Raw genomic sequence first — 51,812 nt, 5'->3', positions numbered from 1 at the left:
TCAGGGTTCACTTCATTTTTGATTAGGTTCTTTTCTAGTGACTTCTAGGATTAAAGTGTATGATTATATTTCGATAATAATGGAATTCGTTTCGAAACGGATCCATAGATTCTAAATACCATTTGTATGAATGGCTCTAATTTCCGTGTACTTTGCATTACTATGCCACAAGTTATAAATGACAGGAATGCTCCACCAATTATATCTGCTGGATAATGGACACCAACGTAAATACGTGAAACTCCAACTAGTACTGCCCAAATTAATGCGATATATTTTAACCTTTCTCCTCTCAATAACATTGTAAATGCTATTGAGAATACGAGTACAGAATGATCACTTACAAATGATGAATCTACTGCATGTGGTACTAATTGATGAACATGATAAGTTACAAAAGGTCTTGCATGATAATATACTGCATGAATAAAAACATTTAATAACAATGAAACTCCAACTGTAAGAACAGCATATACAACAGTATATTGTTTTTGAATTGCCATTTCTTTTTTTGCATTACTAAACCATAAAATAAGCATAAAAAGAGCTGCCACATAAAGCGCGCTATTTGTAATCATAATCATGAACTTATCTAAAATGCTTGAGGTTCCTGCTAAATTATTAATCCATTGAAATACTGTGTAGTTCATACCCGCTCTCTCCTTATTTTCATTACATTCGTACTTTAAAGAAGTACAAGTTTTATCGCTTTACACAGTATACAACAGCAATATGAAAATACCTTAAAACTTTTCTCATCTATTTCTCATTTTTATGTGCGACATAAGGAAACGAAATTGTAACTGATGTACCTTCTTTTTCCTTACTTTCTAATATAATATTTCCATTATATTTTTCTATAAGTCGTTTTGCGATGGAAAGCCCTAGGCCATTTCCCCCCTCCTTACGACTCCTTGCTTTATCTACTCTATAAAAACGATTAAGTACATATGGTAAATCTGATTCGGGTATTCCGACGCCATGATCTATAATACGTATGATAATATTTTCAGTTTGTATATTCGTTTGAATACAAATGTATTTATCATTTGTTTTGGTATATTTAATTGCGTTATCTAGTATGATAATTATTATTTGCTCTAAGTAAGGTGCTGGTATAGCCGCGTAAGCCTCTTCGGCATATAATTGTATATCAAATTCAAATTCGGTTTGAAGAACTTCAAAATTTTGGATTACTTGTTTTAACACAGTATTTACATGTACAAGCTCGACTGATGATGCAGGAATTTGCTCCGATTCTGTTCTGGATAACTCTAATAATTCTGAAACTAACTTATTCAATCGATCCACTTCTTTCAAACTAGATTGAAGTGATTTTTGTAAAATAACAGGATCATCCTTTCCCCAACGGTTTAACATGGATAAATGTCCTTGAATAATTGTAAGAGGTGTTCGAAGTTCATGTGAAGCATCTTCAACAAACTGCTTTTGTTGTAAAAAAGACCTTTCTACATCATCCATTAGTTCATTAAATAGAAAGCCTAACTTCGCAAGTTCATCATTATTTTCTCGTACGGGAACTCTTTCTTTTAATCCGTTTGTTTTAATTCGATTCATCGTATCAGTTATATTCTGAACACTTAATAAAAGTTGTTTAGCAATAATCCTCCCACCTAAAAAACTAAGTATAAGTCCACCAATACCAGCTGCAACCATTACAACGAAAATAATTTTTAACAAGTGATCGAAGGCCTCTAAATTTTCCCCAACCTCAATTGTCCCCTTAAATGTTGCTGTTTGAATTGGCATCCGTTCTATTAATATCCTATCTTCTAAGTGTCTCTTTATATAAGTTTCAGGCTGAGTAACCGCTTTAGGAGAAGTCCACTTCGGATTAAAATCACGAGAAACTGAGACAACTGGTTGTCCATCTTTATCTAAAATTCGAATAATCTGATGCTTATCATTCATATTATTAAGAAAGTCCTTACTGTTTTCAATCGTTTGGTTAGAAAGTGTTTCTTTTTTATCAGTAAAATATGCTGCTATTTCTTTTACTTGCCTGTTCATTTGTTTCTTTTCATATTCTACTGACCACTGATTAATCACAATAAACTGTAAAATATTATATAAAGCGAATAAGATAAATAATAACGTGGTTGACCAAAGAGTTAGTTTCCATTTTATCGGAAGGTGTCGAATGCGCTGTACAAAATCTTTAATCATCTCATCACATACCCAGCTCCTCTAACAGTCTGGATATACTCCTCCTTATCTATCCCATGTAATTTGTTTCGTAAATAGCGAACATATACATCAACAATATTTGTTTCCACAATCGCATCGTAACCCCACACTTGCTCTAAAAGTATATCTCGTGTAAGCACTCTGTTAATATTCTTCATAAACGTGAGTAATAACTCAAATTCTTTGTTCGTTAATTCAATGATCTCATCATTTTTTCTTAGCGTTCTTGATTCTACATGTAACTGTAAATCTTTAAAAGCAAGCAATAGTGTTGACTTACTTTCTTCTTTTTGTTCGCGTCTAAATATAACTCGTATTCTTGCCAGGAGTTCTTCAATTGCAAATGGTTTCGGTAAGTAATCATCAGCACCGCTATCTAATCCTGTAACGCGATCCATAATACTATCACGCGCTGTTAACATAATAATGGGAGTATTCTTTGTCGCACGCAGTCTACGACATACTTCAATTCCACTCAGTCCCGGTAACATCAAATCAAGAAGTATAATATCATAGTTCTTCTCTAGGGCTGCTTCCAATCCTTTTCGCCCATCATATTGTACCTCTACTGCATATCCTTCATATTTTAATTCTAATTCTAAAAATTCAGCTAAACTTTCTTCATCTTCAATTATTAATATGTGATGCAATTTTAATTCCTCCTATAGCATTAAATGAATTATCAATCCTAATCCAAATAAAATCGCAATCATTTGATGTAAGTTTCGATATAATACCGATTTATTTCTGTTTTTACTCCTATTCAAAAGAATTCCAACAGAGCTCAGTAATACTAAAATGCAAAAAGTAAATATACCACTGTAAATCTGTATCATGTGGTGACTTCCCTTTATAAAAAAATAAACTCCATGTGTTGTTGCAACAGCTAATACAGCATAACCAATAAACATATGATATTTCTTTGCTAACATATATAACTCTTTCATATACTTAAATTTAGATATTTTATTTTTGTGCAAAAATAACCAAATATGGTGTAAAAACCAAAGCGATATAGCTGCAATCGTGCCATATTCACCAAGAGATCCAAGAGTTTTATTTACACTTTTTAATTCTATTTGATCTCCTAGCATAAAATTTGCGATATATACCATAACACTAAATGCAATAACACAAACTCCTATAACTTTTATAAACAAATGAAAAATTTGACTTCCGAACATTTTCTTCATTTTGCATCCCTCTTTCAATTTCAAAACATCACTACATTCCAAATTGTAGCAATCAAAAAAGAAAAAAGAATGAAAGAAAGATTAGAATAAGATGAGAAATACTTTATGTGAACTAAAAATCAAATTTCCCACCTTAATTTTTATATGTATAGATTTTCTTTCGCCAGTGCAATGATCTTTTGAATAAAAGGTTCTTTGGCATTAGTATATGACACTCGATCAAATGGATACTTCATGGCAAGCTCTTGTTTTAATTGTCTGTATTCAATATGTGCCCATTCATGATTTCTCATAAAATCACGAAATAATAAATTGTTCTTCCACTCTTGACCACCGTATGTATAAACGTGTAAATGATGTGTACCTGCTCTCCATTTCCCTTTTCTAAAAAAACGTCTCTGTGGAAAGTGCTTATGAAATACATATTCATATCCTATTGTTTGCAATGGTTCTATCCAACGATCAACCAAATTTAAATTTTTAACACCTATCATCATATCAATGATGGGTTTAGCATCTAAACCTTTTATTGACGTACTTCCAATATGTTCGATTGCTATAATTTCTTTTTTTAGTAGTGCAACAAATTTCTTTTTCTCTTCTACAAATTCCTTATGCCAATTTATATTATATGGTTCAATGGTTATTTGTTTATCCATTTTTCACCTTCCATTTGAATTACTTAGCCTTCTAACTAAGTAAAACAGGTTTTTTCATTATCTTTCTTGAATATAATAATATTTAATCTAATTATATAGAATACGAGGTGCAAAATGAACGGAATTCCGATTACAATTCATTTAAATGATGTCACTTTTCAATTAAAAGAGCAACACGACTTCAATTGGCTTGCCAGTCTTGGAAAAATATTTGCAGTCTTTGATCAACAAGATTCAGGGAATATTTGCTTTGGTATCGAAAAAAATGGAAAGAAGATGCTTGTTAAATTTGCTGGAGCAAAAACAATGAATTATGCAGGTAATCCAGCAGATGCAATAGTAACTCTTAAACAAGCTATGTTACTTTATGAAGAGTTAAAACATAACTATTTAGTTGAATTGATAGACCATTTTGAAGTGCAGAATGGTTATGTAGCAATCTTTAATTGGTTTAACGGAGAATGCCTTCATTCACATTGTTCATTTCCAACACCAACAAATTACAGTGATCCAAATTCTCCATTTTATCGCTATAAACAATTATCAATTGAAGAGCGTCTTACTTCACTCGATCATATTTTTTCTTTCCATGTACATGTTGAAAGAAAAAACTATGTAGCAATAGATTTTTATGACGGAAGTATTTTATATGATTTTAAAACAAACAAAATAAAAATTTGTGATATCGACTTATATAAAAAGAAACCCTATATCAATACAATGGGAAGACTTTGGGGATCATCACGATTTATGTCACCAGAGGAATTCGAGCTTGGCGCAGTAATTGATGAGAAAACAAATGTATTTAATATGGGGGCAACCGCTTTTGTGTTATTAGGAGGCGGACGCAATCACACTTTCGCTAAATGGGAAGCAGGAAAAGAATTGTATGACGTAGTATCGCGTGCGGTAGACAAAAATAGAAATCAACGCTATACATCAGTTGAAGAGTTTTATTTAGAATGGGAATTTGCGCGTAACAAAATGAGTATGAAAAAGTAATCCTCCTTCATTGTAGTAAAATAATTAATACATGAAGAAGTTATGTTTTTTCTGTATAATAACTTATAGTATCGAAAACTACAATAATGAGGCATGCTAGATGGATTTTATATATATCAATCAAAACGTATTAAATAATTTGCTTTACATTTTAATTAGCGTCTTTGTTTTTTACTTTCTATATAATAATAGAATATTTTTCAAAAAATACAAAAAAACACTTATTGTTATTTGCACTAGTGTACCATTAATTTTATGCATGAAATTCCCTATATACATCGATGAAAATTGTGTTCATGATTTGAGACAAATCCCATTTTTAATAGGTACACTTTATGGCGGTTTACCAGTTGGAATTGCTTTATTATCTATCATGCTATTGATTCGGTTTGTTTTTTACGGTGTTAACTTTTTAACAGTTATTGTTTATATTACCATGCTTATTTGTACTGCCTATTATTCTTCTAAATTCAATCAATTAAGCAGAAGAAAAAAGCTTATTATATCAATGATTTTACCTTTTTTCCTTGCTTTACTTACAACCTTTATCGCTGTAGTTTTATCGGATTTCCCAATTACAAAATTATATATCGCTTATTTTATTATACTGCCTCCTATTATCATGTTATTTGTTGTGTATATAAATGAAGTTTTAAGAGATGCCGTTATTATGCGGTCAAAACTAGTAAAAATGGAGAAGATGGAGATTGTGAGTCAACTTGCTGCGAGTATTTCACATGAAGTAAGAAATCCCCTTACCGTAGTAAAAGGCTTTACTCAACTCCTTAAAACTCCAAATTTATCACAAGAATCGCGCGAACAATATATTGAACATATTCTTGGAGAACTAAACCGCGCGCAGGTTATCATTGATGACTACTTAACATTTGCTAAGCCGGCATCACAAAAAATTGATAACATTGTAATAGATCAAGAATTAAAAAGAGTAATAAGTATGATGATGCCATTATGTAATATGAATTCTATAAATGTTTCTGAGAAATTAGAAACAGGTTCCATCACCGGGAATACACAACATTTTCAGCAATGCTTTTTAAACTTAATAAAGAACAGTATAGAAGCGATGCCAAACGGCGGAAAACTAAGTGTCAAATCATCTGTTTGTGAAAACAAAATTACTATTGTCATTAAAGATAGTGGAATTGGTATGACACAAGAGCAAATCAACCGATTTGGGGAACCTTATTTTAGTACAAAAACAAAAGGAACAGGTTTAGGTACGATGGTTGCATTGAAAATTATTGAAACGATGAATGGTACTTTAGATATAAATAGTGTTGTTAATAAAGGAACCACTTTAACGATTACATTTCCACAAAGTAATGAGATTACTAAAAACACTAACATGTTGATTTAAAAGGGGCTCCTATGCTCCTTTTTATTTTTGACTCTATAAAGGAGACATATTGGTTTTTGATGGGATATACAATGTTCGAGGGATTCATTTTTCAGATGAGCCTTACTCTTTCCTCAATTTATTTTGGTGTATATCACTGGTTTTCTTACGGTTTATTTGAAAGTTTTGTTCCAATAATCCTTATCTTTTTAACAACAGCATTCTCTGGCTTTGTATAAGCATATGCTTTTCAAAAAATAAAATCGATGCTCTACTACCTATTTGACTTCATTTTGGATGGAATTTCACGCTCAATCAAATTTTTTCCAAAAGATCCATTAAGATAGCAGTTTTTCATCCCTGTAAAAGGTCTTGACTATCCCCATCTTGTAGATATTCCTTCTTTACTCCATTTTTTATTACCTAACATAGTTGTATCACTACTCACATATGTACTGATTAGGTTTTACATTCAAAAGACTCAATCAGTATCAATCACCAGTATACAAAAATAATTCAACATATTTAGGAGAAATAACTCTTGAATGATCCCTACTCTTTAACATATCAATTATAAAAAGGAGCATGGTAGCTCCTTTCTCATTAAATCTTTGGAGCAATAAACACATATAACTTCGAAATCAATATGTTTTTTTATGGATAAATAAAAAGATTCATATCAGTATGAATAAAAGCAAACTGCTGAATCATTTCATTTAGGCACTTCGCTGCTTTTGTAGGAATTTGATGCTTTACGTGATCAATGAATTTTAATTCATTACATGGCAATTTTTCATGCAATAATTTGGCATGACTATAAAATACTTTATCCTTCTTACCATACACCAATAAAACCGGATGCTGAATATTTCTAAGCTGATTCGTACAATTATAATGCAAACTATAACGATAATACTGCCAGATATTTTTGGCATTCCCTTTTCGCGCTTCTTTAAACATCTGTATGAACAATTTATGTGTATTTGAGTTACTCCATGAAATAGACCATGCTAAAAATGAAACTGCCCCCGCTTTTGCCAGTTTCATGCCAAGTGAAATCTTATTCTTTAGATACCCATCCCTCACTTCTGACATTCCCCCAATTAGAATAGCCCCTAACACTTTTTCAGCAAAAGCCAATAAAAATTCTAATGCGATAGAGCTTCCAGTCGAATATCCACATACAAATGCTTTCTTAATTTCCAAATGATCCAACAAACATCTAATGTCTTCAGCAATCAGTGGATAGGTAATCGGTTGTTCTGAATACTGACTTCTTCCGTGCCCTCTAATATCAAAAGCAATCACCTTAAAATTTCGAGATAATTCCTCTATTTGATACTCAAAATTCACACAAGTAAGTACAGGAGGATGAATAAAAACAATAGGAACCCCTTTTCCCTTAACGATATAATACAGACTACTACCGTCCACATTCAACATTGGCATATATGTAATCACCTCAACAATCTAAAATCATTTCCAACTCTTTTTCTAGAAAAAGATATCTCTAAAAATAATGCATACTAAAATTCATTTTAGTACATGAGTATTTCCATTTGTTAGCTATAAGCGTCAATATTATTTTGTTATACGTTCCTGATAACGTTAAAGCCGATTCTCGTTTAAAAAATGAATTTAGTCGCTTCTCAAGTTTTTCTTTTTATTTAGTTTAAAAAACAGATGATATGTTATGCAATAAATAACCTTGTGTAGTGTAGTACACTTGACGATGTGTCTCTTCACTCATTTCTGTTATTATGTGGCACTTCTTTTTTTCTATTCCGGCAACTATTTAGAATAAATTACAATGCATTTTGTTCTATAAATGATATAGAAAATGAATATCATTCCTTTTCAACTCATTTTCAATATACTTCATCTCATTGATTAAAAAACATTATGTAAACAAATGAACTTTAAATCCTAAAAACCCAATTGACCTGTACATGTTTTCCTTTGGAATGAGGGAGCCTGCAAGTACACTTAGGGTTTTTAGGAAAAAAGAATTAAGAAATATTAGCATAAATTAGCATCATAAATTTCTATAAAATATTGCAACATAAATCATATGGAATTAAACTTAGTGTTTCTTTTTCCTAATTATTTTTACAGGGGGTAAAAAATGAATACTCTTAACTTCTTGATGTCACTATTCAATTCTGGAAGAAGAACTCAGCAAATGTTTAAATTATTTAGAAATAGACGGAATAACAATAGAAGCTGGATTTGGTTCTCTTTACTAGGATTAGGAACAGTTTTTAGTGTAGTAGCAACACGTAATTCAAATATGATGAACCCTATTCAACGTTTATTCCAAGGTGTTCAAAATACGACAAAAACATTTATTCCATCCAAAGTAAATTTGACAAATGTAGAGTTTGCCGATGAAATTATGCCTAACAGTCAAAAGAAACCAGGGAATCAAAACCAATAACTATCGTGAATAATAAAAACTCGCCTTTTAATCACAAATATTTACAATGAAAAAGTATGTAAATTCAACAATTTTTTTGAAGGTTCACTTTGTTATTTCGGTAAAATTTCAATATAAAAAGGAGCATGATAGCTCCTTTTTCGGATTGAATCTCGTATTGATACTAAAAAGTACCTTTAATAGTTTTTCTAATTACATAATTCTGTGACGAATGATTAAATAAATGGATAGTTTTTAATACCCTCAACCCCAGCAGCTGCATCCAACAATAATTAATAAAATAAATAGCACAACTAATAATGCAAAACCTCCACCAAAACCACAAGAACCACCGAAACTCATGTTTTCTCCTCCTTTTAGTATAAAACTAATGAATAAATTGATTGTTTATTAACGGGTTCGTATTATACAGTATGTTTTTATATGATTTTTGAGCATGTCTTGGCTAAATTTAAAAAGACACTTCGCGAGTGCCTAAATTTTATCTGTATAACATCGAGAAACTTAAAGTGGATACCAAAACCCTTTAAAAATATTAAACTTTAGGTAAATGGCAAATACTAAAATGATAATGCCGATAATGAATCCTATATAATCCTCTTGTTTTGCTTTTGTTGTAAAATACCATGTTCGTTTCTCTTTTTTTCCGAATCCGCGTAAATCCATTGCATTTGAAACAGTATCAATTCGCTCTAAAGAGTGAGTAACAAGTGGCCAAAAGATGAGTATCCGGTTTTTAATACGTTCCCAAAAATCCGCTTCTCCTCTTTCAAATGGTACACCTCTTGCTTCTTGAGCGTGCTTAATCAATTGGTATTCCGCTTGTATATTCGGTATGTAGCGAAGCGCGATATTTATCGCGTAGGCAATCTTATACGGTAATCCAATTTTATATAGACTGCTAGCGAACTCACTTGGATGCGTTGTGTATATGAAAATAAGTGTAAATGGTAATAATGTAAAATACTTTAATGAGAGCGTAAGAGCATAAAAGAGTGTTTCAAACGTGATAGTAGCATATCCAATATACAAAAATGCTGTACTTGTACCAGTTAACTCAGATCCATGGGTTGGTGTAATCAATAAAATCATCAATGAATTTAGCATACTAAATGTGAAAATAACACTAAATATAATTACAATTTTTTTTAAAGGGATTTTAGCAATCACTAACCCTAAACAACCAATGAAAAACAAGCATAATAAAATACGAAAATCAAAAAATATAAATGTAAGAGTCATCCAAATTATAAATAACAACAATTTAATTGCGCCGTCCATACGATGAAAATATGTATAATTATCTATATAAAATAAATCTGATTTATTCATAATCTCCCCTCCTTTTTGCCTCCATATACATTTGTACAAAAACTTCTGGATAAGGGACTTTACTCAATTTTACTAATGTTATTAGCGAACTTTCCCCTAAATTAGATTGTTGTAATACTTCGCTATTTGTTAATACATTTGAAACAGTACCATCAGCAAGTATTTTCCCTTTATGGAGGACAACTGCGCGGTCTGCATATTCTAAAGCTAGGTTCATATCATGTGTAATAAAGATGAATGATATTCCTTGTATCGCTAATAGACTTATACAGGACATAAATTGTTGATAATGAAAATAATCTTGTCCTGCTGTTGGCTCGTCTAAGATGATAAGCTTCGGATCTCTTGTTAAAACCGATGCAATAGTAAGCCTCTTTTTTTGTCCGTAACTTAACGCTTGAATTGGCCAATTTCGAAATGGATATAATCCACAAATTCGCAATACCTCTTCCACTCGTTTATTTATTTCTGCGCTAGAAACTTTCTTTAATTTTAATGAGAAAGCAACTTCATCCCAAACAGTAGATTGTGTAATCATGTGATTAGGATTTTGCATGACATAGGAGATCACTTCTCCACGCTTTCGGATAGACCATGAACTTATATTTTCATTATCAAATACAATCTCTCCTTTCTTCGTTTTGTTCATTCCCGTTAATGTATGTGCAAATGTAGATTTACCTGCACCATTATGGCCTAATAACGCTACAATTTCTCCTCTTTGTATAGAGAGTGATATGTCCCTTAATGTAAAATCTTTGTGCGAATATGAAAATGATATATTTTCTATTTCGCATAAGATTTCTTTTTTAGGTTGTTTTTTAGACATAGTAGAATGTAACATCCATTGCTTGATCGCTTTATTCACTTTCTCATGATCTAGCGTTTCAATTGGATATAATTCTTCATTTAAAGTATTCATTTTTATATTTTTTAACGCTTCAATATATACAGGCTCTCTTAACCCTATTTTTTGTAGCATGTTTGTTTGTAAAATTTTTTCTGGCGAATCAATTGCTACAATTTTTCCTTCTTCTATTAATATGATTTTATCAAGGTCTAACTTTAGTATTTCTTCTATTCTATGCTCAATAATAACAACTGTTTTATTAAATTGTTGATGCACCTTTCGTATAAGTTCTACTGTTTTCAAACTACTCATGGGGTCTAAGTTTGCTAATGGCTCATCAAATAGTAATATGTCAGCATGTGTTGTTAACAGTCCTGCAAGAGAAACAGTTTGTTTTTGACCACCAGATAATTCATGTGGGCTTCGTGAATGAAACGTATGCATCTGTACTTTCTGTAGTGAGTCCATAACAACGGCCTTCATCTTCTCCTGTTCTACACAATCGTTTTCTAATGAAAAAGCAACATCTTCTCCTACGGTTAAACCAATAAACTGAGAATCTTGATCTTGTAAAATAGTTCCTACATGCTTGCTTTGTTCAAAAATACTGCCTTTTCGCGGATCCTTACCACATATTGAAATGTTCCCAGTACTTGATCCCTCATATGAAAAAGGGATAAGCCCATTTATACAATGGGCCAATGTTGACTTTCCTGATCCACTTCGACCGGCAATCAATACTTTTTCGCCTGGGTAAATACGGAATGTAACATCCTTTAAAGTAGGTTCTGTCACTTGTTTATATTGAAATGTAAATTGTTCAAAGGAAATAATCGGCTTCATAATAATCTCCCTACTTTTCAATCTTCAAATGTGTATGTTTTTTATTTGCTTTCGCTAATCCCAGTGTGATTGGTAAACCTAGAATTAAGAATACAAGGACATCTGCAATCGTTGCACCAAGTACTTGAATAACAATTTTATCCAAAGGTTCACCCATAATGATAATATCAAAAGCACCAGCAAATATCATTGCAACGACAATCCCAATTAAACCTGTTATAGCAAAATATGAAATATCTCTATTACGAAATATTCCATTTTTCACACTGAAACTTGCTCGTTTTTGTACAAGTCCCATCGTAAATCCAATAATACCTGAGCTAAGTACCCATCCCCACCATACTCCCCATCCAGCGATGGTATCTGTCACCGTATGACCGATAAGACCAATCAAAAGTCCTGCAAATGGCCCGAAAATCGCACCAAATATTGTTAATATAGCCAAAGCAGGCTTGATAAATGTGTTTGGTGCAATTGAAAATCCCCATAGACCTAATACACCATATATTGCAGAACCGATTCCAATTGCTACGACTAATTTTGTAGATAATTTGTTCATATGAATTCTCCTCTCATTTTAGTGAGTTTCTATTAGTCCTATGTAAAAAAACATTGAATTATGAGCCTTCACTTCCTTTCTTCCCAATAAAAAATGACCTCTGCTATAAGAGGCCATTTGCATATGAATATATGATCCTCTTATCTTTCAAAAGACAATATGTCCTTTGCGCAATTAGCACCTTCCTATTTTGTAGTAAATAAGGGTTGCTGAGGTTTCATCGGGCCGTTCCCTCCACCTCTCTAGATAAGTATTCGTTTGTAACTTGTATTATTGCATTAACGCAAATTAATCCCAACACTTTTCCCACTATTTTTATTTTTCGAAAAATAAACAATTAAAACATTGTATTCTTATCGGAATTATGGAATAATAAGTTAAATAAAGCATGTTTACGGGAGGGATTTGACATGAAAATAATCGGATTAATTGGTGGATTAAGCTGGGAATCAACGTCTCTTTATTATAAACATATTAATACACTAACTCTATCTCAGTATAATCAAAATGCAAAGCTTGTCCTTTATAGCATGGATTTTGGCGAAGTGACGAATTTATTACAAAATCAACAATATGAAGAAGTGCAAAAACAACTCGTTCAAGTAGCAAAAAAAATAGAGAATTCTGGTGCAGATTGTATACTTATGTGCTCAAATACAGTACATCAATTTGCGGAAGAAGTAGAACAAGCAATCTCTATTCCCCTTCTCCACATTGGTGATGTAAGTGCTGAAGAAATTGTTGAACACGATGTGAAACGAATTGGTTTACTTGGAACAAAACAAACAATGGAACAGGAATTTTATAAAACAAGATTAGCTAATTATGGAATTGAAACAATGATTCCGAAAGAAGATGACCGGAATTTCATTCATAATGTCATTCTCTATGAATTAAGTAAAGGAATTATTTCAAAGCAGTCCAAAGTACGTTTCTTACAAATCATTCAAAAACTTATTGAAAATGGTGCAGAAGGAATTTTATTAGGTTGTACTGAAATTCCGTTACTCATTTCACAAAAAGATCTTTCTATTCCTGTATTTGATACTGCTTTTTTACATGCTAAAACTGCAGTACAATTCGCTGGATAACAAAGAAAAGAGGCTATCTTATAGGGTGATAAGATGACCTCTTTTCTTTACCGTCAATGGAAATTAATCTCGATTACAAAGCCTTTGTTATAGATGGCATCGCTGAATGAGAAGTAACCTGCTCACTTTGAAACATAGGTAAATAAATTGTAACTGATGTTCCTACTCCTACCTCACTCATTATGCTAATTCTTCCTTGATGACTTTCAATAATTTTATAACTGAGCATTAGCCCAATGCCAGTTCCTTTTTCTTTCGTACTATAAAAAGGTTCACCAAGTCTTTTTATTCTTTCTTCAGGAATTCCTAAGCCCTCATCAACTATATTAATAATAACCTCCTCACGCTCTGATTTTTTCACGTAAATAGATATTTCTCCTCCATCTGGCATTGCTTCAATTGAGTTTTGTAAAATATTAATAAAGACTTGTTTTAATTGATTTTCACAACAATCAATGATTAATTCTTTTGATTCTATATGAAGATTAATTTGAATATTTGTCATGATTGCCTTCGTATTGATTAACGAAACGACATTTTTTAATATGAAACAGAGATTCTTCTTTTCAGTTGGAATAACATCAGTTTTTGCAATCGATAAAAACTCATGAAGTATAGCTTCAATTCTTTCAATTTCTGATAGCATAAGTTCAAAATATTTATCTTGGTCTGCTTGATTAATTTGAAATAATTGAATAAATCCTTTAATCACAGTCAATGGATTTCGGACTTCATGGGCTACCCCTGCAGCTAATTGTCCAATTGCCGCAAGTGTATCTGATTTATTCAATAACTCTTCAGTCTTTTTACGTTCCGTAATATCACGGACAATAATCATGACCTTATCTTTTAACAATGGTAAACATCTAGCTTCAAAGAAACTAATACTGCCCTTAAGTGTGAGTGGGTATTCAACAATAACAGTTGATTCTTTATGCTGCACTTGGTGAATTGCTTCACGAAATTGCTGTGCAACGGGTGAAGGCAAGACCTCATAAAACTTTTTCCCCATAAAAGATTCTGCCGGTACGTAAAACTTAGCTGGCGAACCGGCTTTATAATCTATAATTGTTCCATCAGCCTCGGTTAAAAAGCACAAATCAGGTAATGCTTTGAAAATAAGCTCTAGTTCAGATGTTTGTTGCTTTAATTGCTCTTCAATTCCTTTTCGATGAGTAATATCAACTCCAACTGCCCAATAGCTATAGCCAGGTACTGGGAACTGTTCTGAAATATTTGACCACATGATTGTTTTTATTTCTCCATTTTTGCATGTTAAATTCATTTCCCAATCTCGAAAACTTTTTCCACGAACCGAAAATTTCTTTTGCATTTGCTTGCGATAACTTTCATCAGGGTATAGCAGTTCAAGCGCTTTTGGATTCCCAACGATTTCTTCTGCAGCATAACCTGTTACGAGCTCACATTCCCGGTTCCATAATATAAATTTTCCATTTTTATCAAGAGCATCAACCATAATGGGCATATTTTGTAAGATTGTGTGTAGCTGTTCTTCTTTTTGAGAAAGTAAATGTATGTTTTTTGTTTGGTTTTGAAGTTTATTCATTGCACTATCTACAATGAGTTTTGAAAGCATTTCGAAGTATTTTTGACAAGTAAGAATGTCATTTTTTATTGAACAGGCAACAAATGAACCAAGATGTTGCTCATGTAAAAAAAACGGAATTTCAATCTTTGTAAGTTGTTTATTTTCTTCTCGATTCATACCAAATGAAAAAACACATGCCATATTTTGATCAAGAAGTTGATGTGAAATGTTTGTTAATTTATAAAATTGTTCTGCCATGGTTTCTATTGTGTTTACATCAATGAGTTCCAATAGCCGAGCATTCATTCTCTTTCCACCTCTATATGTAAATTTAATACCAATTTTTAATCACGCTTCTCCATTATACGAATAATGTTCTCATAGGTATATAGCAAGAGCATAATTATTCAAATAAATTTTATTTTTCAATTAAAAAGTGTTCAAAATGGTATATAACTGCCTTTCCATACGTGTAATAGAATTAAAAAATTCACAAATTATTCACAAAATAATTTAAAAATATATACAATACTACCAATATATTCTATATAATGAGCTGTAATAAGGCTTCTATGAATCTCATAGAATACCTTACCCCTAATAAAAGTAAAAAAGAATCCTTTGTGGATTCTTTTTTACTTTTTTTCTATGACATATTGATAAAGAGCATGTGCAACACCATGTTCTTCATTCGATCGTGTTTCATAGTGACAAATCTTTTTAATTTCGTCTACTGCATTTCCCATCGCGATAGACATATGTGCTTTTTCCATCATTGAAATATCGTTAAGACCATCGCCTATCGCAACGGTATTCTCTACCGGAATATTAAGATGTTCAGCTAAAGTATATAAACCATTACCCTTTTGAGCGTCACGATGGTTAATCTCTAAATTATGCCAATATGAAGCAGTAATTGCTAGCTCTGTATTATGTTGAAAATGCCTTTTTAATTTTTGTAATTTCTCTATGTTATAGGAAAATGGTAAAAGCTTATGCACATAAATCTCTTCTGCTAATATTGATTTACAGCTTTCTGTGATATGAAATGCTGTATGTTCAAGATACAGTGCTGCGATGACCTCAAGCTCTTGCTGATCCATATCTTTATTTGATCTTTTTATCCATTCTATTTCATGATTTACACTTTCTTCACCATACGCCGGAACGTATACACCTCGATCTGTATACAGTTGATAATACATACGATTTTGTTCAAGATACTCGACAATTTCAAAGGCTTGTTTATTTTGAATTGGATATCTTTTCATCATTTTTTGATTCGTATAAATAAGAGCTCCGTTTTCTGCAATAATTGGACACTGTAAATTCGCTTCCAGTAAAAGTCGTTCAATATCGACAATAGAACGTCCTGTACAAATCGCTATCACATGCCCCTGCTCCTGACATTTTTGAATCGCTTCTGCATTTTCTTTACTAATCATTTTATTTCTTGAAAGAAGAGTTCCATCTAAATCAATCGCAATTAATTTCATTGTTTCGTCACCACTTTCTATAAATAAACATGCTCATATAAAGTGAAACCACTAATTAGTAGCCTTCACGAATCAGGATTATATGGGCAGTTGATTCCTCTATTTCCTTCCACTGAAATCGGATGGCTTCTTGTTCGTAAATAGTAGGATAAACAGATAAATCAGGTATCGTTTCCATATTTACTTTGTCAAACCCAACTTAGTTATAATTTATGAAAAGCGTTTCATGTCAAGAGATATTTTTAAATTCGTTTGAAAATATCTTAGATATTATAAAAAACATATTAAAAAAATGAAAACACCTACATAAAATAGGGGTTTTCATTTTTTAATACGCTTTATTCCTTCAAAAGAATAGGAAGTTGTTTTAACGTTTGTTCATTCTCTAATACACAGTTCGCTAAATGAAAGGATGGTGAAAGCTCTAGCTTTTTAAAATTGCTAATAAACGTAGTTAATGCAACTTCAGCTTCTAAACGAGCGAGTGGTGCCCCTAAACAAAAGTGTGGTCCTTTGCCAAATGTTAAATGTTTTTCATTTCCAGATCGATGTAAATCAAAGCGATCTGCTTGCGGAAATTTATTCTCATCTAAGTTGGCAGCACTTATCCACGTAACAATCATTTGTCCTTTTTTCATTTTTGGTCCAAATATTGTTGTATCTTCTGTTATAGTACGGGCTAATGTAACTGGGAAACGATAACGTAGTACCTCTTCTATCGCTTTAGGAATCAGCTCTGGACTTTCGCCTAACTCTTTATATACCCCAGGTGCATCTACTAAAAAGCAATAAAAGCTATTAATAATAAGGTTTGTAGTGGTTTCATTCCCCGCGGCTAATAGTCCTAATGAAAATGTAACAATTTCCTCGTCAGTCAATCTTTCTCCTTCATACTCTGCTCTGATCAGGTCTGAAATAATATCTTCTTTCAAATGGTACCGTTTCTCTTGAACAATTGGGAGAAGATAAGCTTTAAATTCATGTAAAGTGACTTCTTTCTGTGTATCTAAATCGCTAAACTTCTCTTTGCTATATGGCATGAACAAAATATCTGACCACATCTTAATTTGTTTTCTGTCTGTTGTTGGAACACCTAATAAATCAGAAATAACAGTTACAGGTAGAGGTGCAGCAAACTGCTCTACAATATCGATTTCATCAAAATGATTCATATCTTGCACAAGTTCATTTGCAATTGCTTGTATCCGTGGTTTCCACTGCTGAAGACTTCTTGGGGTAAATGCTTTTGAAACAATTGATCGAATGTTTCGATGCTCTGGAGGATCAGAAGAATTTAAATTTACTCTTGTTTCTAAAGGAGGAATGGAAAATTGACGACGATCTCTTCTGCTTGAAAATAGGCGATAATCAGATAAAACACGGTTCACATCATCATATAAAAAGACATTCCATACATCTTGCTCCGCATCATAATAGACCGGATGATTTTCTCTCATATGCTTATACCACTCATAAGGATTCCACAGCTTTTCTTTTGTTTTAAGCTTTGAAATTTCATGAACCAAAATTACATTTTCAGGCGAATTCATAGTTCTTTCCTCCCTTTTCTATTAAAATAAAAAGTAATAGGTAGGCAGTTCAAAGATGTATAGACTAACATATGTTATTTTAACATATATAAAGGAGATATTTACGGATAAAAACTTGAGAAAAATTAGGGGGAATACATATGTATGTTGATATTTTACTACTCGCAGAATTAACTTCTGGACCAAAGTATGGTTATGAAATAAAGAAAAACATTCAAAATCGTCTTGGAGAAAATTTTGAACTCAATCATAACATGCTCTATCCGGCTCTTCGGCGTTTTGAAGATATGGGAGCAATTACAAAAAAGGTCCATCAACAAATAGGTAAACCAAACCGTAACATTTATGCCTTAACTCAAACGGGTGAAGAAATCTTTTATGAAATGATGCGAGAGTTTCCAGAGAAACTAGCTTCTAATGATGCTGAATTTCTTGTACGTGTTGCATTGTTTGAGAAGCTGGATTACGAAGCTCGAAAAGAAGTTTTAACGACTCGTCAAAATGTGCTATATACACAATTAACATCTATTCAATCTTTATCTGAAACATCACTTTTTATTTCGGAAGTCGTACAGCAAAGTAAATCACGCATTGAGCATGAACTAGCTTGGATTACTTCTCTCATGAAAAAAATATAGAAAACTACAAAAAAGAAAATACAGTGAATGAAAATGAAATTTATTATCAATACTATAATTATTAAAAGGGCAACCACCTACGGTTACCCCTTATTATTTAAGCTTCAGGAATGAAGGTTTTGCAATCAGTTTCTTCCGTTGTAGATGCTTTGTTACCTTTATGGCTCACTACATAAATTGCCTCTGCATTACATTTGTTTCCGTTACCCCAAAATTGACAGTTGTTTACTTCACATAAAACATCTTGTGCCATAAGTATCACACCTCCTTATTCTTTTATCATTAACAAATTTGAGAGGTATGATACTTCTATTTTTTATTTGTATTGATACTACGCTTAAGAATGATCATGTAGAATTAGACAAGAGAAACATTTTCCTCAAACTTTTTTTCTGTTATATAATTGATTTATTATTTTATAAATGATAAAGGAGATTGCATAATGAAAGATCCGTGGAATCCAACAACGAAAGAAATTATTGAATGGGCTTATACCGAAGATGCTATTTTCCCTGAACAAGACTGGGACTTATCGGTATGCAATATCACTAATGTCGCGGAAATGATACTGAATATTGCAAGTGATACAAATTGCCCCAACCAAGTTTTTTTTCTTCATTGTTTATATCTATTAGTTGGAGATGCTATTCGGACTAGCGGAAATACATATAATATAGAATCACTTCAAAATATCTTACAAAGTGCTGCAAATTCAACGAATACAGATATTTTAAGGTGGGTTGAGCGCTCCCAAACCCTTCTATCTAAACCAGAAACATTTTGTTACGACTTATGGTGTGATGGTGGTTTTGTTTATAAAATTGATAAAATGAATGAAAAAAGGAGGACTCATCTTTAATCATGGAGCCCTCCTTTTTTGCATATTTTTCACACTTAAGCGTCTAATAATTTTTTCAACGCTTCCATATCCCCACTTACAATCGCATTAATATTTTCAGAAATACTTTTTATATCCAAGTGCCACCACTTTATTTCTAATAGTCCATTTATGATTTCGTCTGAAAATCTCTTTTTAATTTCAACGGCAGGATTGCCACCGACAATTGTGTACGGTGGAATATCTTTAGTGACAACAGATTTTGTAGCAATAATTGCTCCGTCCCCTATCTTCACTCCAGGCATAATTGTCGCATCCATACCAATCCATACATCATTTCCAATAACCATATCTCCTTTAAATGGTAAGTCAGAAAGTTCCGGTGTGAATCTTTCCCATCCATGACCGAAAATATTAAATAGATACGCTGAAAATCCATCCATTCTATGATTTGCGCCATTCATTATAAATGTAACACCGGGTGCTATGCAGCAAAATTTCCCCATAACCAATTGGTCTCCAAAAATTTCATAATGATATAGCACTTGATCTTCAAATGTTTCCCCGTTTTTCGAATCATAATAAGAATAATCTCCAACAATAATATTTGGTTTTGTTATTGTATTTTTAATAAAATGAACACTCTTGTTACTTTCGATAGGATATTTCACATTCGGATTAGGATTCATGTTGGACGACACCCTCCTCATTTGAAGTTCCTACTACTGGTTTCAAATTATATATTGGTAAAATAAATAATGAACCAATAATAAATAGTAATGCTGTTCCTTCATACATTGTACTTAGTGAAAATACTTCTTTTAATGAACCAGCAATGCTCATCGTTAATACCATTGAACCTGTAAATAAAGGACTCAAAATTCCATTTACCCGTCCAATAAAGTCTGTATCCGAATTTTGAATAATAAGTGTGTTTATCCCAATTTGGATACAAGGAAGAGCTAAACCACTGAAAAACTGAGCGATAAGTGTGATCCATAAATTTGTAGAAAACCCAATGATACCGATGCCAATTGCCTGTGCTAACATTCCTAAAATTAACATCTTTTGCGGCGCAATATTTTTCGCAAATACCATCGCTAAAGCTCCGCCAATAATCATTCCAGCACCATTTACAGTTAATAGCCATTGTAAGCTTTCTTTTGATAGATCTAATTGTTCTGTCACGATAAAAATACCGAGTGGCTGAATCAGTCCAATCCCTAATCCTGCTGCCATAAAACAAATACCGAGTAATGTTAATGCTTTCTTTGCTTTTACATATTTAATTCCATCCACCATTTCTTGCAGCAAACTCATTTTTTTCTTTTCTTCTTGTTCTTCAACATCTTTTGGCAGAAATAACAAAACTAAAGCCGCAAATAAAAAAGCAATACCTGTCACAATAATAGAAGTGTAAATTCCGAAGGCTTGAAATATAAACGTTCCAAGTATAGGACCTAATACCATGAAAATCGCAAAAATGGTTTGATATAATGACATAGCCAACTGTACTTCTTCTGTAGATAGATGTTGTTTAAATAATTTCATACCTGAAGGCTGTGAAAATTGCGAAAGAATTGCAGAGATAAGTGTGACGAAAAATACAACTTTCCAACTTCCAAAGATCAGCGTAAGCAATACTGCAAATACTGATAAAGAACTTAAAGCTTCGCACCAAATCATCGTTCTTTTTGGTTTCCACCTATCCGCGAATGTGCCTCCTATAAATGAAAAAATGAAAATTGGTGCAAATTCTGCAACTGAAATCATTGAAATAGCAAATGCATCACCATTCGTCATATCCATTACATACAGCAGTACCGCAAAGTTTCGGATCCAAATTCCTATCTGGAGAAATAATGCTGAAGCAATAATTGCTTGCACAAATCGATTTTTTAATACTACAGATACACTAGCCTTTTGTTTTGTTTCTACATCCATTGACATAAAAAAGCCTCCTATTCCACATTCTAAATAGGAGGCAGCACAATCATATTATAAAAGACAGGTCTATTCGCAGCGCGAAAATACATCCCTTTTACATATAAAAATGTACATACTAATCCTATTCAGAAGAATATTTCGTTTTTTAACGAAGATTTCTTGAAAAATAGAATTAGTTGATCATTGGGATGTCTTCACCCTTCCGTTTCGATTTAAAATTACACATACATACTCTATGTGAACAATTTAAAATATATGCATGTCACAAATACCTATTCTAGAAAGATAATGGTAATTCCTCTAAAGATCGCATTAAATAATTCCCCTGCCACTTAATTTTTTCTCGCTCACCTTTTATTTGTATATTAGGCATACGTTTTAGCAATGTAGCAATTGCAATTTTTGCTTCTAAACGAGCAAGCGGTGCTCCTAAACAAAAATGACTTCCATGTCCAAATGCAATGTGGCGGTTATTTTCCCTCGTAATATCAAATACGTCCGGATTCATAAAGACATTCTCATCACGATTTGCTGATGCTAGTGAAATGATTACCATATCCCCCTTTTGAATCTCTTGATCATGAATTACAAAAGGTTCAGATGCCCAACGTGCCGTCGTAATTTCAACTGGAGAATAATAACGTAATCCTTCTTCAATTGCTGAATCAATAAATTCTGGCTTTTCTTTTAATAACTGTAGTTGATCTGTATTCTCTAGTAAAGCTAATACAGTATTTGTAATTAGATTCACAGTTGTTTCATGCCCGGCTACAATAAGTAACATAATCATTGAATAAAGCTCTGGCGCACTTAACTTACTTCCTTCACTTTCAGCTTGAATTAATGCACTAACTAAGTCTTCTTTCGGCTCTTTTCTTTTCACATCAACCAAATATTGAAGATATGTAATAAATTCAGATAATTTCATTTCATTATCCTTTATTTCTTCTGGCGTTTCAGGTGAAGCAATTACCTCATGTGACCACACTCTAAACTTTTCTTGATCTTCTTTTGGAATACCGAGCATTTCACTAATTACATTGATAGGTAATGGGAATGCATAATCATTCACAAGGTTCAGAGAATTTGTATGTTCTACTCGGTCTAATAAAGTATCTGCGATATTCTGAATACGTTCATCTAATTGTGAAATCATTTTAGGAGTAAACGCTTTTTGAACAAGTGCTCGCAAACGACTATGATCAGGTGAATCTGAATTTAACATATGCTTCGTTAAATAGTCACTATTCTCAAGAGAATGAAATGGTTTTAACCCCTCTTGAGAAAATACATTTTCGGGATTTTTTTTCAAGCGAGAATCCTTTAAAAGTGGTAATGCATCTTCATATCTTGTAATAAGCCATTCTGTCCACAATTCACTCTTACATACGAATAAAATAGGTTGTAATTTACGTGATTCTTTATAAATCTCATAAGCATCTTCTTTAAAATCTGCAGAAGCTAAATGAATACCATCTTCTATTTTTCTACCAACCTTGTTTTTTAAAGACATTGCACTCCCCCACTTTCATGTATTTGTAAAAATCAATTCAATATAAATTATAACTTAACAAAAATAAGAAAATTGTAAATTTTTTGTTATGATCTTACTTTATATATTGAAAAACAATTAAATAATGGCATTTTCAAAAAAAGCAGGCAAGAAGAAAGTATTTTCCTCTCACCTGCTAAAATTCTTTTTTCTTAGTTTATTTTTTGCTAAGCAAAGCACATGAAATTACTAATTTGTTGATATCGATAACTAACTTTTTGGCGACGACCAGCTCGCCATGTGTAACCTGATACTCCATTTCTTCTTACCTCAGTTGGGAAAAACCATAAATCTCTTCCAAACGGACCTGGTCGGTGTAAACGTAAGTATCCCCATCTCCCTAAACAATTACACATCCATGATTTTATATTACCGCTTTGTGCAGGAGCAGCGAACGTTGATGGTACAGAAGGAGCTTGAGATGGTGGTGGTGACGTGGGTGCATCTTCTGCATCATCAGGTCGATATTCCTCAAGTTCCACATCCCTCATTTCATCAGATGTTTCATAGCCAGAAATTTGCGGATTATAGTATGTTGTTTGATTATAATCTACATATGGAAAATAAGTTTGTTGATTATACATAACAAAATCACCTCCTATGATTTATTACTTTATCCAACATATGTTGGATTGCTTTTATATGTAGCTTATTTATGTAGCCCAAAATAACGCGGAGAGATTTAAGGATTCAATCAACCACTCTTCTCTTCTTGAAGTAAAAAAGATGTAAAACTTTATCTCTTAAATCAAAGAGGTCGAAATGAGCTTTGATTAAACTTTTTATAAAGCACAGAGATTTTTAAATTCAAACGTCAATACGATATCTAATATAAAAACTTCTGTATACAAAAAAAGTGCCTATGTGACATGACATAAGCACTTTTTTACTATTAATTAACCAGTATACATTACCTACACTACATTCGAAACAGCACCTAATGTTTGTCACTTTTTTAACCGAACACTATAATAGCGCATCGCTTCCAAAGTCCCTTCCATTTCGAATACACCTTGTTTAATTAACGTACGCAAACGATATTCAAGAAAAACATCGCCAACTGACTGTTCTATCTGACCAAGAACTTCTCCAATAAGCCTCGCTGATTTATAAAATTGTTCTTCTGCTCTTTCTCTCTCCAGGTTCTTTGCACATTCAATGATAAAAGAATCGAAGTAAGTTTCTTGCACAGATGAAACTTTATGATTTTCCCAAATTCGTAATAAATTTTTCGTTTCAGAAAACCGCTGCCATTCTTGTTCAAATTGTTGTCGCGATTTTTCAGTAAGTACTGTACCCTTCTCATACGTCTCATAAATTGTTGCTAGCTGCTCGGGCGTTAACGCACTCGTCCCGTGAATCCCATAAATTTCATTCTCTTTTTGAAACAACTCTTTATGAGCCTCTGCTGTATTAATGATTCGAATATTTTTCTTATTTCTCAAATGAACAATTGCAAAACATAGTCCAACATGTTCATTTGCATTCTCTCCACTCCAAATCGTAATTGGCGTATCCCTTGGAATAGACTGTAGTTCTTTTAATGATTGAATAAACTTTGGTAAATATTCTTCTTCAAAATATAAATCTTCTAAATTTAAGTTTTTCGATAACCATTGCTGTCTCAAATGTTGTCCAGCGATTGTCTCCAGCTGATTGATTGGACCAATCGAAAAAAACTCTGAAAATGAAATAACATACTCTTGCTGCAATTTCTTTTTCTTTAACATGTACTTTAAACAACCTGCACTAGATTCCCCAAAAGTAATATGAATGTGCGTGCTCTCGGATATATTTTTCTTATGCAATTTATTATCTATCAATTCGTTCGGAATGCTCGTTAAATATGTAAATGAGTCTTCGTTGTAATTATTTTTTAACAAATCTAATTGCACTAAAATACCTTGAAGTAACTCTTTCGCTTCATCTTCTTGCATTTCATTGACGACTTTTTTTATTTTTTCTATTGTTTCTATCATTTATTTCCCTCTATTCATAAAATGCTATAATGTTTAGTGTAACATATATAAAATAGCCTCTTTGTTTTTTTATGAAATAATAGCTAAAAAGAATGAAAAAGATAAAAAAGCACATAGTGGAATAAACAACATGCTGTCCATTTTAGCAAAATACGTATCTTTTTTCTTTTTAAAGATGCCAAAATAATTAAATTCTCCAACCACTCTTAATCCAAACACCAACATACAAATCCAAGAACCACTTCGAATGATCATTTGAGGGATAAATGAAGGAATTATTTCTATCTCCCATAGTAAAAATAAAGCTGCAATGCTTAATAAGAGCGCAACTAATAATGTCATACCCATTCCAGGAGTGAAAGTTTTTTCTCCTGACTCAGTTGGAATCACTGCATTTATCCCCCATTTTCCGCCAAATGCCCAGTAAACATGCAATATACTAATACACATTAAAAGACATGCTGATATAGCGATGATAATAAGCAATATTAACACCTCCAACAATGTATTCTCTTCCCCACTTAAGAATATTAAATAAAATAATACTTAGCAACCTATTTTAAGGCCGTACAATAAAGTGAAACTTTAATCAGAGAGGGGCCTTAATTATTAGTTGAACCAAATGCTCGTTAATGCAGGATAAATGTAAGTATGCTAAATTCACAAGAAAAAAACACATAGAAAAGCGATTTTCTGCCCAAAACTGAACCGAAAATCGCTTTTTAAATCCTTCGACATACATTTATTTTCGATTATTCATTTCAAACACTTGTTGTACATCTTTATCACCGCGTCCTGATAAATTAACAATAATACTTTGATCGTTTCGTAAAGTTGCTGCTAATTTCATTGCATACGCCACTGCATGGGAACTTTCTAATGCAGGAATAATACCTTCTACACGAGACAATTTATGAAACGCTTCTATCGCTTCGTTATCATTAATTGTTACATATTCTGCACGACCTGTTTCTTTATAATAACTATGCTCTGGTCCAACACCTTGATAGTCCAATCCCGCGGCAATGGAGTGTGCATCTGCAATTTCTCCATTCTCGTCTTTCATCATATAACACTTAAATCCGTGGATAATACCAGGCTCTCCTGCTGTAAGTGGTGCTACATGCATACCTGTTTCAATCCCTTTACCACCTGGTTCAACACCTACCATATTTACTTCTTTATCATTATAAAATGGGGCAAATAAACCAATCGCATTACTTCCACCACCTACACAAGCAACCAAATAATCAGGTAGACGTTGTTCTTTTTCAATGTGCTGTGCTCTTGCTTCTCTTCCAATTACCGCTTGGAAATGACGAACAATTGTTGGATACGGATGTGGTCCCAGTGCAGAACCTAATAAATAAAATGTACTTTCATAGTTTTGAGCGTAATCTTCAAGCGCCGCATCTACTGCTTCTTTCAGAGTGCGTCCCCCTTCTTGTACAGCAATTACCTTTGCTCCTAATAATTCCATACGAAATACATTTAATTGTTGACGTCCTGTATCCATTCCTCCCATATAAATCGTGCAATCTATTCCGAACATAGCGCATGCAGTAGCTGTAGCCACTCCATGCTGTCCCGCTCCAGTCTCTGCAATGATACGTTTTGCTCCCATTCTCTTTGCGAGTAAAATTTGTCCTAATACATTGTTAATTTTATGTGCTCCAGTATGATTAAGATCTTCTCTTTTCAAATAGATTTTTGCACCACCAATTTCTTCACTCAAACGCTTTGCATAGTAAAGTGGATTAGGCCGCCCTACATATTCTTTGAGATAGTATTCATATTCTTTTATAAACTCTGGATCATCTTTATATTGATTAAATGCATCCTCTAGATGAATTAAAGCCTCTTGTAGTTGTTCTGGTACAAAACTACCTCCGAATTTTCCAAAATATCCATTTTCCGCATGTAATAAATTCATGTTACTTCCTCCCTTTAGTTATTAATTGTTGAATAAAAAAAGCGTGTGAACGCAAAAAGCCCCCTACATGCATTAAAGCATGTAGAGGGCGATATATACGATTATACCGTGGTGCCACCTCTTTTGATTCTTTGTCACATAGACTAAGAACCCTTTCGTTTTTGGATACGGAAAAACAAATTCGATATCCTCATCCTTATAACGGCGGAACCCGGGTCGCATACTCCTAACGTTTCAACGTACCTCTCCTAAGCCCATTCAGTATAATCTATCGTACTGGATCGCACCATCTCCAGCTCTCTGTAACGCATCAATTAAACGTACTTTTCTTAGTCAACGATTTTTATTATTTAAATTTAAGTATGATATTATCGGATTGTTTATGTTTTGTCAATAAAATCTGAAAATTCAATCACTTTTTTCATCAGAATCTATCTAATATACGTAATTAAAAAAACGCAGTACCCTTTCATCATAAAATAGGGCATTGCGTTTTTAAATATTTGTCTAGGAATCTCCTCTACGCATTATAACGATTTCTTCTTCGTTCCATTCTTGTTTGACCTTGCGTTGTTTCTATTTCATGATGTTGATGCTCCGTTTGCGTTGTATGATACATTGGCACTCTTTCTTTACGATTTGGTTCATACGTACGTGCTTCTTTTGGGTTAGAAGATTTTCTACTGAACTTTGGTATCTTCACTTTCAATCTTGGTAAACTCGGAATGCGAATTTTAAAATTCGGTTTAATTCGTTTCTTTTTTTGTTTGAATAGATTTGTTGTTTCTTGTTTTTCATTGATACTACCACGCTTTAGCATGTTGGCAAACAACCCACCAAGTATAAATCCGACTACTAGTAAGAGTAGATACAGTCTTTCTGAAGTTAATAAGTTCAGAACACGTCCAAGAACAGCTAATGATTGGGTTTGTTTTATATCCCACAATAAACCACCCCATAATGTCAGTAATCCTAAAGTAATTGCATAGGTACGGAATCGGAGTATAAGTGGAATTACCGCAATACATGCAGCGATTTTTGCGTTTGCTAGTAACGAGCTAGTTGTTACGTATTGGTTCCAAATTGAGAGCAAGAATGTGATAAATATAGTGTAAGCGAGCCAACTACATATTCGTGAATACATTCGTTTTGCATAATAGCTTCCAAAGCTCGTGAAAAACAACAGTCCTCCTAAATAAAATGACAATTCAAGAGGAATTTTTTTCATAATACCTGCAATTGGGAACAGGAAGCTGAGTACCATTAAAAGCACATCAAGTTTCTTCAAAACTCTCATCCCTTTCTTTTTTCTATCTTTCTTCTATATTACTAAGCAAATTTTCTTGTTTTTTAGCATGTTTCTCACTTCCACCAAATTATCGTGTATATGCATGCAAATAATAACATTCCTAAAAAACATCTTAATCCTACTAGTACTAAAAAGTAAACAAAAAAACAAGGCTATACTTGACAATAGAGATCTAGATTTGTATAAAGAAATGACAAATCCCGCTATTTGTAAATTAGCGGGATTTTCAAATTAGCCTTTTGTACTACTTCTTGTTCTTTTCCTATCCAAAAGTTGGTATTTTAAAAATGATTTTATCTTACATGTAGAAAATCGTAATTAAATGATACTGTCCCTATTCTTATTTCGATCTTTCTTGCACCCAAGTAGCGATATCATTAATAACATACTCAGGGATATTGGCAGGACTATAATATTCATCCGGTCTACTTAATTCCCCATCACCTTCTGTAAAGAAGTGATTTAACTTCGGATACAGTCGATAATCTACGTTATCTCGTTCTTTTAATTGTTCTTTCCAAAGAGGAATTTCGATTTTTGATTGAACTTGATAGTCTCTTTCTCCTTGAATAATAAGAAGAGGTGTCTTTTGTTCTTTGGACATTTCTGCTGCTTTAGTTTTACGGATAGAATCCCAAAATACTGGTGATCCTAAATAAAAATCTTTTGGAGGGTTTTTGCTAGAAAAATTAGGATCATTTAATAATTCAAATTGCGATTTGTAAAATTTATATTCTTCAGGTTTCATTCCTCCAATAGAAAAAAGATACTCAAGCTGATCCAAAACAACATCTTGGATCGTACGAGCGGGTCCTCCCATCACAATTGCTCCAGCAATATTTTGATTTTGGTCTTTTTCGATCATTTTTGGAACCATCATTCCACCTTGACTATGGCCAAGAATATAAATTTGATTCTTATCTATCATAGATTCATTTTGAAGAAAACGAGTTGCAAGAAGTGCATCATCCGTTGTCTCTTTATCAACTGTATAAAAAGGACTAAATTGTGTCTTCAATCCATGTTCATATGTTCTTTTATTATAACGAAGAACAGCAATTCCCTTCGAAGCAAGACCTTCAGCTAAATCGCGAAATGGTTTTAAAGCAAACGCAGTTTCATCCTGATCACTTGCTCCAGATCCTTGAACAAGAATTACCGCTGGGAACGGCCCCTCTCCCTTTGGAACAGACAATGTTCCTGGTAATGGAAACGCGCCACTTCCGACTACTACTTCTTTTTCAACAAATGATTCCGGCTTACTATATGATGGTCGCTCTGCAACAGTACGATACGACATACTAAGTTGAAAGTCATCTATTTTTCCAGATGGATCTAATTTAATTAGTAAAGGCACAGTAAATTTTTCAAAAACCAATCCAATCTCTACATTTGTATGAACGGAATTTGTCTCTTTTTGTTTTACCTCTCCAATGCCAATAAAAGAACCTGCTTGTAATTGTACCGGGAGTGCCTTCCAATAACTCTCCAGCCATTCTTCAGATATTATCTTCTGTAAAGAGCGAGAAGTTAAATCAAATGCAGATTTATAATTTTCAGTATGCATATAACGGATAAATTTAAGAGTAGTAGATATAACAGGATTTTCATCATCCGCATTGTCTATTTCTTTCATATTTGAGTTTGACTCTTTTAACATTGAGGTGAATGGATGGTTGAACGGATTATTATATGTATTGGGATAAAAACTTGTTTTCAATACATCTGTATTCCCCCCCTCATACAGACTTGAAGAAATAGCAAAATTTGTAGGTGAAATTTCTTCCTCAGCATGTGAAACAAAAGGAACACTTATCATACAAATTGTACTAACGAGTAAAAACTTATTCCCTATTCGTTTTCTCATTCTCATATTTATTGACTCCTTTCAAAATTAAATTTTTTTAATACAACATTTAGTATTGTAAGGAAATAAAAAGTGTTAAAGAGATTAATAATCTCTCCTCCCTAACATTCAATATAAACTACCTTCCACCTCTTTTTTATTGTGTAATTTTTTTATAATATGTAACCAATTAATTACTAAAATTAATTGATTACATGGATAAATCCATACAAAAAAATGACTAAACTAAGTTAGTCATTTTCTATACCCTTGCATCTATCTTTTCCTTATATACCTACATCTTCTACTTGTTCTTCCACTGGCCACTTTTCTAATGTGTAAGCCATCTCCCAAAATGAATATTCATATTGACTGCTAATTACAAAGTGTTGTTTCATTCGCTTACGATCAGCTTCTGTTACTGTTTCCGCAATCGCATCTAATCTAGCAATTTGCTCTTCTACTAAAGTACGGAACCAGTCAGAGCCATATGCGGAAATCCATTCTTGATAAATCGGTTCTTTAGGTTGACATTCTTTTAAACGTTCACCAATTTCATAATAAAGCCAATAGCACGGCAAAATTGCTGCGATAATATCCCCTAAATGTCCTTCATATGCAGCACGATACATATGTGATGTATATGCATAAGCAGTTGGAGCAGGAACGAATGATTCTTTTTCTTCCGCCGTAATACCTAGTTTTTTCGCAAAATTCTCATGTAGTGATAATTCAGCCTGATATGTATTTTGTGCATGGTATGCCATACGAGCCGTTGTTTCTAATTCAATAGCTTTCGCTGCTCCTAACGATTGGACTCTTGCGAAATGACTTAGATAATATGAATCTTGCAGAACATAATAGCGGAAACTAGCTACATCTAATGTTCCATCTCCTAGTTTTGTAACAAACGAATGATTAAAACTTGCTTCCCAAATCGGATTAACTTCTTTACGTAATAACTGTGAAAATGACATGATAAACCCTCCCATAAACGTTTTGATTAAAACTTGCACCTACTTCAAATAGATGTACAAAATAAAAAAACTTTCTTTACACACGTAAAGAAAGTGGTTTGGACATCATCAATATTTTAATAAATATCCTCTTCTGTCACTTCCACTTCCCTACGCCAGTATTACCCAGATCAGGTCCTAAGGGTCTCAAAAATATATTTTTGATCTCAGCCTGTATAGAGGCACCCCTAGTGGATTACATATAAACTATTTAACTCGATATTTATCATAACATATTCTGGAATACTATCAAATATGATTCATAAATTTAACACTTATAATATATAAGTGCGCAAATGTTATCTATCTTCTACTAATCTCTCAATCTGCTCCTTCACATTCGAATTACAAATACCACCGTGATAACAAATTACCGTCTCTATATCAAATTCTAAAAATCTTCTAAGTGATTCTGTAGCTTTTTTCATGTCTGGCGTTGTGTGCGGAACAGGTCCTTTTAAGTTTCCATCAACGCATACCATCGCGTCACCCACAATTAATGTTTTATATTTTTCACTATATAAACTGATATGTCCTGGAGTATGTCCTGGAGTATGAATCACTTCGATACCCTCTAAAAATGGTAGTCTTTGTCCATCTTCTAATGTCCAATTTACTTTAGCTGTCGGCGGATTTTTATATAGTGCTTGCACAACATCTGGAAGTGCCGCCCATTTCTCTTCACTCATTTTATTTGGATCTCCTTTAATAAGGGGCAGCTGTCCTTCAATGTAAGGTTTGTCCAATTCATGGGCGTACACTTCAATAAAATGATCTGCTTTCTGCTGTAATTCAGGAAGACTTCCAATATGGTCTATATCTTGATGGGTTAAAATCACTGCTTGTAATTGTTCAAAAGGCACTCCAATACCAATCATCGTATCGCAAATCGCTTCTAATTGGCCCGGCATACCAGTATCGACTAATATAGCTTTTTTTCCATCCCAAAGTAATGTTGGATTTAATTCGAATTCTTGAATTTTTAATTTCAACACAGCTAGACCGTTTTCTATTTTCATATTACAAGTCCCCCTCGGTACATAAATTAGTGAAGTTATTTTACTTACTAAAATGTATCACGCTAAGGTTTTTAAATCAAGTGTAAAATAATTAATAATAACATAAAAATATTTATTTGTCAATGAATTTTAATCTAAAACTAGATTTTTCCATCACACATCTTTTCGATACAAATTAATTAAGTCTTTCAGAGCTGCCGCTGCTGCTCCTCTTGGACTCGAGGCTCCCCCGATTGAAGTAACTTTCCCCATCGTATCAGTATGAAAAGTAATTCCTTTTTCCGTTCCATTTACATAAGCCAATGGATGTCCTTTCTCTATTTCACGCGGGCATACTTCAAGTTTCAGATTTCCTGAATGATCTTTATATACCGATCCAATTAGTTTCAAAGATTTACCTTGTTCTTTTGCTTTCAGTATATCTTGTTTCGTAATGCTCTCTATTCCTTTTATAGATATAGAATTTAATGAACACTCTGCTTGCAGCAGACTATTTGCCAATAATAAGAGTTTACAAGCACTATCCATTCCACTTATGTCTAATGATGAGTTTGTTTCAGCGATTCCTTTTTGCTGAGCTTGATACAATGCTTCCTCAAATGTTATATCTTCTTCGTACATCTTTGTAAGAATATAATTTGTCGTCCCATTTAAAATACCTTCCATACTCTCAATTTGACATCCAGCTAAACTAAATTGTCCAATATCTAACGTGGGGAGTGCAGCTGCAGTTGCCCCACTGTAACGAATGCTTGCGTTTGCTTGTGTTGCTTTTTCCTTTATTTCTTTCCACGCGGTAACAAGTGCTCCTTTCGAAATAGCTACTACATCCATATGGTTTTCAATCGCTGTTTCGATATACGTTCTTCCAGGTTCACCAGTTTGAAAATTAGTTGGTGTTGATTCTATTAATACATGACCAACAGGAATTTTTTCACTATTATCAAGTGGATAGCGGCTGAGATATTTCCCCAACGCATAAGAACCTGTACCATACGTTAATAATTCTTTTATATGTAAACCGTTGACGTTATAGAGATTGACTGTACTTCCAATAACTCCAGTACAAACAAGTTCTATGCTGTACATCTCTTTTATATATGACGCTTTCTCAAATACTAATCTTACAAACTCTTTTCCAACAGTTCCATATCCAGATATCACTATATTTATCCTCATATTATCACCTCAGGCTATTATGCTATTTTTAAAGTTAACTTCATTATACTCTGAAAGTACGCTGTGATTCACGAAGTAAAGCTCCCTCAAAAGAATTTGAAGGAGCTGTTACATTTCAATATAAATATGGATCCAGTTATTTTGGTAAATCTTTGTAACGTTCAAAAACAGGTAAAGTAAATTGTTCGTCCCCAATCATTACCATGCCGTTCGTAGGCCGTTTATTTTCTTCAGAGGAAGAACAGGCACTTAGGCTTGTTACGATTTTTTAACCATTTTTTCATTTCTTTCTTATAACCTCTACGTAAACATATACTACCATATTTTTTCTTACTTATTTTTAAGAAATCATTGCATGACTATTTTAATACTTCATTTCTTTTCCTATATGACAGGTGTCATTTGCTTTAACTGACACCAGTGCATACAAAATATTCCTTTTTGAAGATACAATAATGACAAAATCATAAGAAAAGAGGAGAATAATGAGTAATAACAACAAAAGAATTCGTTTGCTTGATATATTAAGGGGCTTTGCTGTATTAGGAACACTTGGTACAAACATTTGGATTTTTGCATATCTAGGGGATGTTTCTTATATCTTTACGTTTGATCATGCAATTTGGTGGATGTCAGTTAATGATTTCATTCGTCTACTCGTTCTATTTTTTGTGAACGGAAAACTTCTCGGTTTATTAACAATTATGTTTGGTATAGGACTTGAACTCAAATACCAACAATCTTTACGCAAAGGCAATACATGGCCTGGCGTTTACCTATGGACTTCTTTTATACTTTTATTAGAAGGTTTCATTCATTTCACCTTGGTTATGGAATATGATATTTTAATGAGTTACGGCATAACCGCAATAATTGTTGCTTTTATTATTAAACTTGGTGACAAATGGATTAATCGAGCTATGAAAATGTTAGGTATCTTTCACGGGGCTGCTATGCTTTTCATTCTTGCTATATTTATGTATTTAAAATTCATAGGAAGTAACATTTCGCTAGGTAACGCTAATGAAATTATAACCCTTTATAGTGATGGAACTTGGTTTGAACAAATCCATTATCGCCTAACAAACTTTATCGCAAATCGACTAGAAGTAATTTTTGTTATCCCAATGAATATTGTCCTTTTCCTATTAGGAATACGTCTTATGCGCGCTGGCGCCTTCTCCCCTGATGAAAACGGGAAAAGAATTCGTACAAAAATGCTTAATATCGGCATTATGATTGGTGTCCCTCTCAATCTGTTAATCTTTATTCCAGGCGGTATCTTTGATTTACCAACTCGCTATTTATTTGCACCTTTCCTTTCTATTTTGTATATTGCATTGATTGCTAAAATGATAGAAAGATTTGAACACTTTTGGTTATGGCAGCACCTTGAAAATGTAGGGAAAATGTCTCTTAGCTGTTATGTTCTTCAAAATATTCTTTCTTCCATTCTCTTTTACGGTTGGGGCTTTAGCCTTGGCGGGAAAATGAACTCATTATCGATTGTCTTTATTTGGCTTTGTATCTGCTTCTTTGAAATGTATTTCGCAACATTTTGGCTAGCAAGATTTAAATTTGGTCCAATGGAGGCCGCACGAAGATACACATCTGGTTTCATTAAGTAAAAATGATTCTTAGTGGGATTTCACCATTCTCACTAAGAATCGCTCTTTTTAAGATTTTGTGTACTTTACCATGAAATAGAACTTATTATAAAGTCTTATTCCATCTTAGTAGGAGGGTAGTAAAATGTTTAAAAAAATTTATCCCCACGATCAAATTGAAAAGTACTTATACTTAGATATTATTTTTATTGTCCTTTTGATTTACAATGTAATTCGAGCAGAAACAACCATTAACTTATTCTTAAAAATTGTTCTTTTACTGCTCGTTTTGTTGTCTTTTTACTTCGCATTGTGGTATAGAGATTGGCGCCTTCTCTTTTCTAGTTTATTTAGCTGCGTATTATTTGCACTACTTGCAATATTCATCGAATCACGGCTACTTTTGTATGGTTTTGTCATCGGGAATTTATTAGGAAGAGCCCAATCTAAATTGTATATCGGCATCGGTACAGCAGGCATCGCAATGATGTTTTTTCTAGTTAGTTGGTATACCTTTGGTCAGCCTTTTTCCATATTAAAAACTTCTTTTCTTCTTGTCTTTATTCTTCAACTTATACAGCCATTTGTCATCCACGTCCGGGAAAAAGCAAAATCTTTACAAAAAGAGCTAAGCGCCGCAAACTCTCAAATTGAAAGATATATCCAAGAAGAAGAAAGACACCGCATTGCCAGAGACCTTCATGATACACTCGGACAAACATTAACAATGATTAAACTGAAAAGTGAACTGACAATACGATTAATAGAAAAGGACACAACACAGGCGAAACAGGAATTAAATGATATTTTAGACACATCACGTTTTGCATTAAAACAAGTACGTGAACTTGTTACTGATATGAAATATATATCAATTGAAAGTGAATTAAATCACCTACGTGAGTTATTACGAACAGCCGGTATCCAATTCACAATTCATGCAACCGGAAACGCACCTTTGCTGACAAATGTTGCGGAAACAATGGTTGCCCTCTCTATAAGAGAGGCCATTACAAATATTCTAAGGCATAGCCAAGCAAACCATTGTACAATCGTTCAAAAAATGGATACAAAATGGTTTCAAATAAAAATACACGATGATGGAATTGGCTTTCAACATGATTCACTTGGATTTGGAGTTCAATCAATTCGGGAACGAATGAAGATGATACATGGCACAGTAGATATACATACATTAAGAAACAACGGCACAACGATAATTTTAAAGATACCTATTTCAACAAACCTAGTAAAATCAAATTAGTCTTGTAAAACGATACAAGAAAGGCGGCAGTAAAATGATTCGTATTGTAATTGCGGAAGATCAAAAGATGCTTCGCGGAGCCCTCGTTTCTCTATTAAAACTAGAAGATGACATTGAAGTGATTGCAGATGTTTCAAATGGGCTAGATGCTTGGAACATTATTACAAAACATCGACCCGATGTGTGTCTTCTCGATATCGAGATCCCCGACATTACTGGACTTGAAATCGCAGACAAATTAAGAACTATTGGACATCCCTGTAAAATAATGATTGTTACAACTTTTGCTCGTCCAGGATACTTACAAAAAGCGATGGACGCAAAAGTGGAAGCATATTTACTAAAGGACGAACCAATTGAATTTCTTATTGAAGCGATTCATAAAGTAATGAATGGTGAACGTATAGTAAGTACAGATCTAGCTGCTACGCTGTTTTTAAAAGAAGATAACCCACTAACTGACCGTGAAGCAGAAATACTCCGTATGGTTAAAACCGGAATGACAACGAGAGAAATCGGTAAAACATTGTATTTAACAAACGGAACGGTTAGAAATTATTTATCATCCTCCATTCAAAAACTTGAAGCTGAATCAAGATTTCAAGCCATTCGTATTGCTGATGAAAAAGGTTGGATATGATGTAAGATGCGGTGTAGAAAAAGGGATGCTATTACATCCCTTTTCTTCCCTTTTAAAATACAAGTTTATTATTAGTTAATTTAAATATTATTTCTTATATCAAAAAATTCAGTGTTTTTGAAGTCTATTTTTTCCTTAGTGCAAATACTATAATCAAATGAAAACTACAAGAAAGGAATGGGATAACCAATGAAACAGCAAAAGCAATATTGGAACGAGGTCGCACATGAAAAGCAATTTACAACCCCTTTTCGATTTGATTTATTTCAAACACATGTAAAGCAAGGAGCTACTATTTTAGACTATGGATGTGGCTACGGAAGGACATTACGCCAGTTAAGAAAAGCACATTTTTCCAATCTTTATGGCGTTGATTTCTCAGAAGAAATGATTAAACGAGCAAAATTAGATGATACAAGTATTCATTTTAGTGTCGTTGAAGATAAAAAACTAGCATTTTCTGATAACTTTTTTGACTCTGTACTATTATTTGCAGTACTAACTTGTGTTCATAGTAACGAGGAACAACAAGAAATTTTAGATGAAATTAAAAGAGTCTTAAAACCTAATGGAGTGGTTTATATTAATGACTTTCTATTAAATCAAGATGATCGTAATGTAAAACGATACGAACAATTCTATCAAAAGTATGATATATACGGTGTATTTGAATTACCAGATGAAGCTATTTTGCGTCATCATAGTGAAGAGCGAGTAAAGGAATGGATGAGGGATTTTAAACAACTAGCATATGAGAAAGTAGAGTATACTACAATGAATGGAAATCGATCTAATGGGATAGTTTGTATGGGAAAGTTAATAAAATAAAGTATTTAGCAATTTAAAAAATATTGGTTTTATAAACTAACCGATGGTGAATGTCCAAAAACCTATACGCGATAACATCTTTACAAAAATGCAGTAATCTTTCAGTTACATTCTTAAGAACATAAGGGTTCGTAAATACAAGTCCTTATGTTCTAGTTATGTTATTAAAAAAATATTTAACTCTTTTTCACGTTCAAGCTTGTTGTAAAATACTCGATTCCCCTTCTTCTTCTTTTTTTAACTGTGATCTATTTACCATTCTACTTAGTCTTGAAAATCTAATAATGATACCATTTTTTCAACACCTATTACATGTATAAGTAAAGGTATCCTCGGACCACTCGGTTGATTGAGAACAAGTCTATAAATGATTTTAAAAAGTAATTTTTGATTCTCTTTCATTACCTTTTTATTTTCATTCTGACAAATTGCATAAATATGTTCCATTAAATTGAGATTATTTACATTCGTACGAACTATTTCACAAACTTCCAAGACCCATTTTTTCTGTATGTCTTCTAATAATTCGTAAAAATCCCAATCTTTCTCTTGGTTCACTTCAATCATTTTTTGAGGCTGTAAATTTCGAATCCAGTGTTCTACACGGTTACTTATTTTCATGATGTCAATCAAGCTATAGTCTGCATCTGTTTTTGCTAATACTTCCTGTAAAATTTGATTATCAAAATTCACTAATGGTAAGATACCTGCTACTTGATTAAACTTTGGTAGTCTAGCTTTTTCAGTATTCGTTCTTGAAAGCTTCAATGCACCACATAAATCTTCATTATTTAACATTTTATTTTGATAACATTCCGTGTACCTTTCATACTCTGTATAATTGCGAAGTACATCCTCATCCATACCAATATGGAATGTAGCATTTGGTTTATATTTTGAAAACATAAATAGAATGACTTCTGGCACATACACATTCAATAACTCACTTGGAGTAATTATATTCCCAGCAGAACTAGACATTTTTTGATTGTCACCTTTTATTCCGATAAAATCATAGGCAACATAATGTGGTGCCTCATAATGAAAGATTTTTCTAACTATCTCCTTCGAAACATTATAACTACCTGTTTCAGCTGAATGATCTCTACCTCCTGGTTCAAAAATCACATCTTCCATCATCCATCTCATCGGCCAATCAATTTTCCAATTTAATTTTATATGACTCGTTTGCATTATTGATAATACGTTGCGATTCCCACACTCACATTCATATTGGATTGTTTCCAATGTTTCATCAAAATTTGTTATTTTTGTTGAATCTTTGCAGCATTGCTTACAATATAGTGTAATTGGATAAAAAGTTTTTCGCTCATCTTCGGACGATTCGCTCGTTTTAAATTTCATTAATATATCGTAGATTTCTTTTCTTCTTTTTAATGAGTGTAGTATATGTTGATTATATCTCCCAGTTCTATATTCTTCATGTTGATAAATAAACTCTACTTCAATTCCAAAAGCCTCCAACGATTTTTCAAATTCTTTTTCAAAATGCTCTGCATACGATTTATGACAACCATATGGATCTGGAATATCACAGTATGGCATACCTATATACTTCTTAAATGATGGATCAATGTTTTTCGGAACTTTTCTAAACCGGTCATAATCATCCCATGAAAATATAAATCGTGTCTTTTTGCCTAAATCTTGAAGTGCTTTTACAACAAAGTAAGTCGTAATGATTTCTCGAAAATTACCTATATGAACAGAACCGGAAGGACTAATTCCAGATGCGCATACAAATGTTTCTTTATTTGGATATTTTCGAATCAGTTCATGTGCTATTTGATAAGCCCAATGCATGTACAATTCACCCCTATGAAATTTAATATTTATTTTCTACCTTCTTTTTCAAAATAAAACAACTCCCACCCCCAAGATTATTCATCTTGAGAACGAGAGTTGTTTACTTCGTGGTACCACCTCAGTTTATTAATATGTCACCATATTAATCTCTTCAGGTACGGCTCAATTCGCTTATACCCTATCTCTATAACGGGAGAACCCGCCGCATCATCCCTAAATTAATTAGTTCCTTGCGAAGCTCCAAGTCTTTTTTCATTAAGATTCTTACTCCTCCTTCTCAGCTACCGGAGTTCTCTGTATGCAATCATTCTTAACTACTCTTCTCTTCATTGCTATTTTTGTTATAAGTTATTTTTACATATAATAATTTACTACACTTTTATTGTCAAATTTTTCTGAGACAAAGGGTGTATGCCCCCTTTCAACGAATGTATATAGGCTAGCTTTTTGGAAAGGAGAAAAATACATTGTTAGAAAAATTAGAATTAGTTGTCGATGCACGAGCAAGTTTAGGAGAAGGCCCTTGTTGGGATGAACAGAAACAACTACTATACTGGGTTGATATTCTCGAAAAAAAGTTATTTATATATAACCCGGCTACAAATAGTAATCGCGAAATTTTATTTGACCAACAAATCGGGTGTGTCGTTTCAGATACATCCGGTGGGATGATATTAGCAATGAAGCAGGGTTTTCATTCTCTTAATCTTGAAACAGAGGAACTGAAGCACATTCATGACCCAGAACCTCATCTGCTGGAAAATCGCTTTAATGATGGAAAGTGTGATCCTGCCGGACGATTTTGGTCGGGCACTACCGATTTATATGGAGTCAATACAGCAGGTTCTTTATATTTCTTAGATACTGATTTTAGCGTAAAAAAGCAATTAAATAATGTAAATACATCCAACGGCTTAGCTTGGTCACCTGACCATCGGTATCTTTACTTCATTGACACGCATACTAAAAAAGTCACTCGTTTTGATTATGATATACACACTGGAACAATTAGTAACCCAATTGATATCATTAGGATTCCTAATGACGAAGGATTACCTGATGGTATGACAATTGATGAAGAAGGTTGTTTATGGATTGCACATTGGGGCGGCGCTAAAATCACAAGATGGAATCCAATGACTGGTGAAAAGATTTTAACAGTGCCAGTTCCAGCACTCAATGTAACTTCATGTACATTTGGAGGATCTAACTTAACAGAATTATACATTACTACTGCCCGAACAAGAATGAATCCAAATCAACCCATATGCTGGTGGCGTATTCCGAATAAAAACACAGGTGAAAGGCTGTCCTACTTATCAGTTTAATCATAAGAAATCACAGAAAAAAATGAATCGAGTAACAGACAATAGAAGTAAATTTCCCCACTGAAATGATGATAAATATACTTAAGAATACATATAAGGAATGGAAAGAACTCCATATAAAAGTAAAAATCATTATCATACAACATCATGTGTAATGGAAAGTACATTCAATTCAAAACAAATACGATAACCTTTATAGGGTACAATTTCTTGTAACTTCTTTGTTCATTCCCTATAGGTAATACGTTTCTTTTTTTCTTTATAGGCTCGAGCTTTAAAGCGTTGTTCTTTTTATTCGGCCGTTAGTTTATAAATAACAACACGGACAGGAAATTTATAATCTCGACCAACATAAGCTAGTAGAATCTCATATAATTCACCGGGTTGTAATTGTTGCATGATTTCTTCTAGAGCTATGTTGAAAAATTGAGAGTTCTTTTTTAAAACGCCATTTTTAAAATACATAGCGGTTACATTCTTTTGATAAAGCTTTGTATTCATTTTTAATCTTGAAAGATAATAAGTTTCCTTTTGTTGGATAGCATCAAAATCAGATAAACTAAAATAGCCTAAATCTCGAATACATAGATCTTGTAAATCTACTGTTGATTGAATTTCTCTTCCATAGTTCACATCGTTTTGTTTACCAGGCGCAATCTGAACATGCAGAAATTGGCCACTTAATAAATCATATTCTAATTGGATCTTTACATCAGACGCTTTTCCACTTCCACCGGAACCAGGATATACAGTGGACAACATGTCTGAAACATCACCCCAAATAGTAGAAAAGGTATAAGTACCCATACACATCCATTAACAATTTAATAGACTGAGAATATAAAGTAGTATAATACCTCAAAAAATTAAATAAACAAATTAGGAGTGTTATATCATGCCATTTGGAATTGATGTGAGTCACCATGAGGGAAATATTGATTGGAACGAAGTAAAGAATAATCCAAATCAAGTAAACTTTATGATTGCAAAGGTAACAGAAGGTTCTGAGCAAGGCACCAATTTTGTCGACCCAACCTTTCAATACAATATCAATGGTGCAAATAGTGTTGGCATCCTTACAGGAGCTTATCACTTTTTTCGGGCAATCTCTGTTAATGATGCAAGACAAGAGGCTGCTTTCTTCATTAAAAATTTACAGAGCGTAACATTAACTGCACCTGTATTTGTCGATGTAGAAGTTAATGATGCAAATTTAGATCCGGATACATTAACAGATGCTGTGAATGCATTTTTAACAGAATTGAAAAATGCAGGGTATATAAATACCGGCGTTTACAGCAATCTATATTTCTTTCAAAATAGTCTAAACGTTTCACGCTTACAAGATACTTTATTGTGGGTTGCACGTTATAATCCAAGAGGGGCAGGAATGGAATGTGATATTTGGCAATACACAGATACCGGAAGTGTACAAGGCATTAATAGCAATGTCGATTGCAATATATCCTATGTGGATTTGGATAACGGAAATAATAACAACAATGGACCTAATAGCTCCTATATAGGAATTGCTACTATCGCAGGTGATAATGTGAATTTACGAGATCAACCTTCTATGAGTGGCAATGTCATTGGAACATTGCATCGTAATGAGTCCTATAAAGTATTTTACGAACAACATGGATGGTTAAACTTAGGTGGGAATGAATTTGTTTTTTATGATCCTAGTTATATTTGTTACTGTAACTATATAGGGATTGCTACAATTACAGGCGATAATGTAAATTTACGAGATCAACCTTCTATGAGTGGCAATGTGATTCGAACATTACATCATAACGAAGCTTATAAAGTATATTACGAACAAAATGGATGGCTAAACTTAGGTGGAAACCAATTCATTTACTATGACCCTAGCTATATCGATTATCAATTACTTTCTGCATGTCCCGATTGTTAAATAGTGGACAACCTCTACTAGGGGCAACTGAGATACGTGCATCTCAGCTGCCTCTCTCCTTTTTACTCTACACCTTCTTCTGCTAAGATATCAGTTTCTAGATTTTCTCTTGATAATTCATCTGTCATAAAAAATAGATTCTAACCTTGAAATCCAATTATTTTTTGCTCCCTTAATAAGATGCTCAATTACCCATAAAGAGTTTATTCTTTCTGGACTATTAGGATAGTTTATTAGGGGATCGCCGCATGTCCATCAAGCTATTATTTTGAGGTATCCTCATTTTTTCGTATTGAAGAACAATATGTTTCTTAACTTGATAGCAATAGGGTACGGCAACAATTCTTTCTTTTTGGAGCCATTAAAAAAACAGATAGCATTCAAAGAACATATTGAATACGATCTGTTTTTATTTTTTTACATAAAGAACATTGAGACTGTTTATATTCTTATCAGTCAGATGGTTTACTAAAACATCATCATAACAGTAACAGATAAAAAAACTGTCCTATATTTAATCAATATACGAATGCTTTTGACGAGTTTTCCTCTAATAAACTAGAGTTATAATTAGGCGCTAGTACAATGTTTGTATACGTTCCTGTACCTGAAAGGTACTTGTACCTATGTTTTAACCCTGCTGGAATAAAAACAGATGCAGGACTCTCAATGATTTGTAATTCTTCTTCAATTTCCACTTCACATATAAGACCTGTACCATCTACTCTATTCCCCCAGAAAATAAAAGCACTATCACAATGATGTGCGTGAGTATCTACATGTCCCGCTAAGTTCTCATCCATATGGTTGTCATAAAATACACGTTGTATGACATAAAATGAAGCACGTTCATCAGTTCTATAATCCATCTGTACCCAACGTTCTCCTGGACCATCGCGATGGTATAAAAGTTCAGATGCTCCCTTTACAAATGGTTTACTAATTCGAAAAGACTTTGAAAGCTGAGGTCCTTTTCTTTCTATGTTTTTTTGTTGCATCCTCCGTACTCTTCCTATCATTTCAGGTTGAACACCTTCATAGGCAGAAGAATTTTGCTTAACAGCTTTTTTATGATATGGTGCGGTATGGGTAAATACATTTTTTCCAATAATCGGTCTCCAATGATCTACCTTACAACCCGTTGCCAATTGAAGAGATTGGGTTAATTCGGGAATCATTTTTAGTTGAAAGTATTGATTATATTTTTGAGATAACAATACTGATAAATTTAGTAAATCAACAATCCCGGCCCGTTCACCTATTCCACACAAAGTCGCGTCAATGACAGATGCTCCGGCATCAATAGCAGCAAGAGCATTTGCCATTGCTAGCCCTAAATCATTATGAAGATGAACTTCAATTTCACAAGGGAATGCCTCAACAGCCTTTTTCACGATTTCCGCACAATGACTCGGCTCCCAAATTCCTACAGTGTCTGCTAAACTAATTCGATTTGCTCCAGCTTCATAAGCAACTTCTCCAAGGTGGCAGATATCCTCCCATGCGGTTCGTGAGGCATCTTCAATCGTAAATCGGATTTTCATTCCTAAAGATTTAGCCTCTTCAATCGCTTGTTTCACTTGATTTACAACGTAATCTTTTGATCGATTCGTATACTTTGTTTGTAAAGAAATAGGATTAATAGACGCCCAAATTCCTACCCAATCAGCCCCAGCACGATAAACCGCATGAACTTCTTCTTTTTTCGCACGAGCATGCATCAATATGTCAGCTTGCTTTGCAGAGGCGGCAACTTCTCTGCAAATTTCTTCTTCTTCTTTAGAAATGCCTGGATGTCCAACCTCAATAAGGGGTACTCCGAAATTTTCCAACATATGAAGTAGTGTAATTTTGTCTTCCTTAGAAAAACGAACACCACATTGTTGTTCCCCTTCACGTAAAGTTGCATCTAATATTGTTATGTGCTTGTTCATTTCTTTTTTCCTTCTTTCATTTCTATAAAGTTTAATACTTGTTCAAATAGGATGGAATGATTTTTTTCATAAACAGCCCAGTGTGTTGCATCAGGGATGACAACTTCTTTTTTTTGTTTTGCGCCTGTTAATTTTGACATCATATTTCGATCTGCAAATAGATCATCTTCTCCATAAATGACAAGTACTGGAGCAGTAATCTTAGATACATCATATAAAGGACGATTATTCCAAATAGAATATAAATCTTCTAGTGGACCAACTGGTCGACGGATCATTTGATTGTTTTTCTCACTCATAGGATCCGAATTGATAAATACTTGTTTTACGGCATCCATCGCTTCATTTGTAACGATTTTTTTATTTCCCATCATCATATGCCAATGATGCATTCCTTTATCAAAGTCCACCATTTGATAGGCTGATGCCTCAGGATTAAATTGATTAGGTTGTAATGGATTTTCAAGAGGTTTTGTCATCATAGGTAGCTCGAATCCATGCATATATCCGTATAGAATGATTTTATTAATGTCTTGAGGATGGGTTATCGCATAATTACCAGCAACAACGCCTCCATATGACCATCCAACGATATGAATTTTTTTCACATTTCTCTTCTTTTTGATCCAAGTTACGATTGTTTCTAGATCCTTTGTCGCATCATTCAAATGAATAACCGGGCGATTTTTGGAAGGAGGTTCTGACATTTCTTGAGGGTGAGAAGAATGACCAAACCCTCTGAAATCCATAGCCCAAGTATCATACCCTTTTCTAGCATACTCATCCATCCACGAATATTTTGGTACATCAAATGCTTGAGCAGTCGGTACACTAAATGGTTCTAAAAATAAGATTACTTCATCGGATGTATACTGTTTTTTATTATTTAAGTTTTTATGAAGTAAATGTAATTTTTCTTCTCCTTGCTGAATTTCTAATTTTTCTTTTACCACTTTAGAAGTTTGAGCGTTTTGAGAAGTTTCTGTACTATTAGAGCAACCCGACATAAGAATTATCAAAAATAAACCTACTAAACTAATATGTGTCCATTTTATCTTCATTTAGAATGTTCCTTTCATTTCATAGAAACGATAGCTATTATTCCAGCAGCAATAATTAATCCTGCCGGTAACCCTTTTGTAAATAATACGGCAACAAGAGTCCCTACTAAGACACCTAACAAAATCGTAGGGTTCATAGTTAAAACTCCTACTCCTTTTCCTCCTATGTATGACACAGTAAAACCTGCTAGAATGGAACCTAAGCCGATAGGAGAAGTAATTAATTTTATTACGCTTTCACTTGTAATCTTTCCAGATGTAATTGGCACTAAAAGGAAGAGCATGAGAAAGAAAATACCAATTGGAAAAGAATATTGTTGAATAAGATGTAATAAAGTTCTTTGTCCAACAGCAAGTAAAACGCCTAATAAACAAGCTACACCAGCTAGCACATAATCCTTTACAAGCAGAGAAAGTATAACAATAATTCCAAGTAACAAAAAAGGAAGCATATTCTCTTACCTCATCTATAATGTTGTATAATCCCAACTATCATTTTCAGGTGCAGATACATGTACCATATTTTGATTGGAAAGATTAATTTGTATTAGATTTGGACTTATGACAGGTTTTAAATCTTCTCGATTTATTATAAATTTAAATGCTTCAAAGCTTGCTAGAATACCTACAATATTTGCAACAGGAGACAGTACAGTCCATGGAAGATCTTTTTGTACGTAACTATTTGCCCATTTCTCATCCGCACCATGCTTGACAGAATGAAGAGCACGTCCATCTTTTAATTCATGAATTATATTTTTCATTTCTGGTGTTAGCTCTTGCTGATAAGATGGATATCCTAATGCAATTTCATAGGGCACAGAGTCAGGAGCTAAAGACATCACGCCACCTCTAAAAGGAGGTGTAACTGCAATCCATATAGAAGGAATCCCTAATATCCTGGCTGTACGATGGATAATGACTCTCGCTACTAAATTATCAGTTGCATCTATAATGAGATCTGTATTTTTCAGAAGCTCTAACGCATTCTCTTCGGTAACAAATTCTTTTGTTACGTCTACTTGTAATAAGGGATTAATGTCCTTTAAAACTTCTAAAGCGACGTCTGCTTTAGATTTTCCTAATCTACTAATAGAACTTAGCATTTGTCGATTGATATTGCTTGTTTCAAATACATCTTGGTCAATTACATGTAGAGAACTTACGCCCATTCTTGCCAGTTGGATGAGTGTAATTCCTCCTACCCCCCCTGCTCCAACTACAGTAACGCGAGCATTTTTTAATTTTTCTTGCTCTTCTACAGAAATAACACCAATATTTCGCGTGAAACTTTCTTCATACATCTTTTGCGTATCTTTATTTTTGGTTAACATATTATTTTCCTCCTACAGCGTTTTATAATCCCAACCATCCTTTGGGGCTTCTTTTACTTGAACAGGGATATGACTATCCATATCAATAACAATTCCTTTAGGGGCTCTAGCTAGAGGTTCACGACCAGTTAATACTTGTATTGCTTCATGAAAACTAAATAGGGATAATAGATGAGCACGCATTGGTGTAATGATCCATCCCACTTTTCCATCACAAAAATCTTGTGCCCACTTTTTTGGTGCCCCTTTTTCTACAGAATACCAAGCACGACTTTTCTTTATATCCGCAACTTGTTGTCTTAATTCTGGATTTGTTAATTTATGTCCTACAATTGATACATTCAATGCTTCTTCATAAGGAACTCCTGTTGGGAAGAATGTAGAAACAAACCCTCTTGTAGGAGGACTACCTGACATCCCTACACTTGGTATACCTAATTCTCTAGCAGTTCTATGAATAATAACTCTTGAAGGCATATCATCAACAGCTTCTACTACAATATCGTGCCCTTTTATAAGTTCGGTTACATTATCTTCATCTACTTTTGTTTGTAAGAAGTTTGTTGATATATAGGGATGTATATCTTTCACTACCTGTTCTGCAACTTTTGCTTTTGGTTCACCTACAACACTAGAAAGCGCTAACATTTGTCTGTTAATATTAGAGACTTCAAATTCATCTGGATCAACACCAGTAATATGTCCAACCCCCATCCGAGAGAAGAGAATTGCTTCATATCCTCCTACCCCACCTAATCCAAAAATAATGACCTTCTTATTTCGAAGACATTCTTGTTCCTGTTCAGAATATACACCAATATTCTTCTTGACCATTTCCCAATAATATGAATCCATATCCATTTTGTAGTCTCCCTTATATGTAGTAACTATTTTGAGTAATAATACTTACCAAATAATCCTTATATATAAAGTAAGATAAAAATATGTTACTTTTGTGAGTTATTTGTAAAAAAAATTAAAAATTTTCACCCCTTATTGCGATTAAAAGTTGCAAATTAGATTAAAAATAGCCACAATCTTTTCTAAAACAGATTGTGGCTATTTTTAGTGACCCCAAAAGAATGGATCGTTGCTATACCCCCTTATTGTTCAAAACTGTAATCAACAAAAAAGCCCACCCCTAATTTCATATGTAAAGTGGTGGGCAATCTATTTTGATTTACTTTAAAAGTATGGACAATCCAACTCATTAATTGACTCCCAAGGTGTATTTTCTACACATTCGGTATTTTTGTTCTTTCTCCTGATTACGTTTCTTAAAGGATTTACTTCGATTTTAAACATAGAAGTAGGTTCAACATACGTAAAAAAAACATGATCAATTGGTAAAGTTTTAGATACATCAATATCTCCTACTTGTTTAAACAATTGCTCGGCGCCATATAAAAAAAATCTCGTTATATCAGATTGCTTATTAATCCAAGCTAGCATCTCAGGAGATACAGATTTATTTAAATATACTTTTACCCGATCGCCACATTTATACCTCTTACACCGCATACTCACACCAGCTAACTAATTGTTAAGTTTGTAAATCCTAATTCTTTTTGTTTATGTTCTCTATATCGCGGTGAACATGTATAAACTAGTAATCCGCGTGCATTTGTAAAAAGAGGATTATCTACAAATATCACATTTTTTAAACGGCCTTTTTGTTTTAAAATAAGTTCCAAACTATTTTTAATGATAACCGCGCCTCCACCATAGATAAATACATATGGATCATCTTTCATATCATCAATTTTATTAATAATATCTGTCGCAACCCGTGCAGCTAAGCCTAGAAGTGCTTGTTGGGATTCTGCTACTAATAGTGCATGCCTTGGGTGTTTCTCATATAAATAAATTTGATTGAACTCTGTAATACTATCTATTGTTTTTGTTGGATACTTCCGATTCCATCTCGTAATTATTTGTAATAAGGTTTCTTTCACACCGTATGACAGCCCTTTACTTAATTGCGGTCTAAAATTCACTCCAAACGAAACGACTTCTTCGGTTGTCCCCGCTCCTATATCAAATGATAATAATGTTTTGTCAACGAAATCTATCTCAGTCGTTGAACTTTTTTCACCTTCCACTTTATGTTTTAAGACATTTCCATCTTCATCGTATATAATCCCCCAAGTACCAGATGCACCTTCAGGTAAACATTTGCAAAACTCAATGGAGACATTTACCGTTACATCTCTTCCGTTCGGATAATGAAAAATAACTTTATGATTTCCCATATAACGGTTAGCGTTTTCCGATGCAATTTCTTGTGTAATAATTTGCATCGGAAGAGCAACTGATAAATCGTAACGAATATTAATATGATCCAATTTGGGACTATGACGCATAGCACTAATTGCTAAACCTGATAAAATCGTTAATACCATTAATTCATCTGTAGATTTATCAGATTTTTTCTCAATCTCTGTTCCTTTTAGCTGATCATTAATCACTTTCTGCCCCACAATATAACGCACGTTGTTTAACATAAGGGATGGGGAACAAATTGTTACATCAATATGTTTTTCAATTTCAGAAATCGGTACATCCTCTTCGTCTAATAAACCTGTAGGCTCCCCAATATATAGTGAATAAATACTTGGAATATAAATCGGCTGTTGCCCTTTCACCATTAGTTTCAATCCGTTATTTCCAGCATCTGCACCAGCTTTTAACAGTGTGGACATATATACCCCCTGATTTTATCTGACATCCCTTCCAAATATATGCGAACATTAACTTTTACATTCAAATTAGAGTGAAATCTTTTTTTAGCTTCTAATACATTACTAAATTATAATATAAAGAATCACCATAAATTCCATCTTTGTGTAAAATGTATTTGACATTATCCTCTACCAATTTTATACTATTAATTTGTAAAGAGTTTTTTACAGTTAGTGAGTAAGGAGGGACTATATTGAATCAGAAGAAGTTTATTTTTCTAATTTCTGTACTATCATTGCTTGGGGTATTCATACATGGTACATATAAATATATAACTGAGGGAGCGATTTTAGGAGGAACGATTTGGGGAGCTTCTTTAATACTTAGTTATTTAATCAATCATATTACATGGGGCGATCCAAACGGCGTTTCAAAAGAAAGTCAAGATGAAATGGGACAACAAATTACATATAAAAGTTTCAAAATTGGATATTTTGTATTAGTCATTATTATGTTTATTTTATTGATTTATTCAGAAGGATTTTCGACCTTATATTCACTTGATAATATTCAAAATCTCCCTTTATTTATTGCACTTTGTTCTTCATTCATTGTTATTCCACTAGTAGAATTTATTGTTTCAAAACGATATCAATAAATGTAAATAAAAAGAGAAGGCGTTTTTTCTTCTTTCTTTTGTTCACAGCCAACGATTAAGCTTAAGCAAAGACTATGACTATAAACTATACATACGATTTTCTTTTTCATAATTGCAACTATCCCCCTCTTAAATATTATTACATCATATATTCCGCTTTCAATAAGCTGAATATTAACAATCAACAAAAACACCCCGTGTTCCTATAACACGGGGTGTTTCTTACCTTTTCAGATGATTATTCGATTGATCCTCTTGTTCTTTTCTTAATTCATTTTCTTCATCCTTCGGTAATTGTTTATCATTAGCTTTAATCGGATTTGTTTCCTTATTTTCTATCAAATCATTTGGTACTTGTGGCATAACACGTCCAACAATTGCAGCAAGTTCTTCAAGAATTCCTTCGCCAGTATTTCCACGCTTAATTTGATTCCCCATTTGCTTTAATCGTTCATACGTATCAATATCAGCCACAACAACTGCATTTGCACCATTTGGATCATGTTTTAAGCTTTCAGCTACAGAATATTTGATGGACTCTACGCGAGAGCGATCCAATTTCGCTTTTACATCTATACCAACAACAGCGTATTTCCCTATAACTACCGCAGTTGCATCTTTCACCCCTGGTATACTAGAGGCTAAAGATGCTAAATGATCTGCAACCTTTTCATTGGGTTTATTATTATTTGCCTGATAATTAACATTTCTCATGGAAATATTTTTTTGCTCTGGTTTTTCTTGAGCATTATTTTGCTTCCCGATGCTACATCCTGTAACAGCTAGACAAATCATAAGCATGTATATAAGAATTTTCATTATTTTCACCACTTTATCATTGATGTTTAGTCATAAACTTTTTCTACAGCCTGCATCTTTTTCACTTTTTCTTCCGTTCCGTCATTTGCATTAATAAAAATTTGATACGTATCTTTTCCTAATGTTCCAACAAACTCATAACATAAAACTTCTTTATGAGTAGCATTCACAATAATCGCTTTACGTTCTTCCATTACTTTCACATCTGGATTGATTTTCTTTCTCGCATCAGCAGCTGTTAATTTTGCAGCTGGAATGGTCCGTTTTTGATGAGATGCTAAATATTCTTTTGCCGAAAAACCAACAATCGATCCATCATCTAAGGCAATTTTCATTTGAATCGCTTCTGGATAAATACGCACATCATTCTCATTCACAACGTACGTAAACACACCAATATTATCATATTGTGAACTATCGAAGAGCTCCATATTAGTAAACTTATGGTCCTTTAAAAAGGTTAATCCTTTACTTCCTGCGTCATGTAAACTGATTTTTTGTTCCTTAATTTCACGGTTATTCATTAC

Annotated in this window: 48 protein-coding genes, 2 pseudogenes, 2 riboswitches and 2 other annotated features (1 of these 54 only partly in view); of the genes and pseudogenes, 13 read left to right on the top strand and 37 right to left on the bottom strand. The window is 33.3% G+C overall.

Annotation, left to right across the window (positions count from 1 at the left end; all coding sequences use genetic code 11):
* Positions 1-50: 50 nt before the first annotated feature.
* The 5 genes from CN288_RS21065 to CN288_RS21045 form a co-directional block, all read right to left on the bottom strand.
* Positions 51-650, bottom strand: a complete 600-nt coding sequence (locus CN288_RS21065) for an undecaprenyl-diphosphatase (protein ID WP_098303048.1) — start codon at positions 648-650, stop codon at positions 51-53.
* A gap of 109 nt (positions 651-759) precedes the next feature.
* Positions 760-2,187, bottom strand: a complete 1,428-nt coding sequence (locus tag CN288_RS21060; RefSeq protein WP_098303047.1) for a HAMP domain-containing sensor histidine kinase — start codon at positions 2,185-2,187, stop codon at positions 760-762.
* Positions 2,184-2,858 (bottom strand): response regulator transcription factor, encoded by a 675-nt coding sequence (locus CN288_RS21055; protein WP_026590931.1) that lies wholly within the window; start codon positions 2,856-2,858, stop codon positions 2,184-2,186. The genes CN288_RS21060 and CN288_RS21055 overlap by 4 nt, the downstream gene beginning before the upstream one ends.
* A gap of 12 nt (positions 2,859-2,870) precedes the next feature.
* Positions 2,871-3,401, bottom strand: coding sequence for a hypothetical protein (locus tag CN288_RS21050; RefSeq protein ID WP_026590932.1), 531 nt, complete (start codon positions 3,399-3,401; stop codon positions 2,871-2,873).
* Positions 3,402-3,541: 140 nt separating this feature from the next.
* Positions 3,542-4,060, bottom strand: coding sequence for a GrpB family protein (locus tag CN288_RS21045; RefSeq protein WP_026590933.1), 519 nt, complete (start codon positions 4,058-4,060; stop codon positions 3,542-3,544).
* 114 nt (positions 4,061-4,174) lie between these two features.
* On the opposite strand from CN288_RS21045, the gene CN288_RS21040 reads away from it, so the two are divergent.
* On the top strand, positions 4,175-5,062 hold the full coding sequence (locus tag CN288_RS21040) for a serine/threonine protein kinase (protein WP_026590934.1): 888 nt from the start codon (positions 4,175-4,177) through the stop codon (positions 5,060-5,062).
* Between the two features lie 100 nt (positions 5,063-5,162).
* Positions 5,163-6,440 (top strand): sensor histidine kinase, encoded by a 1,278-nt coding sequence (locus CN288_RS21035; RefSeq protein ID WP_098303046.1) that lies wholly within the window; start codon positions 5,163-5,165, stop codon positions 6,438-6,440.
* A 633-nt stretch (positions 6,441-7,073) separates the two neighbouring features.
* Here the strand turns inward: CN288_RS21035 and CN288_RS21030 are convergent.
* Positions 7,074-7,868 (bottom strand): alpha/beta fold hydrolase, encoded by a 795-nt coding sequence (locus CN288_RS21030; protein WP_026590936.1) that lies wholly within the window; start codon positions 7,866-7,868, stop codon positions 7,074-7,076.
* Positions 7,869-8,544: 676 nt separating this feature from the next.
* Here CN288_RS21030 and CN288_RS21025 point away from each other — a divergent pair.
* The gene (locus tag CN288_RS21025; RefSeq protein ID WP_026590937.1) at positions 8,545-8,856 is read left to right on the top strand and encodes a hypothetical protein; all 312 of its coding nucleotides are present in this window, start codon (positions 8,545-8,547) and stop codon (positions 8,854-8,856) included.
* Between the two features lie 243 nt (positions 8,857-9,099).
* Here the strand turns inward: CN288_RS21025 and CN288_RS21020 are convergent, their stop codons facing one another.
* The 4 genes from CN288_RS21020 to CN288_RS21005 all read right to left on the bottom strand — a co-directional run bounded on the left by CN288_RS21020 (position 9,100) and on the right by CN288_RS21005 (position 12,440).
* Positions 9,100-9,198: a YjcZ family sporulation protein gene (locus CN288_RS21020; RefSeq protein ID WP_016115012.1), complete on the bottom strand. Its 99-nt coding sequence runs from the start codon at positions 9,196-9,198 to the stop codon at positions 9,100-9,102.
* A 162-nt stretch (positions 9,199-9,360) separates the two neighbouring features.
* Positions 9,361-10,188, bottom strand: coding sequence for an energy-coupling factor transporter transmembrane component T family protein (locus CN288_RS21015; protein ID WP_098303045.1), 828 nt, complete (start codon positions 10,186-10,188; stop codon positions 9,361-9,363).
* On the bottom strand, positions 10,181-11,881 hold the full coding sequence (locus CN288_RS21010; protein ID WP_098303044.1) for an ABC transporter ATP-binding protein: 1,701 nt from the start codon (positions 11,879-11,881) through the stop codon (positions 10,181-10,183). The genes CN288_RS21015 and CN288_RS21010 overlap by 8 nt, the downstream gene beginning before the upstream one ends.
* 10 nt (positions 11,882-11,891) lie before the next feature.
* Positions 11,892-12,440 carry an ECF-type riboflavin transporter substrate-binding protein gene (locus CN288_RS21005; RefSeq protein ID WP_098303043.1) on the bottom strand — a complete coding sequence of 183 codons (549 nt, stop codon included), beginning with the start codon at positions 12,438-12,440 and terminating at the stop codon, positions 11,892-11,894.
* 137 nt (positions 12,441-12,577) lie between these two features.
* A riboswitch (SAM riboswitch) is annotated at positions 12,578-12,693 on the bottom strand.
* A 157-nt stretch (positions 12,694-12,850) separates the two neighbouring features.
* Here CN288_RS21005 and CN288_RS21000 point away from each other — a divergent pair.
* Positions 12,851-13,531 carry an aspartate/glutamate racemase family protein gene (locus tag CN288_RS21000; RefSeq protein ID WP_026590941.1) on the top strand — a complete coding sequence of 227 codons (681 nt, stop codon included), beginning with the start codon at positions 12,851-12,853 and terminating at the stop codon, positions 13,529-13,531.
* Positions 13,532-13,604: 73 nt separating this feature from the next.
* On the opposite strand, the gene CN288_RS20995 is transcribed toward CN288_RS21000, so the two are convergent.
* From CN288_RS20995 to CN288_RS20985, 3 genes are all read right to left on the bottom strand, one after another.
* Positions 13,605-15,386: a PAS domain-containing sensor histidine kinase gene (locus CN288_RS20995; RefSeq protein WP_026590942.1), complete on the bottom strand. Its 1,782-nt coding sequence runs from the start codon at positions 15,384-15,386 to the stop codon at positions 13,605-13,607.
* A gap of 329 nt (positions 15,387-15,715) precedes the next feature.
* Positions 15,716-16,576, bottom strand: coding sequence for an HAD family hydrolase (locus tag CN288_RS20990; RefSeq protein ID WP_098303042.1), 861 nt, complete (start codon positions 16,574-16,576; stop codon positions 15,716-15,718).
* A gap of 338 nt (positions 16,577-16,914) precedes the next feature.
* Positions 16,915-18,126 carry a cytochrome P450 gene (locus CN288_RS20985; RefSeq protein WP_098303041.1) on the bottom strand — a complete coding sequence of 404 codons (1,212 nt, stop codon included), beginning with the start codon at positions 18,124-18,126 and terminating at the stop codon, positions 16,915-16,917.
* A 140-nt stretch (positions 18,127-18,266) separates the two neighbouring features.
* On the opposite strand from CN288_RS20985, the gene CN288_RS20980 reads away from it, so the two are divergent.
* Positions 18,267-18,764 (top strand): PadR family transcriptional regulator, encoded by a 498-nt coding sequence (locus CN288_RS20980; RefSeq protein ID WP_026590945.1) that lies wholly within the window; start codon positions 18,267-18,269, stop codon positions 18,762-18,764.
* Positions 18,765-18,861: 97 nt separating this feature from the next.
* Here the strand turns inward: CN288_RS20980 and CN288_RS20975 are convergent, their stop codons facing one another.
* On the bottom strand, positions 18,862-19,017 hold the full coding sequence (locus CN288_RS20975) for a DUF1540 domain-containing protein (protein WP_081810977.1): 156 nt from the start codon (positions 19,015-19,017) through the stop codon (positions 18,862-18,864).
* Positions 19,018-19,206: 189 nt separating this feature from the next.
* Here CN288_RS20975 and CN288_RS20970 point away from each other — a divergent pair, with 189 nt between their 5' ends.
* On the top strand, positions 19,207-19,623 hold the full coding sequence (locus CN288_RS20970) for a hypothetical protein (RefSeq protein ID WP_026590946.1): 417 nt from the start codon (positions 19,207-19,209) through the stop codon (positions 19,621-19,623).
* A 35-nt stretch (positions 19,624-19,658) separates the two neighbouring features.
* Here the strand turns inward: CN288_RS20970 and CN288_RS20965 are convergent, their stop codons facing one another.
* From CN288_RS20965 to CN288_RS20910, 12 genes are all read right to left on the bottom strand, one after another.
* On the bottom strand, positions 19,659-20,291 hold the full coding sequence (locus CN288_RS20965) for a Vat family streptogramin A O-acetyltransferase (protein ID WP_098303040.1): 633 nt from the start codon (positions 20,289-20,291) through the stop codon (positions 19,659-19,661).
* Positions 20,281-21,552, bottom strand: coding sequence for an MFS transporter (locus tag CN288_RS20960; RefSeq protein ID WP_026590948.1), 1,272 nt, complete (start codon positions 21,550-21,552; stop codon positions 20,281-20,283). The genes CN288_RS20965 and CN288_RS20960 overlap by 11 nt, the downstream gene beginning before the upstream one ends.
* 274 nt (positions 21,553-21,826) lie before the next feature.
* A complete protein-coding gene (locus CN288_RS20955) occupies positions 21,827-23,062 on the bottom strand; it encodes a cytochrome P450 family protein (RefSeq protein ID WP_098303039.1) in 1,236 nt (411 codons plus the stop codon).
* Positions 23,063-23,268: 206 nt separating this feature from the next.
* Entirely contained in the window at positions 23,269-23,685 is a 417-nt protein-coding gene (locus CN288_RS20950; RefSeq protein WP_090689580.1) for a hypothetical protein, read from the bottom strand.
* Between the two features lie 363 nt (positions 23,686-24,048).
* The gene (locus CN288_RS20945; RefSeq protein ID WP_098303038.1) at positions 24,049-25,080 is read right to left on the bottom strand and encodes a DUF1835 domain-containing protein; all 1,032 of its coding nucleotides are present in this window, start codon (positions 25,078-25,080) and stop codon (positions 24,049-24,051) included.
* Between the two features lie 69 nt (positions 25,081-25,149).
* Positions 25,150-25,566: a DUF3995 domain-containing protein gene (locus CN288_RS20940; RefSeq protein ID WP_026590952.1), complete on the bottom strand. Its 417-nt coding sequence runs from the start codon at positions 25,564-25,566 to the stop codon at positions 25,150-25,152.
* A 256-nt stretch (positions 25,567-25,822) separates the two neighbouring features.
* Positions 25,823-27,013, bottom strand: coding sequence for a tryptophan synthase subunit beta (trpB, locus tag CN288_RS20935; RefSeq protein ID WP_098303037.1), 1,191 nt, complete (start codon positions 27,011-27,013; stop codon positions 25,823-25,825).
* Positions 27,014-27,094: 81 nt separating this feature from the next.
* Positions 27,095-27,359 (bottom strand) — a binding site (T-box leader).
* A 174-nt stretch (positions 27,360-27,533) separates the two neighbouring features.
* Positions 27,534-28,301 carry a DUF3959 family protein gene (locus CN288_RS20930; RefSeq protein ID WP_098303036.1) on the bottom strand — a complete coding sequence of 256 codons (768 nt, stop codon included), beginning with the start codon at positions 28,299-28,301 and terminating at the stop codon, positions 27,534-27,536.
* Between the two features lie 361 nt (positions 28,302-28,662).
* Entirely contained in the window at positions 28,663-30,195 is a 1,533-nt protein-coding gene (locus tag CN288_RS20925; protein ID WP_141527992.1) for an alpha/beta hydrolase, read from the bottom strand.
* Positions 30,196-30,455: 260 nt separating this feature from the next.
* Complete coding sequence (gene tenA / locus CN288_RS20920; RefSeq protein WP_098303035.1) at positions 30,456-31,145, bottom strand: thiaminase II; 690 nt, start codon at positions 31,143-31,145, stop codon at positions 30,456-30,458.
* Positions 31,146-31,275: 130 nt separating this feature from the next.
* Positions 31,276-31,384, bottom strand: a riboswitch (TPP riboswitch).
* Positions 31,385-31,483: 99 nt separating this feature from the next.
* Positions 31,484-32,203 carry an MBL fold metallo-hydrolase gene (locus tag CN288_RS20915; RefSeq protein ID WP_090689589.1) on the bottom strand — a complete coding sequence of 240 codons (720 nt, stop codon included), beginning with the start codon at positions 32,201-32,203 and terminating at the stop codon, positions 31,484-31,486.
* 153 nt (positions 32,204-32,356) lie between these two features.
* On the bottom strand, positions 32,357-33,382 hold the full coding sequence (locus tag CN288_RS20910; protein ID WP_098303034.1) for a homoserine dehydrogenase: 1,026 nt from the start codon (positions 33,380-33,382) through the stop codon (positions 32,357-32,359).
* A 485-nt stretch (positions 33,383-33,867) separates the two neighbouring features.
* Here CN288_RS20910 and CN288_RS20900 point away from each other — a divergent pair, with 485 nt between their 5' ends.
* The 4 genes from CN288_RS20900 to CN288_RS20885 all read left to right on the top strand — a co-directional run bounded on the left by CN288_RS20900 (position 33,868) and on the right by CN288_RS20885 (position 37,721).
* A complete protein-coding gene (locus CN288_RS20900; protein ID WP_098303033.1) occupies positions 33,868-35,010 on the top strand; it encodes a DUF418 domain-containing protein in 1,143 nt (380 codons plus the stop codon).
* A 124-nt stretch (positions 35,011-35,134) separates the two neighbouring features.
* A complete protein-coding gene (locus tag CN288_RS20895) occupies positions 35,135-36,253 on the top strand; it encodes a sensor histidine kinase (RefSeq protein ID WP_098303032.1) in 1,119 nt (372 codons plus the stop codon).
* Positions 36,254-36,287: 34 nt separating this feature from the next.
* Positions 36,288-36,893: a response regulator transcription factor gene (locus CN288_RS20890; RefSeq protein WP_098303031.1), complete on the top strand. Its 606-nt coding sequence runs from the start codon at positions 36,288-36,290 to the stop codon at positions 36,891-36,893.
* A gap of 189 nt (positions 36,894-37,082) precedes the next feature.
* On the top strand, positions 37,083-37,721 hold the full coding sequence (locus CN288_RS20885) for a class I SAM-dependent methyltransferase (RefSeq protein ID WP_098303030.1): 639 nt from the start codon (positions 37,083-37,085) through the stop codon (positions 37,719-37,721).
* A 264-nt stretch (positions 37,722-37,985) separates the two neighbouring features.
* Here the strand turns inward: CN288_RS20885 and lysS are convergent, their stop codons facing one another.
* The gene (lysS, locus tag CN288_RS20880) at positions 37,986-39,545 is read right to left on the bottom strand and encodes a lysine--tRNA ligase (protein WP_090689602.1); all 1,560 of its coding nucleotides are present in this window, start codon (positions 39,543-39,545) and stop codon (positions 37,986-37,988) included.
* Positions 39,546-39,630: 85 nt separating this feature from the next.
* Positions 39,631-39,887 (bottom strand) — a binding site (T-box leader).
* A gap of 128 nt (positions 39,888-40,015) precedes the next feature.
* Between lysS and CN288_RS20875 the strand changes: the two are divergent.
* Positions 40,016-40,940 (top strand): annotated as a pseudogene (locus tag CN288_RS20875) (SMP-30/gluconolactonase/LRE family protein).
* A 164-nt stretch (positions 40,941-41,104) separates the two neighbouring features.
* Here CN288_RS20875 and CN288_RS20870 read toward each other — a convergent pair.
* Positions 41,105-41,647, bottom strand: a pseudogene (locus tag CN288_RS20870) (transposase); the annotation flags it as partial.
* A gap of 124 nt (positions 41,648-41,771) precedes the next feature.
* Between CN288_RS20870 and CN288_RS20865 the strand changes: the two are divergent.
* Complete coding sequence (locus tag CN288_RS20865) at positions 41,772-42,797, top strand: GH25 family lysozyme (protein ID WP_026590964.1); 1,026 nt, start codon at positions 41,772-41,774, stop codon at positions 42,795-42,797.
* Between the two features lie 518 nt (positions 42,798-43,315).
* Here CN288_RS20865 and CN288_RS20860 read toward each other — a convergent pair.
* The 7 genes from CN288_RS20860 to CN288_RS20830 form a co-directional block, all read right to left on the bottom strand.
* Complete coding sequence (locus CN288_RS20860; RefSeq protein ID WP_026590965.1) at positions 43,316-44,731, bottom strand: homocitrate synthase/isopropylmalate synthase family protein; 1,416 nt, start codon at positions 44,729-44,731, stop codon at positions 43,316-43,318.
* Positions 44,728-45,792, bottom strand: a complete 1,065-nt coding sequence (locus CN288_RS20855; RefSeq protein WP_098303029.1) for an alpha/beta fold hydrolase — start codon at positions 45,790-45,792, stop codon at positions 44,728-44,730. The genes CN288_RS20860 and CN288_RS20855 overlap by 4 nt, the downstream gene beginning before the upstream one ends.
* A 14-nt stretch (positions 45,793-45,806) precedes the next feature.
* The gene (locus tag CN288_RS20850) at positions 45,807-46,244 is read right to left on the bottom strand and encodes a DUF441 family protein (protein WP_026590967.1); all 438 of its coding nucleotides are present in this window, start codon (positions 46,242-46,244) and stop codon (positions 45,807-45,809) included.
* Positions 46,245-46,259: 15 nt separating this feature from the next.
* Complete coding sequence (locus tag CN288_RS20845) at positions 46,260-47,126, bottom strand: HesA/MoeB/ThiF family protein (RefSeq protein ID WP_098303028.1); 867 nt, start codon at positions 47,124-47,126, stop codon at positions 46,260-46,262.
* A 12-nt stretch (positions 47,127-47,138) separates the two neighbouring features.
* Complete coding sequence (locus tag CN288_RS20840; RefSeq protein WP_026590969.1) at positions 47,139-47,987, bottom strand: HesA/MoeB/ThiF family protein; 849 nt, start codon at positions 47,985-47,987, stop codon at positions 47,139-47,141.
* A gap of 324 nt (positions 47,988-48,311) precedes the next feature.
* Entirely contained in the window at positions 48,312-48,647 is a 336-nt protein-coding gene (locus CN288_RS20835) for a hypothetical protein (RefSeq protein ID WP_098303027.1), read from the bottom strand.
* A gap of 11 nt (positions 48,648-48,658) precedes the next feature.
* Entirely contained in the window at positions 48,659-49,828 is a 1,170-nt protein-coding gene (locus tag CN288_RS20830) for a ParM/StbA family protein (protein WP_026590971.1), read from the bottom strand.
* 233 nt (positions 49,829-50,061) lie between these two features.
* Between CN288_RS20830 and CN288_RS20825 the strand changes: the two genes are divergently transcribed.
* Positions 50,062-50,466, top strand: coding sequence for a hypothetical protein (locus CN288_RS20825; RefSeq protein ID WP_090689621.1), 405 nt, complete (start codon positions 50,062-50,064; stop codon positions 50,464-50,466).
* A 222-nt stretch (positions 50,467-50,688) separates the two neighbouring features.
* Here CN288_RS20825 and CN288_RS20820 read toward each other — a convergent pair whose 3' ends face one another.
* Positions 50,689-51,285, bottom strand: a complete 597-nt coding sequence (locus CN288_RS20820; protein WP_026590973.1) for a YhcN/YlaJ family sporulation lipoprotein — start codon at positions 51,283-51,285, stop codon at positions 50,689-50,691.
* 26 nt (positions 51,286-51,311) lie between these two features.
* Positions 51,312-51,812, bottom strand: partial view of a germination protein YpeB gene (gene ypeB, locus CN288_RS20815; protein ID WP_098303026.1) — the 3' portion only. Its footprint extends 840 nt past the window's final position; only the last 501 of its 1,341 coding nucleotides appear in the window; the start codon falls outside the window, past its right edge; it ends in the stop codon at positions 51,312-51,314.

Origin of the sequence: Bacillus sp. AFS023182 (assembly GCF_002560575.1) — a bacterium.
Lineage (GTDB): Bacteria > Bacillota > Bacilli > Bacillales > Bacillaceae_G > Bacillus_A > Bacillus_A arachidis.
The sequence above is the reverse complement of the archived record's forward strand: the minus strand, read 5'-3'. Positions and strand labels throughout refer to the sequence as shown.

What these genes read in the sequence shown, in the direction of transcription:
- CN288_RS20830 (WP_026590971.1), bottom strand. Translation starts at nt 49,828, where the DNA reads ATGTCCACACTGTTAAAAGCTGGTGCAGATGCTGGAAATAACGGATTG.
- CN288_RS21050 (WP_026590932.1), bottom strand. Translation starts at nt 3,401, where the DNA reads ATGAAGAAAATGTTCGGAAGTCAAATTTTTCATTTGTTTATAAAAGTT.
- CN288_RS20925 (WP_141527992.1), bottom strand. Translation starts at nt 30,195, where the DNA reads ATGAGAATGAGAAAACGAATAGGGAATAAGTTTTTACTCGTTAGTACA.
- CN288_RS20995 (WP_026590942.1), bottom strand. Translation starts at nt 15,386, where the DNA reads ATGAATGCTCGGCTATTGGAACTCATTGATGTAAACACAATAGAAACC.
- CN288_RS20850 (WP_026590967.1), bottom strand. Translation starts at nt 46,244, where the DNA reads ATGCTTCCTTTTTTGTTACTTGGAATTATTGTTATACTTTCTCTGCTT.
- CN288_RS21065 (WP_098303048.1), bottom strand. Translation starts at nt 650, where the DNA reads ATGAACTACACAGTATTTCAATGGATTAATAATTTAGCAGGAACCTCA.
- CN288_RS20910 (WP_098303034.1), bottom strand. Translation starts at nt 33,382, where the DNA reads ATGAGGATAAATATAGTGATATCTGGATATGGAACTGTTGGAAAAGAG.
- CN288_RS20845 (WP_098303028.1), bottom strand. Translation starts at nt 47,126, where the DNA reads ATGTTAACCAAAAATAAAGATACGCAAAAGATGTATGAAGAAAGTTTC.
- CN288_RS20975 (WP_081810977.1), bottom strand. Translation starts at nt 19,017, where the DNA reads ATGGCACAAGATGTTTTATGTGAAGTAAACAACTGTCAATTTTGGGGT.
- CN288_RS20885 (WP_098303030.1), top strand. Translation starts at nt 37,083, where the DNA reads ATGAAACAGCAAAAGCAATATTGGAACGAGGTCGCACATGAAAAGCAA.
- CN288_RS20985 (WP_098303041.1), bottom strand. Translation starts at nt 18,126, where the DNA reads ATGAATTCGCCTGAAAATGTAATTTTGGTTCATGAAATTTCAAAGCTT.
- CN288_RS21025 (WP_026590937.1), top strand. Translation starts at nt 8,545, where the DNA reads ATGAATACTCTTAACTTCTTGATGTCACTATTCAATTCTGGAAGAAGA.
- CN288_RS21005 (WP_098303043.1), bottom strand. Translation starts at nt 12,440, where the DNA reads ATGAACAAATTATCTACAAAATTAGTCGTAGCAATTGGAATCGGTTCT.
- CN288_RS20860 (WP_026590965.1), bottom strand. Translation starts at nt 44,731, where the DNA reads ATGAACAAGCACATAACAATATTAGATGCAACTTTACGTGAAGGGGAA.
- CN288_RS21020 (WP_016115012.1), bottom strand. Translation starts at nt 9,198, where the DNA reads ATGAGTTTCGGTGGTTCTTGTGGTTTTGGTGGAGGTTTTGCATTATTA.
- tenA (WP_098303035.1), bottom strand. Translation starts at nt 31,145, where the DNA reads ATGTCATTTTCACAGTTATTACGTAAAGAAGTTAATCCGATTTGGGAA.
- CN288_RS21060 (WP_098303047.1), bottom strand. Translation starts at nt 2,187, where the DNA reads ATGATTAAAGATTTTGTACAGCGCATTCGACACCTTCCGATAAAATGG.
- CN288_RS21015 (WP_098303045.1), bottom strand. Translation starts at nt 10,188, where the DNA reads ATGAATAAATCAGATTTATTTTATATAGATAATTATACATATTTTCAT.
- CN288_RS20980 (WP_026590945.1), top strand. Translation starts at nt 18,267, where the DNA reads ATGTATGTTGATATTTTACTACTCGCAGAATTAACTTCTGGACCAAAG.
- CN288_RS20965 (WP_098303040.1), bottom strand. Translation starts at nt 20,291, where the DNA reads ATGAATCCTAATCCGAATGTGAAATATCCTATCGAAAGTAACAAGAGT.
- CN288_RS20960 (WP_026590948.1), bottom strand. Translation starts at nt 21,552, where the DNA reads ATGTCAATGGATGTAGAAACAAAACAAAAGGCTAGTGTATCTGTAGTA.
- CN288_RS20890 (WP_098303031.1), top strand. Translation starts at nt 36,288, where the DNA reads ATGATTCGTATTGTAATTGCGGAAGATCAAAAGATGCTTCGCGGAGCC.
- CN288_RS20945 (WP_098303038.1), bottom strand. Translation starts at nt 25,080, where the DNA reads ATGATAGAAACAATAGAAAAAATAAAAAAAGTCGTCAATGAAATGCAA.
- CN288_RS20820 (WP_026590973.1), bottom strand. Translation starts at nt 51,285, where the DNA reads ATGAAAATTCTTATATACATGCTTATGATTTGTCTAGCTGTTACAGGA.
- CN288_RS20865 (WP_026590964.1), top strand. Translation starts at nt 41,772, where the DNA reads ATGCCATTTGGAATTGATGTGAGTCACCATGAGGGAAATATTGATTGG.
- CN288_RS21000 (WP_026590941.1), top strand. Translation starts at nt 12,851, where the DNA reads ATGAAAATAATCGGATTAATTGGTGGATTAAGCTGGGAATCAACGTCT.
- CN288_RS21035 (WP_098303046.1), top strand. Translation starts at nt 5,163, where the DNA reads ATGGATTTTATATATATCAATCAAAACGTATTAAATAATTTGCTTTAC.
- CN288_RS20950 (WP_090689580.1), bottom strand. Translation starts at nt 23,685, where the DNA reads ATGTATAATCAACAAACTTATTTTCCATATGTAGATTATAATCAAACA.
- CN288_RS20840 (WP_026590969.1), bottom strand. Translation starts at nt 47,987, where the DNA reads ATGGATATGGATTCATATTATTGGGAAATGGTCAAGAAGAATATTGGT.
- CN288_RS20915 (WP_090689589.1), bottom strand. Translation starts at nt 32,203, where the DNA reads ATGAAAATAGAAAACGGTCTAGCTGTGTTGAAATTAAAAATTCAAGAA.
- CN288_RS20895 (WP_098303032.1), top strand. Translation starts at nt 35,135, where the DNA reads ATGTTTAAAAAAATTTATCCCCACGATCAAATTGAAAAGTACTTATAC.
- CN288_RS20900 (WP_098303033.1), top strand. Translation starts at nt 33,868, where the DNA reads ATGAGTAATAACAACAAAAGAATTCGTTTGCTTGATATATTAAGGGGC.
- trpB (WP_098303037.1), bottom strand. Translation starts at nt 27,013, where the DNA reads ATGAATTTATTACATGCGGAAAATGGATATTTTGGAAAATTCGGAGGT.
- CN288_RS20855 (WP_098303029.1), bottom strand. Translation starts at nt 45,792, where the DNA reads ATGAAGATAAAATGGACACATATTAGTTTAGTAGGTTTATTTTTGATA.
- CN288_RS20835 (WP_098303027.1), bottom strand. Translation starts at nt 48,647, where the DNA reads ATGCGGTGTAAGAGGTATAAATGTGGCGATCGGGTAAAAGTATATTTA.
- CN288_RS20955 (WP_098303039.1), bottom strand. Translation starts at nt 23,062, where the DNA reads ATGTCTTTAAAAAACAAGGTTGGTAGAAAAATAGAAGATGGTATTCAT.
- CN288_RS21010 (WP_098303044.1), bottom strand. Translation starts at nt 11,881, where the DNA reads ATGAAGCCGATTATTTCCTTTGAACAATTTACATTTCAATATAAACAA.
- lysS (WP_090689602.1), bottom strand. Translation starts at nt 39,545, where the DNA reads ATGCATTGGGCTTATCAAATAGCACATGAACTGATTCGAAAATATCCA.
- CN288_RS20970 (WP_026590946.1), top strand. Translation starts at nt 19,207, where the DNA reads ATGAAAGATCCGTGGAATCCAACAACGAAAGAAATTATTGAATGGGCT.
- CN288_RS21040 (WP_026590934.1), top strand. Translation starts at nt 4,175, where the DNA reads ATGAACGGAATTCCGATTACAATTCATTTAAATGATGTCACTTTTCAA.
- CN288_RS20990 (WP_098303042.1), bottom strand. Translation starts at nt 16,576, where the DNA reads ATGAAATTAATTGCGATTGATTTAGATGGAACTCTTCTTTCAAGAAAT.
- CN288_RS21030 (WP_026590936.1), bottom strand. Translation starts at nt 7,868, where the DNA reads ATGCCAATGTTGAATGTGGACGGTAGTAGTCTGTATTATATCGTTAAG.
- CN288_RS21045 (WP_026590933.1), bottom strand. Translation starts at nt 4,060, where the DNA reads ATGGATAAACAAATAACCATTGAACCATATAATATAAATTGGCATAAG.